The 55,185-nt window shown below is 70.8% G+C and carries 58 protein-coding genes, 1 tRNA gene and 1 pseudogene (1 of these 60 only partly in view); 35 read left to right on the top strand and 25 right to left on the bottom strand.

The window, feature by feature from the left end; genetic code table 11:
- Nucleotides 1-222: 222 nt before the first annotated feature.
- Nucleotides 223-1,275, top strand: coding sequence for a PHP domain-containing protein (locus HNR19_RS14925; protein WP_343047201.1), 1,053 nt, complete (start codon nt 223-225; stop codon nt 1,273-1,275).
- 36 nt (nt 1,276-1,311) lie between these two features.
- On the top strand, nt 1,312-1,872 hold the full coding sequence (locus HNR19_RS14920) for a M48 metallopeptidase family protein (RefSeq protein ID WP_179668656.1): 561 nt from the start codon (nt 1,312-1,314) through the stop codon (nt 1,870-1,872).
- A 33-nt stretch (nt 1,873-1,905) separates the two neighbouring features.
- Here the strand turns inward: HNR19_RS14920 and HNR19_RS14915 are convergent, their stop codons facing one another.
- Both HNR19_RS14915 and HNR19_RS14910 read right to left on the bottom strand, forming a co-directional pair.
- The gene (locus tag HNR19_RS14915) at nt 1,906-2,454 is read right to left on the bottom strand and encodes an NUDIX domain-containing protein (RefSeq protein WP_179668655.1); all 549 of its coding nucleotides are present in this window, start codon (nt 2,452-2,454) and stop codon (nt 1,906-1,908) included.
- Nucleotides 2,451-3,836, bottom strand: a complete 1,386-nt coding sequence (locus HNR19_RS14910; RefSeq protein ID WP_179668654.1) for a zinc-dependent metalloprotease — start codon at nt 3,834-3,836, stop codon at nt 2,451-2,453. Before HNR19_RS14910 ends, HNR19_RS14915 begins: the two co-directional genes overlap by 4 nt.
- 120 nt (nt 3,837-3,956) lie before the next feature.
- Here HNR19_RS14910 and HNR19_RS14905 point away from each other — a divergent pair, with 120 nt between their 5' ends.
- The 6 genes from HNR19_RS14905 to HNR19_RS14880 are packed head-to-tail and all read left to right on the top strand — an operon-like array spanning nt 3,957 to nt 10,026.
- Nucleotides 3,957-4,385 (top strand): molybdenum cofactor biosynthesis protein MoaE, encoded by a 429-nt coding sequence (locus HNR19_RS14905; RefSeq protein ID WP_343047200.1) that lies wholly within the window; start codon nt 3,957-3,959, stop codon nt 4,383-4,385.
- Between the two features lie 34 nt (nt 4,386-4,419).
- Nucleotides 4,420-4,725, top strand: coding sequence for a hypothetical protein (locus tag HNR19_RS14900; protein WP_179668652.1), 306 nt, complete (start codon nt 4,420-4,422; stop codon nt 4,723-4,725).
- 57 nt (nt 4,726-4,782) lie between these two features.
- On the top strand, nt 4,783-5,820 hold the full coding sequence (locus HNR19_RS14895) for a YlbL family protein (protein WP_179668651.1): 1,038 nt from the start codon (nt 4,783-4,785) through the stop codon (nt 5,818-5,820).
- Between the two features lie 10 nt (nt 5,821-5,830).
- A complete protein-coding gene (locus tag HNR19_RS14890) occupies nt 5,831-6,430 on the top strand; it encodes a PPA1309 family protein (protein ID WP_343047199.1) in 600 nt (199 codons plus the stop codon).
- Nucleotides 6,427-9,408 carry a UPF0182 family protein gene (locus HNR19_RS14885; protein WP_179668649.1) on the top strand — a complete coding sequence of 994 codons (2,982 nt, stop codon included), beginning with the start codon at nt 6,427-6,429 and terminating at the stop codon, nt 9,406-9,408. Before HNR19_RS14890 ends, HNR19_RS14885 begins: the two co-directional genes overlap by 4 nt.
- A 3-nt stretch (nt 9,409-9,411) precedes the next feature.
- The gene (locus HNR19_RS14880; RefSeq protein WP_179668648.1) at nt 9,412-10,026 is read left to right on the top strand and encodes a trimeric intracellular cation channel family protein; all 615 of its coding nucleotides are present in this window, start codon (nt 9,412-9,414) and stop codon (nt 10,024-10,026) included.
- A gap of 46 nt (nt 10,027-10,072) precedes the next feature.
- Here the strand turns inward: HNR19_RS14880 and HNR19_RS14875 are convergent, their stop codons facing one another.
- On the bottom strand, nt 10,073-10,960 hold the full coding sequence (locus HNR19_RS14875; protein WP_179668647.1) for an NAD(P)H-binding protein: 888 nt from the start codon (nt 10,958-10,960) through the stop codon (nt 10,073-10,075).
- 62 nt (nt 10,961-11,022) lie between these two features.
- On the opposite strand from HNR19_RS14875, the gene HNR19_RS14870 reads away from it, so the two are divergent.
- Nucleotides 11,023-11,733 carry a helix-turn-helix transcriptional regulator gene (locus HNR19_RS14870; protein ID WP_179668646.1) on the top strand — a complete coding sequence of 237 codons (711 nt, stop codon included), beginning with the start codon at nt 11,023-11,025 and terminating at the stop codon, nt 11,731-11,733.
- A gap of 92 nt (nt 11,734-11,825) precedes the next feature.
- Here the strand turns inward: HNR19_RS14870 and HNR19_RS23720 are convergent.
- Nucleotides 11,826-12,287 (bottom strand): annotated as a pseudogene (locus HNR19_RS23720) (phosphatase PAP2 family protein); the annotation flags it as partial.
- Between the two features lie 348 nt (nt 12,288-12,635).
- Here HNR19_RS23720 and HNR19_RS14860 point away from each other — a divergent pair.
- On the top strand, nt 12,636-13,190 hold the full coding sequence (locus HNR19_RS14860) for a GNAT family N-acetyltransferase (RefSeq protein WP_218910269.1): 555 nt from the start codon (nt 12,636-12,638) through the stop codon (nt 13,188-13,190).
- Between the two features lie 13 nt (nt 13,191-13,203).
- On the opposite strand, the gene HNR19_RS14855 is transcribed toward HNR19_RS14860, so the two are convergent.
- Complete coding sequence (locus HNR19_RS14855) at nt 13,204-14,085, bottom strand: SDR family oxidoreductase (RefSeq protein ID WP_218910268.1); 882 nt, start codon at nt 14,083-14,085, stop codon at nt 13,204-13,206.
- Between the two features lie 139 nt (nt 14,086-14,224).
- Here HNR19_RS14855 and HNR19_RS14850 point away from each other — a divergent pair.
- Nucleotides 14,225-14,298: transfer RNA gene (locus HNR19_RS14850), tRNA-Met, on the top strand.
- 223 nt (nt 14,299-14,521) lie between these two features.
- Here HNR19_RS14850 and HNR19_RS14845 read toward each other — a convergent pair.
- Both HNR19_RS14845 and HNR19_RS14840 read right to left on the bottom strand, forming a co-directional pair.
- Entirely contained in the window at nt 14,522-14,713 is a 192-nt protein-coding gene (locus HNR19_RS14845; RefSeq protein ID WP_179668644.1) for a hypothetical protein, read from the bottom strand.
- 782 nt (nt 14,714-15,495) lie between these two features.
- Entirely contained in the window at nt 15,496-15,756 is a 261-nt protein-coding gene (locus HNR19_RS14840) for a hypothetical protein (protein ID WP_179668643.1), read from the bottom strand.
- Nucleotides 15,757-15,996: 240 nt separating this feature from the next.
- On the opposite strand from HNR19_RS14840, the gene HNR19_RS14835 reads away from it, so the two are divergent.
- Nucleotides 15,997-16,236 (top strand): hypothetical protein, encoded by a 240-nt coding sequence (locus HNR19_RS14835; RefSeq protein ID WP_179668642.1) that lies wholly within the window; start codon nt 15,997-15,999, stop codon nt 16,234-16,236.
- Between the two features lie 31 nt (nt 16,237-16,267).
- On the opposite strand, the gene HNR19_RS14830 is transcribed toward HNR19_RS14835, so the two are convergent.
- Nucleotides 16,268-17,563: a tetratricopeptide repeat protein gene (locus HNR19_RS14830; protein ID WP_179668641.1), complete on the bottom strand. Its 1,296-nt coding sequence runs from the start codon at nt 17,561-17,563 to the stop codon at nt 16,268-16,270.
- Nucleotides 17,564-17,620: 57 nt separating this feature from the next.
- Entirely contained in the window at nt 17,621-19,138 is a 1,518-nt protein-coding gene (locus HNR19_RS14825; protein WP_179668640.1) for a DUF4331 domain-containing protein, read from the bottom strand.
- Between the two features lie 74 nt (nt 19,139-19,212).
- Here HNR19_RS14825 and HNR19_RS14820 point away from each other — a divergent pair, with 74 nt between their 5' ends.
- The 14 genes from HNR19_RS14820 to HNR19_RS14755 all read left to right on the top strand — a co-directional run bounded on the left by HNR19_RS14820 (nt 19,213) and on the right by HNR19_RS14755 (nt 32,144).
- Nucleotides 19,213-19,971: a hypothetical protein gene (locus HNR19_RS14820; protein ID WP_179668639.1), complete on the top strand. Its 759-nt coding sequence runs from the start codon at nt 19,213-19,215 to the stop codon at nt 19,969-19,971.
- A 254-nt stretch (nt 19,972-20,225) separates the two neighbouring features.
- Nucleotides 20,226-20,792, top strand: coding sequence for an alpha/beta hydrolase (locus HNR19_RS14815; protein WP_343047198.1), 567 nt, complete (start codon nt 20,226-20,228; stop codon nt 20,790-20,792).
- A gap of 81 nt (nt 20,793-20,873) precedes the next feature.
- Nucleotides 20,874-22,373 carry a molybdopterin-dependent oxidoreductase gene (locus HNR19_RS14810; protein ID WP_179668637.1) on the top strand — a complete coding sequence of 500 codons (1,500 nt, stop codon included), beginning with the start codon at nt 20,874-20,876 and terminating at the stop codon, nt 22,371-22,373.
- Nucleotides 22,374-22,464: 91 nt separating this feature from the next.
- Entirely contained in the window at nt 22,465-23,157 is a 693-nt protein-coding gene (locus HNR19_RS14805; protein WP_179668636.1) for a fasciclin domain-containing protein, read from the top strand.
- A gap of 30 nt (nt 23,158-23,187) precedes the next feature.
- Entirely contained in the window at nt 23,188-23,790 is a 603-nt protein-coding gene (gene sigK, locus HNR19_RS14800; RefSeq protein WP_179668635.1) for an ECF RNA polymerase sigma factor SigK, read from the top strand.
- Complete coding sequence (locus HNR19_RS14795) at nt 23,787-24,548, top strand: anti-sigma factor (protein ID WP_179668634.1); 762 nt, start codon at nt 23,787-23,789, stop codon at nt 24,546-24,548. Before sigK ends, HNR19_RS14795 begins: the two co-directional genes overlap by 4 nt.
- Nucleotides 24,548-26,608, top strand: coding sequence for an FAD-dependent oxidoreductase (locus HNR19_RS14790; protein WP_179668633.1), 2,061 nt, complete (start codon nt 24,548-24,550; stop codon nt 26,606-26,608). The genes HNR19_RS14795 and HNR19_RS14790 overlap by 1 nt, the downstream gene beginning before the upstream one ends.
- On the top strand, nt 26,605-27,891 hold the full coding sequence (locus HNR19_RS14785) for a class I SAM-dependent methyltransferase (protein WP_179668632.1): 1,287 nt from the start codon (nt 26,605-26,607) through the stop codon (nt 27,889-27,891). Before HNR19_RS14790 ends, HNR19_RS14785 begins: the two co-directional genes overlap by 4 nt.
- Nucleotides 27,888-29,186, top strand: a complete 1,299-nt coding sequence (locus HNR19_RS14780; protein ID WP_179668631.1) for an SAM-dependent methyltransferase — start codon at nt 27,888-27,890, stop codon at nt 29,184-29,186. Before HNR19_RS14785 ends, HNR19_RS14780 begins: the two co-directional genes overlap by 4 nt.
- On the top strand, nt 29,183-30,007 hold the full coding sequence (locus HNR19_RS14775) for a DUF1295 domain-containing protein (protein WP_343047196.1): 825 nt from the start codon (nt 29,183-29,185) through the stop codon (nt 30,005-30,007). Before HNR19_RS14780 ends, HNR19_RS14775 begins: the two co-directional genes overlap by 4 nt.
- A 44-nt stretch (nt 30,008-30,051) precedes the next feature.
- Complete coding sequence (locus HNR19_RS14770; protein WP_218910267.1) at nt 30,052-30,927, top strand: M48 family metallopeptidase; 876 nt, start codon at nt 30,052-30,054, stop codon at nt 30,925-30,927.
- Between the two features lie 255 nt (nt 30,928-31,182).
- A complete protein-coding gene (locus tag HNR19_RS14765) occupies nt 31,183-31,395 on the top strand; it encodes a hypothetical protein (RefSeq protein WP_179668337.1) in 213 nt (70 codons plus the stop codon).
- A 168-nt stretch (nt 31,396-31,563) separates the two neighbouring features.
- On the top strand, nt 31,564-31,884 hold the full coding sequence (locus HNR19_RS14760; protein WP_179668630.1) for a hypothetical protein: 321 nt from the start codon (nt 31,564-31,566) through the stop codon (nt 31,882-31,884).
- 62 nt (nt 31,885-31,946) lie between these two features.
- Nucleotides 31,947-32,144 (top strand): hypothetical protein, encoded by a 198-nt coding sequence (locus tag HNR19_RS14755; protein ID WP_179668629.1) that lies wholly within the window; start codon nt 31,947-31,949, stop codon nt 32,142-32,144.
- A 512-nt stretch (nt 32,145-32,656) separates the two neighbouring features.
- On the opposite strand, the gene HNR19_RS14745 is transcribed toward HNR19_RS14755, so the two are convergent.
- From HNR19_RS14745 to HNR19_RS14735, 3 genes are all read right to left on the bottom strand, one after another.
- Nucleotides 32,657-33,004 (bottom strand): hypothetical protein, encoded by a 348-nt coding sequence (locus tag HNR19_RS14745; protein ID WP_179668627.1) that lies wholly within the window; start codon nt 33,002-33,004, stop codon nt 32,657-32,659.
- Nucleotides 33,001-33,690, bottom strand: coding sequence for a hypothetical protein (locus tag HNR19_RS14740; RefSeq protein WP_179668626.1), 690 nt, complete (start codon nt 33,688-33,690; stop codon nt 33,001-33,003). Before HNR19_RS14740 ends, HNR19_RS14745 begins: the two co-directional genes overlap by 4 nt.
- A 1,123-nt stretch (nt 33,691-34,813) precedes the next feature.
- Entirely contained in the window at nt 34,814-35,116 is a 303-nt protein-coding gene (locus HNR19_RS14735) for an antibiotic biosynthesis monooxygenase (RefSeq protein WP_179668625.1), read from the bottom strand.
- Nucleotides 35,117-35,364: 248 nt separating this feature from the next.
- On the opposite strand from HNR19_RS14735, the gene HNR19_RS14730 reads away from it, so the two are divergent.
- Together HNR19_RS14730 and sigJ are read left to right on the top strand one after the other, a co-directional pair.
- The gene (locus tag HNR19_RS14730) at nt 35,365-36,828 is read left to right on the top strand and encodes a cytochrome b N-terminal domain-containing protein (protein ID WP_218910266.1); all 1,464 of its coding nucleotides are present in this window, start codon (nt 35,365-35,367) and stop codon (nt 36,826-36,828) included.
- 34 nt (nt 36,829-36,862) lie between these two features.
- On the top strand, nt 36,863-37,783 hold the full coding sequence (sigJ, locus tag HNR19_RS14725) for an RNA polymerase sigma factor SigJ (RefSeq protein ID WP_179668624.1): 921 nt from the start codon (nt 36,863-36,865) through the stop codon (nt 37,781-37,783).
- A gap of 50 nt (nt 37,784-37,833) precedes the next feature.
- Here the strand turns inward: sigJ and HNR19_RS14720 are convergent, their stop codons facing one another.
- A complete protein-coding gene (locus HNR19_RS14720; RefSeq protein ID WP_179668623.1) occupies nt 37,834-38,463 on the bottom strand; it encodes a LysE family transporter in 630 nt (209 codons plus the stop codon).
- A 122-nt stretch (nt 38,464-38,585) separates the two neighbouring features.
- On the opposite strand from HNR19_RS14720, the gene HNR19_RS14715 reads away from it, so the two are divergent.
- The 6 genes from HNR19_RS14715 (at nt 38,586) to HNR19_RS14690 (ending at nt 42,964) form a co-directional block, all read left to right on the top strand.
- Complete coding sequence (locus HNR19_RS14715) at nt 38,586-39,467, top strand: LysR family transcriptional regulator (RefSeq protein WP_343047195.1); 882 nt, start codon at nt 38,586-38,588, stop codon at nt 39,465-39,467.
- Nucleotides 39,468-39,668: 201 nt separating this feature from the next.
- A complete protein-coding gene (locus tag HNR19_RS14710) occupies nt 39,669-40,715 on the top strand; it encodes an aldo/keto reductase (protein ID WP_179668621.1) in 1,047 nt (348 codons plus the stop codon).
- A gap of 79 nt (nt 40,716-40,794) precedes the next feature.
- Nucleotides 40,795-40,947: a hypothetical protein gene (locus HNR19_RS14705; protein ID WP_179668620.1), complete on the top strand. Its 153-nt coding sequence runs from the start codon at nt 40,795-40,797 to the stop codon at nt 40,945-40,947.
- A 9-nt stretch (nt 40,948-40,956) separates the two neighbouring features.
- Complete coding sequence (locus HNR19_RS14700) at nt 40,957-41,637, top strand: TIGR03086 family metal-binding protein (RefSeq protein WP_179668619.1); 681 nt, start codon at nt 40,957-40,959, stop codon at nt 41,635-41,637.
- Between the two features lie 2 nt (nt 41,638-41,639).
- The gene (locus HNR19_RS14695; protein WP_179668618.1) at nt 41,640-42,008 is read left to right on the top strand and encodes a nuclear transport factor 2 family protein; all 369 of its coding nucleotides are present in this window, start codon (nt 41,640-41,642) and stop codon (nt 42,006-42,008) included.
- Nucleotides 42,008-42,964, top strand: a complete 957-nt coding sequence (locus tag HNR19_RS14690; RefSeq protein WP_179668617.1) for an RNA polymerase subunit sigma-70 — start codon at nt 42,008-42,010, stop codon at nt 42,962-42,964. Before HNR19_RS14695 ends, HNR19_RS14690 begins: the two co-directional genes overlap by 1 nt.
- Before the next feature lie 8 nt (nt 42,965-42,972).
- On the opposite strand, the gene HNR19_RS14685 is transcribed toward HNR19_RS14690, so the two are convergent.
- The 5 genes from HNR19_RS14685 to HNR19_RS14665 all read right to left on the bottom strand — a co-directional run bounded on the left by HNR19_RS14685 (nt 42,973) and on the right by HNR19_RS14665 (nt 46,420).
- The gene (locus HNR19_RS14685; RefSeq protein ID WP_218910265.1) at nt 42,973-43,431 is read right to left on the bottom strand and encodes a hotdog fold thioesterase; all 459 of its coding nucleotides are present in this window, start codon (nt 43,429-43,431) and stop codon (nt 42,973-42,975) included.
- A gap of 141 nt (nt 43,432-43,572) precedes the next feature.
- Nucleotides 43,573-44,097: a COG4315 family predicted lipoprotein gene (locus HNR19_RS14680; protein ID WP_343047194.1), complete on the bottom strand. Its 525-nt coding sequence runs from the start codon at nt 44,095-44,097 to the stop codon at nt 43,573-43,575.
- 72 nt (nt 44,098-44,169) lie between these two features.
- Nucleotides 44,170-44,859, bottom strand: a complete 690-nt coding sequence (locus tag HNR19_RS14675; RefSeq protein WP_179668615.1) for a response regulator transcription factor — start codon at nt 44,857-44,859, stop codon at nt 44,170-44,172.
- The gene (locus HNR19_RS14670) at nt 44,856-46,061 is read right to left on the bottom strand and encodes a sensor histidine kinase (RefSeq protein ID WP_179668614.1); all 1,206 of its coding nucleotides are present in this window, start codon (nt 46,059-46,061) and stop codon (nt 44,856-44,858) included. Before HNR19_RS14670 ends, HNR19_RS14675 begins: the two co-directional genes overlap by 4 nt.
- A gap of 23 nt (nt 46,062-46,084) precedes the next feature.
- The gene (locus HNR19_RS14665; RefSeq protein ID WP_179668613.1) at nt 46,085-46,420 is read right to left on the bottom strand and encodes a DUF6223 family protein; all 336 of its coding nucleotides are present in this window, start codon (nt 46,418-46,420) and stop codon (nt 46,085-46,087) included.
- A gap of 132 nt (nt 46,421-46,552) precedes the next feature.
- On the opposite strand from HNR19_RS14665, the gene HNR19_RS14660 reads away from it, so the two are divergent.
- The gene (locus HNR19_RS14660; RefSeq protein ID WP_179668612.1) at nt 46,553-47,218 is read left to right on the top strand and encodes an SDR family NAD(P)-dependent oxidoreductase; all 666 of its coding nucleotides are present in this window, start codon (nt 46,553-46,555) and stop codon (nt 47,216-47,218) included.
- Here the strand turns inward: HNR19_RS14660 and HNR19_RS14655 are convergent.
- From HNR19_RS14655 to HNR19_RS14625, 7 genes are all read right to left on the bottom strand, one after another.
- Nucleotides 47,206-48,213: an RNA polymerase subunit sigma-70 gene (locus HNR19_RS14655; RefSeq protein ID WP_179668611.1), complete on the bottom strand. Its 1,008-nt coding sequence runs from the start codon at nt 48,211-48,213 to the stop codon at nt 47,206-47,208. The genes HNR19_RS14660 and HNR19_RS14655 overlap by 13 nt on opposite strands.
- A gap of 64 nt (nt 48,214-48,277) precedes the next feature.
- Nucleotides 48,278-48,631, bottom strand: a complete 354-nt coding sequence (arsC, locus tag HNR19_RS14650; protein WP_179668610.1) for an arsenate reductase (glutaredoxin) — start codon at nt 48,629-48,631, stop codon at nt 48,278-48,280.
- 18 nt (nt 48,632-48,649) lie between these two features.
- Complete coding sequence (locus HNR19_RS14645; RefSeq protein WP_179668609.1) at nt 48,650-50,191, bottom strand: carboxyl transferase domain-containing protein; 1,542 nt, start codon at nt 50,189-50,191, stop codon at nt 48,650-48,652.
- A 48-nt stretch (nt 50,192-50,239) separates the two neighbouring features.
- Nucleotides 50,240-51,148, bottom strand: a complete 909-nt coding sequence (locus HNR19_RS14640) for an EamA family transporter (protein WP_179668608.1) — start codon at nt 51,146-51,148, stop codon at nt 50,240-50,242.
- Nucleotides 51,145-52,584, bottom strand: coding sequence for an aldehyde dehydrogenase family protein (locus HNR19_RS14635; RefSeq protein WP_218910264.1), 1,440 nt, complete (start codon nt 52,582-52,584; stop codon nt 51,145-51,147). Before HNR19_RS14635 ends, HNR19_RS14640 begins: the two co-directional genes overlap by 4 nt.
- Nucleotides 52,581-53,750: a Glu/Leu/Phe/Val dehydrogenase dimerization domain-containing protein gene (locus tag HNR19_RS14630; protein ID WP_179668607.1), complete on the bottom strand. Its 1,170-nt coding sequence runs from the start codon at nt 53,748-53,750 to the stop codon at nt 52,581-52,583. Before HNR19_RS14630 ends, HNR19_RS14635 begins: the two co-directional genes overlap by 4 nt.
- A protein-coding gene (locus HNR19_RS14625; protein ID WP_179668606.1) for a 5-guanidino-2-oxopentanoate decarboxylase crosses the window boundary here: on the bottom strand, nt 53,747-55,185 show its 3' portion. The gene runs 166 nt beyond the window's last position; 1,439 of the gene's 1,605 nt are visible here — the last part of the coding sequence; the start codon falls outside the window, past its right edge; the stop codon is at nt 53,747-53,749. The genes HNR19_RS14630 and HNR19_RS14625 overlap by 4 nt, the downstream gene beginning before the upstream one ends.

The raw sequence follows: 55,185 nt of genomic DNA, 5'->3' as shown, positions 1-55,185 counted from the left end.
CGGGGCGCCCTGTGGACAGTCCTGTGGAAGACGCTGTGGAGCAGGGCGATGACCGGTGGAGGAGCGCTGAGGAACGCGGGATGAGCTGTGGACGAGGGGGTCGGCGCCACGGTGCCGCGCGGCGCCGTACGGTGTCCTGACCAGCCCGGACCGTGTGCACAGGCTCGTCCACCGCCTGTGGACAAGAAATTCCTGAGACGTCAGACGAAGAAAGGGGGCCGCGTGGCCGACGTGGCCGACCAAGGCATCAGCCCGGTGGCGGCGCTGCGCCGGATCGCGTTCCTGCTCGAGCGCGGGCGGGCCGACACCTACCGCGTGAAGGCCTACCGCAACGCGGCCGCGGCGATCCTGCCGCTGCCGGCCGAGGAGGTGGCCGCCGCCGCGGCGGCCGGCACACTCACCGACATCCAGGGCGTCGGCGCCAGCACCGCCAAGGTCATCGCCCAGGCGCTCGCCGGGAGAGTGCCGGACCGGCTCGCCGAGGCCGAGGAGGAGTACGGCGCCGCCCTGACCCGCGACGGCGCCGGCGACGGTCTCCGGGCCGCCCTGCGCGGCGACCTGCACTCCCACTCCGACTGGTCCGATGGCGGCTCGCCGATCGAGGAGATGGCCATGAGCGCCATCGAGTGCGGCCACGACTACCTGGTCCTGACCGACCACTCGCCGCGGCTCAAGGTGGCCCGGGGGCTCAGCGCGGAGCGCCTCGCCCGCCAGCTCGACGTCGTCGACGCGGTCAACGCGCACCTGGGCGGCTCCGGCTTCCGGCTGCTGAAGGGGATCGAGGTCGACATCAACGAGGACGGCTCCCTCGACCAGACGCCCGAGATGTTCGAGCGGCTCGAGGTGCGGGTCGCCAGCGTCCACTCGAAGCTGAAGATGGAGCCCGACGCGATGACGCGCCGGATGATCGCCGCCATCCGCAACCCCTGGTCCAACGTGCTCGGGCACTGCACCGGGCGGCTCGTGACCGGCAACCGCGGCACCCGGCCGCAGTCGAGGTTCGACGCCCGCGCGGTGTTCGAGGCGTGCGCGGAGGAGGGGGTCGCGGTCGAGATCAACTCCCGCCCCGAGCGGCGCGACCCGCCGTCGGACCTGCTCGCGCTCGCGCGCGACGCCGGCTGCCTGTTCTCGATCGACAGCGACGCGCACGCCCCGGGACAGCTGGACTTCCTCGTGCTCGGCTGCGAGCGGGCCGAGGAGGCCGGCATCGACGCCGACCGGATCGTCAACACCTGGCCGGTGGAGCGGCTGCTGGAGTGGGCCAACGCGCGGTAGCGCCTATCGCGGCCCTCGACGCCCTAAGGTCGGGACATGCCAGCCAAGTCGTCGCAGCCCCGGGTCGAGATCCGGCGCTCGCGCCGACGGCGGCGTACGGTCTCCGCCTACCGCGAGGGCGACAAGATCATCGTGCTGATGCCGGAGACGCTGAGCCGCGCCGAGGAGCGCGAGTGGGTGCGCAAGATGGTGGAGCGCATCGAGCGCCGCGAGCGGCCGAAGCGGCTCACCGACGCCCAGCTGCTCAAGCGGGCGCGCGAGCTCAGCGACGCCTACCTCGGCGGCCTCGCCGCACCGGTGTCGGTGAGCTGGGTGGCCAACCAGCGCACCCGCTGGGGCTCGTGCACGCCCGGCGACCGCACGATCCGGCTCTCCGAGCGGCTGCAGAAGATGCCGGGCTGGGTCGTCGACTACGTGATCGTGCACGAGCTGGCGCACCTGCTCGAGCCGAGTCACAACAAGGCGTTCTGGGGCTGGGTGGCGCACTACCCGCACACCGAGAAGGCGAAGGGCTACCTCGAGGGCTGGTCGCACGCCGCGCGGTTGCCGTCGCCGCCCACGGAAGAGGTCGAGGACCTGCCCGACGACGCCGACTAGACCGCCGGTGGCCGACTGAGCTGCCGGCCCGGCCTAGCGGACGCCCAGCCGCCCGCGGGCGATCGCGATCAGGTCGTGCATGCTCGGCTCGAGCTCGGGGAGGCCGTCCACCGGCCACCACCGCACGTCGAGCGACTCGTCGCTGACGACCTGCTCGGCCGACGGCGGCGCGACGGCGACGTACCGGACGTCGAGGTGGGACACCTCGCCCCGCGGGTCGCAGAACGGCACCGGGTGCACGTCGAGCTGGGCCGGCACCGGGTCGAGCTCGAGGCCGATGATCCCGGACTCCTCGCGCGCCTCGCGGCGCGCGACGTTGGACAGGGAGACGTCGCCGCGCTCTGCGTGGCCGCCGAAGGCGAACCACCGCTGGGCCTTGCCGTGCAGGTTGAGCAAGACGCGGGAGCCGTCGCGGTCGATGACCAGCGCGCCCGCCGTGATGTGGCGCGGGTACGACGACCGCCACATGCCGTCGGGCGTGGTGTGCAGGTGGCGCACGAACCGTGTGCGCAGCCGCTCCTGCTCGGGGTCGGGCGCCGTCCAGCTCGCGAGCGTCGCGAGCGCGTCCTCGTGGAGGCTCACTCCTCGGTCGGCTTGTCCGCGGCGCCGCCGGACTCGTCGGAGCCGCCACCGTCGAGCAGCTTGCGCAGCTCCTCGTCGAACTCGTCCTCCGAGAGCTCCACCGCGGTGGCGTCGGCCCGGAACGACAGCGGGTCGTCGAGGTCGGCCGCCGTCGGCAGCAGGTCGGGGTGCATCCACACCCCGTCGCGCGCCTCCGAACCGGCGCGGGCGCGCAAGCCGCCCCAGAGGGTCGAGGCGTCGCGCAGCCGGCGCGGCCGCAGCTCGAGCCCGACGAGGGCGGCGAACGTCTGCTCCGCCGGACCGCCGGCGGCGCGGCGGCGCCGTACGGCCTCCCGCAGCGGGGTCGCGGCCGGCATCCGGCCCTCGGTGGCCTGGCTGACGACCTCGTCGACCCAGCCCTCGACGAGCGCGAGCGCGATCTCGAGGCGGGAGAGCGCGGCGGCCTGGGCGGGGGAGTTGGGCGGGTCGAACAGGCCGCCCTCGAGCAGTCCCTGCATCGCCGCCGGGTTGGTCGGGTCGATGTTGCGCAGCTGCTCCTGCACGCGCTCCTGGATCTGCTGGGCGTTGATCTCCAGGCCCTGGGCGTAGTCGGTGACCGCGCCGATCAGGTGCTCGCGCAACCACGGCACGTGGGCGAAGAGCCGCTGGTGGGCGGCCTCGCGCAGCGCGAGGTAGAGGATCACGTCGTCCTCGCTCACGTTGAGGCCGTAGGCGAACGCGCGGACGTTGCTCATCACCAGCGCCGCCTTGCCGGGCGCCCCGAGGGGGAGGCCGATGTCGGAGGCGGTGAGCACCTCGCCGGCCAGCGCGCCGAGCCCCTGGCCGACCTGGTGGGCGAGCATGCCGCCGACCGCCTGGCCGATGATGCCGATGAAGGGGCCGGCCTGGGCCCGCACCTCCTCGGGCAGCGCGCCGGACAGCCCCGCGACCGAGGTCGCCGCGACCGGCTCGACGAGCACCTTCCACACCGGGCGGGTCTCGACTAGCCACTCGGCGCGGCTCCAGGCCGCGGTCGTGCTGACGCCGGACGAGAACTCCGTCGCGGCGTCGAGCCAGTGGTCGGCGAGCTGGACGGCGTCGGCCACCCGCGACGCGTCGCGGTCGGTCGGGCTCGGGTCCGACTCCTGCGCGATCGTCTTGCGCGCCAGGTCGTCGGCGGCGTTCCAGTTCAGCGGGCCGTCGTAGGGCTGCATCATCGCCTGGAGCTGCCCGAACAGCTGGGACAGGTCGAAGCCGCCGGCCCCGCCGGCGCCGCCCTGGCCGAGGTTGCCGAGGCCGCCGATGCCGCCGAACCCGCCGGGCCCGAACAGCTGCTCGAACGGCGTGCCCTTGAACGGGTTGGGCTCCTCGGGGTCGCCAGGGTTTCCGGGCTGGTCACTCATGGCTCAAAAGTACGCCGTCCGCCCTAGCCGCTTCGCGGCTGGCTCGCGCGCTCGCGGCCAGCACCCCAGCTCGTCCCTCGCCCGGTGCTGTCGCTCGCTTACTCGCCTAAGGTGAGATGCGTGAGCCACCCCGCCGTCCGCCTCGCCGCGATCCACGACACCCCGCTGTCGGTCGACGAGGTCGTCGGCAGCCTCGACGACGACGGCGCCGGCGGCCTGGTCGTCTTCGTCGGCCGGGTCCGCGACCACGACGGCGGCAAGTCCGTCACCGGGCTGAGCTACTCCGCGCACCCCACCGCGCTGGCGCGGCTGGAGGAGGTCTGCGTCAAGGTGGCGGGGGACTACGACGTGCGCGGCGTCGCGGCGGTGCACCGCGTGGGCGACCTCGCGATCGGCGACCTGGCCGTCGTCGTCGCGACGACTGCGGGCCACCGCGGCTCCGCGTTCGACGCGAGCCGCGCCCTCATCGACACCCTCAAGGCCGAGGTGCCGATCTGGAAGCACCAGCTGTTCGCCGACGGCACCGAGGAGTGGGTCGGCGCGCCGTAGGGATCTCGGCCGTCAGCCGACCTACCCTCGACGGGTGGAGATCCTGCTCTGGCTCGTGCCCGCGGCCGTCGTCACGGTCGTGGCGATGCTGTGGGTCGCCTGGTCGGGCTCCGCGCGTCGCGCGGGCCGCGGGACGATCGACCGCGACGAGGCCGCGCGCCGCATCGGCGAGGCCCTCGGCAGGGAGGGACGCCGGCCCGGGTACGCCGCGCCGCGCCGCGCGCCGGAGCAGTCGACAGGGGTGGCGGTGCGCCGTACCCGTCCCGTCGTGGTCAAGCCGGACGAGACGGCTGCCGAGACGGCCGCCGACGAGCGCGGCTCCGACCGCCGCGCCTCCTGACCACCGGCGACCGGACCACCCGTCGGCTGCTTTGTCGCAGGTGAGAAGGTAGGCGCCATGAGTCAGCGCATGATCGCCGTCTGCATCGCGGGGCCGCTGCTCCTCGTGCTCGCGGTGCTCGCGCTGGCCGTGCCGCTGCCCTACGCCGCCTACAGCCCGGGCCCGACGTTCGACATCCTCGCGAAGGACGAGAACGAGTCCGAGCTCATCCAGGTCGACGGCCACCCGACCTACCACGACGACGGCGAGATCCGCTTCACCACCGTCCAGTCCACGCCGTTCGACGACCGCCTCAGCCTGGGGGAGGCGCTCCAGCGCTGGCTCGACCCCGACGAGGCCGTGATCCCCTACGACGTCGCGCACCCGGACGACACGACCGAGGAGGACGAGGAGATCCAGGGTCAGCTGTCGATGGTCAGCTCGCAGGACAACGCCGTCGCCGTCGCGCTCGAGGAGATCGGCGAGAAGGTGACGTCCGCCGTCCAGGTCGCCCGCGTCAACGCCGGCACCCCGGCCGACGGCAAGCTCAGGGTCCGCGACATCTTCGTCTCGATCGACGGCGAGAAGGTCAAGACCGCCGACGACGTCGTCCGGCTGATCCAGGCCCACGAGCCGGGAGAGCCCGCCGAGATCGTGGTGCTGCGCAACCACCGCCGGGTGACCGTCAAGGTCGCGCCCGAGATGGACGAGGGCTCGCCGAAGATCGGGATCTACCCCGGGATCGGCTACAAGTTCCCCTTCGACGTCAAGATCCAGGTCAACCCCGACATCGGCGGGCCGAGCGCCGGTCTGATGTTCTCGCTGGCCGTCTACGACACGCTGACCCCCGGCTCCCTGACCGGGGGCGAGGTCGTCGCCGGCACCGGCGAGCTGATGCCCGACGGGACGGTCGGCCCGATCGGCGGCATCGAGCAGAAGATCGCGGGCGCCGAGGCCGTCGGCACCGACCTGTTCTTCGTGCCGGCCGACAACTGCGCCGACGTCAGCGACCTCGACCCGGACCTCGAGCTGGTGAAGGCGACGACGATGCACGAGGCGCGACTCGCCCTCGAGGCCTGGGTCGCCGACCCCGATGCCGAGCTGCCCCGATGCTGAGGACCTGAGCGTGGACCTGGACCTGGACGTCGACCCGGCGCTCGCGCGCGCCGTGCTCGAGATCGAGACCCATCACGCCGCGGCGGGATGGGACCAGCCGGCCGGGCTCTACGCCCTGGTCGACACCGCCGAGCTGGTCGCCGCGGAGCCCGCGCTGGCCGCGGCCCTCGGCCTCGACGACACCCGCGAGCGCGGCTCGCTGACCCCGATCCAGCAGGAGGAGGTCGGCGCCGACCAGCCGCTCGAGGAGCTGCTGCAGACGATCGTCTGGCCCGCCGGCGTGCTCGGGTGCGCCGCGGTCGTGGAGCGGCTGGTGCTGCCGCCCGCCGCCGACGGCCAGGTGCCGGAGGAGCGGGACGCCGCGGTCGAGTTCGCCCGCGAGCACCCCGACAAGCAGGAGGTCAGGATCGTCGCCGGCGTCACCCGCCACGGTGCGTCGTACTGCGCCCTGCGCCTGCGCGCCCACGACGAGGACGCCGCGGTGATGGGCGGGCCCGACCTGGTGCCCAACCTGATCGCGCTGCTGCGCGGAACCCTCGAGGACGACCCGGACGTTGGGCCTGAGAGGGGCCCGGATGCGGGCACTGACGAGGAGAGGACCGACACGTGAGCGACCTGTTCGACGAGGAGCCGGACGAGCCCACGACCCGGCGACCCGGGCGACGCGCCCGGGCACTGGTGATCACCGGCGGAATCCTGCTGGTCGGGTTCTTCGCGCTGACGGCGTTCGCCGCGATCTACACCGACCGGCTCTGGTACCGCGAGGTCGGCTACAGCCAGGTCTTCTCCACGATGCTGTGGACCCGGGTGGGGCTATTCCTCGTCTTCGGCGTGTTCATGGGGGCCGCGGTCGCCGTCAACATGCACCTCGCCTACCGCTTCCGGCCGCTGTTCCGGATGCCCGGCGCCGACAGCAGCGTCGACCGCTACCGCGATGCCGTCACCCCGATTCGCACCTGGCTGCTGATCGGTGTCGCGATCGTGGTCGGCGGGTTCGCCGGCACCTCGGCCGTCGGGCAGTGGCGCACCTACCTGCTCTGGCGCAACGGCCAGGAGTGGGGCGAGGAGGACGCGCACTTCGGCCGCGACATCGGCTTCTACGTCTTCGACCTGCCGTGGTGGCACTACGTCGTCGACTTCGTGATGGCCGCCGCGGTCGTCGCGGTGATCGCGACCGCGGTCGTGCACTACCTGTACGGCGGGATCCGACTCCAGGTGCAGCACGACCGCCTGTCGGGCGCGGCGCAGGTGCAGTTCTCGGTCCTGCTCGGCATCTTCGTGCTCGCCAAGGCCGTCGACTACTACCTCGACCGGTTCGACCTGGTCACCGACGACCACGAGCGCTTCACCGGGATGAACTTCACCGGCGAGAACGCGCTGCTGCCCGCGCGCAACATCCTGATGGGGGTCGCCGTCATCTGCGCGATCCTCTTCTTCCTCAACATCTGGCGCCGCACCTGGCAGCTGCCGTCGGTGGGCCTCGCCCTCCTCGCGCTCTCGGCCATCCTCCTCGGGATGATCTGGCCGGCGATCGTGCAGAACTTCCAGGTCAAGCCGACCGAGGCCGACAAGGAAGCGGAGTACATCGAGGCCAACATCGAGGCCACCCGCAAGGCGTTCGGGCTGGAGAACGTCGAGCCAGAACCCTTCGACGCCTCTGGATCGGCGGAGACCGCCAACCTGCGCGAGCTGATGGGACAGCTCGACCAGGTGCCCGTCGTCGACCCGCAGCGGGTGCGCCAGACGTTCGAGGAGCGGCAGCAGCCCTTCGTCTACTACTCGGTGCCGCCGGTACTCGACGTCGACCGCTACGAGATCGACGGACGGCAGCAGCCGCTCGTGCTCGGCGTGCGCGAGCTCGACCAGGACGGCATCAACCCCGCCGACCGCAACTGGTCCAACCTCCACACGGTCTACACCCACGGTGAGGGACTCATCGCGGCCTACGGCAACCGGATCGACGACAGCCAGGCCGGCGATGCCAACGGCCGTATGGTCTGGGCGGAGGGCATTACTGCCTCCGACAACGTGTTCTCCGAAGCCGCCGACATCGAGAACCGCATCTACTACGGCGAGGACAGCCCGTCGTACTCCATCGTCGGCAAGGCGAGCGAGGACAGCAATGACGTCGAGCTCGGGCTGGGTCTCAACCTCGACCCTGACTCGCGCCAGGAGACGACGACCACTTATGACGGCGAGGGCGGCGTCGACGTCGGCGGGGCCTTCAACCAGTTCATGTACGCCCTCAAGTTCGGCGAGCCGAACTTCCTCCTGTCCGGACGCGTCAACGAGAACTCGAAGGTCCTCTACAACCGCCAGCCCGTCGAGCGGGTCGAGGCGGTGGCGCCCTGGTTGACGATCGACAACGACCCCTACCCGGCGGTGATCGACGGGCGCGTCCAGTGGATCCTCGACGGTTACACGACGACCGACCGCTATCCCAACGCGCAGCGCGAGTCCTTCGAGGAGATGACCGACGACTCGCTCGCGGAGGAGACCGGTTTCCAGACCATCCCCACCGACGAGATCAGCTACATGCGCTCGGCGGTGAAGGCGACGGTGGACGCCTACGACGGCACGGTCACCTTGTACGCCTGGGACGAGACCGACCCGATGCTCAACACCTGGATGAGCGCGTTCCCCGACACGGTGCAGCCGAGGTCGGCGATCCCGCAATCGCTGATGGACCACCTGCGTTACCCCGAGGACATGTTCAAGGTGCAGCGTTTCCAGCTGCAGAAGTACCACGTCACCAACGCTGGGGAGTTCTACCAGGGCAATGACCGCTGGGACGTCGCGACCGATCCCAACGTGGACAACACGTTCCAGCCGCCCTACCGGGTGTTCACCGGTGACGGTCAGTGGTCGATGACGTCGGTCTTCACCCCGCGTGGCAAGGACACGGTGGCGGCGTTCGCGGAGGTCAACTCCGACGCGACGTCCCAGAGCTTCGGGCAGATCTCGCTGCGCGAGACCGAGGCCAACGTGCTCGCGCCCGGCCAGGTTTTCAACGAGATGAGCCAGGACGACGCGGTCCGCGAGGAGCTCCAGCAGTACCTGGTCTCCGACGCCACGCCGCCGATCTACGGCAACCTGCTCACGCTGCCGGTCAACGACGGCCTGATCTACGTCGAGCCCGTCTACGTCGTGAAGACCGGCGGCTCGGGATACCCGATCCTGCAGTACGTGATCGTCTACTACGACGGCCAGGTGGGCATCGGCGAGAACTTGACGGAGGCGCTGGCCTCGGCGCTCAACGAGTCGGTGCCCGACGGCAACACCGGCCAGGGCAACACCGGCCAGGGAGGGCCCGACAACAACGGCCAGGGCGGTCCGGAACTGTCGATCGACCAGCAGATCGCCGACCTGCTGCGGCGCGCCCAGCAGGAGTTCGACGCCGCCGAGGAGGTTCAGGGCACCGACCTCGAGGCGTGGGCCCGGCACATCGAAGAGGCCGAGCGGTTGATCGCCGAGGCGGTCGCGCTGGCCGACGAACGCGACGAGGCGGCTGGGGACGACGAGCCCGCGGACCAGTCGGAGTCGACGGAGGAGTCGACCGAGCCGACCGACGGGGCGACCGAGGAGTAGGCATTGCTCCTCACCCTCGACCTGCTGGGGATCTGCGTCTTCGCGATCTCCGGCGGTCTGGTCGCCGTGCGCAACCAGCTCGACATCCTCGGTGTGGTGGTGCTCGCCATGGCGACCGGCCTCGGCGGCGGTGTCATCCGTGACGTCCTGATCGGGGCGGTGCCACCGCCGGGGGTCGAGGACTGGCGCTACCTCGCCGTCCCCGCTCTCGCGGGCCTCGCGACCTTCGCCTGGCACCCCGCCCTCGGCCGCCTGGAGCGGGTCGTGAACGTCTTCGACGCCGCCGGTCTCGGCATGTTCTGCGTGGCCGGCGCGCTCAAGGCCCACGAGTTCGGGCTCGGCCCCGTGCCGTCGGCGGCGCTCGGCATGCTCACCGGTGTCGGGGGCGGCGTCATCCGCGACCTGCTGGCCGGCCGGGTGCCCGTGGTGCTCCGCTCAGGCGAGCTCTACGCGATCCCGGCGCTCGCAGGTGCTGCCGTCGCCGCGACGGGCGTCGAGCTGGGCCTGAGCCCTGAGGTCATCGTGGGCCCTGCCGTCGTGCTGACCACCGGGTGGCGGCTGATGGCGATCCGGCGCGGCTGGCGGGCGCCCGCGCCCCGCGTGGTGTCGCAGGACTGAGCGGTCACCGACCGGGCCCGCGTGGCCGGTCGTGGGGATGCGTCGGCTACGCAGGTGCAAGGAGCGGCGCCAGAACCTCGTGCGCCCAGGCAGACAGGCTGGTCTCGGTCGTCGTGGTCACATCTCGTTCCTGCTCGGGCTCGAAGCCCTCGCGCAGCCCGATCGACATGCCGACCATCGCCTCGACCGCCGCTGGAGACATCCCAGCCCCGAGGAGCGCGGCTCGCATCTCCCCGTCCTCGATGCGGACTGCCTCGACGCGACGGCCGGTCACGTCGCTGACGACCCCCATCGCCTCCGCCCAGGAGAGGTCCTGGGGCCCGTGGACGGCCTGCACGTGTCGACCCCGCCAGTCCGGTCGGAGCAGGTAGGCGGTCGCGACGTCCGCGATGTCGCGCGGCGCCACCCACGGCATCGGGCGATCGACTGGCCACAAGGTCGGGACGGTCCCGGCGCGGATCGCGTCGAGCTGGTAGAGCAAGTTGGTGTAGAAGAAGCCGCAGCGCAGGTGCACCACGCCTTGCCGGTCACCGAGCGCAGAGTCGAGCATCTGCTCGACGGTCGCGAGGCCGTCGATCTCGCCGGCCCCGTGGCGCAGCTCGGCGCCCACGCTGCTCTGGAACACGGTCCGCGGGATGTGGTTCTCGATCACGGCGCTCGCCAAGTTGGACCCGATAGTTTCGTAGGCCGTCAGCGGGTCCTCTGCTCCCGTGGGAGGTACGACGGCGTACAGGGCGTCGAGCCCCCGGGTGGCTCGCAAGACTGCCTCCGGTTCGGTGAGGTCAGTCGCGATCGCCTCGGCGCGATCGCGGATGTCGGCGGGGATGCGCTTGGGATGCGGGGTCAGGAGCACCGGTCTCACGCCAGCCCTCACCAGGTGGCGCGCGACGACCTGACCGACGTGGCCCGAGGGAGTGGTGACAGCGATCTTCATGCCGTCCACGCTAGGAGAAGATGTGGACAGATCATGTCCACCTTTGCTGGCAGGCTTGTGACATGGGTGACGACGACCCGACGAAGCGGACGCTACGACTCCTGGCCCTGCTGCAAGCGAGGCGGACATGGCTCCCGGCCGAGCTCGCCGACAGGCTGGGCGTCAGCACCCGCACCCTGCGGCGGGACATCTCCCGTCTCGAGGACCTGGACTTCCGCGTGGAGCGGAAGCCCGGCCCGGGGGGCTACTACGCGCTGGCTGCGGGCAGTCGGTTGCCGCCGTTGGTCTTCGACGATGACGAGGTGCTCGCTCTGATCGTCGGCCTCCGCATGGCTGAGGGCCGCGTCGCCGAGGACGCTGCGCCCAGAGCCTTGGCGAAGCTGCTCCAGGTGCTTCCGCGGCGACTCTCTGAGCTGGCGCACGATCTCGCCGAGAACACCCAGACCGTCCGACGACCCAGGACAGTGGTGGACGGCCGAGCTCTGGACAAGTTCGCCCGGGCGGGCGCCGCGTCGCGGTCGGTGGAGTTCACCTACCGTGATCAGCGAGGTCGCACGCTCCCTCGCCGGGTGGACTCGGTGCAGTGTGTGCAGTCGAACGGACGCTGGTACGCCGTCGCCTACGACCTCGACCGCGAGGCCTGGCGCGTCTTCCTCCTGGACGGCGCCACCGACGTACACCTGGGCCCGATCGTCGCCCGCCGGCAGACACCGTTCGCCGACCTGTCCACCTGGCTCACGACGGATTTCGGACGGCTCGGCGATCGTTCCTGACCTTTGGTCGCACCGGAACGGCGGACCGGGCGTTGCCGAAACGGACCGTGATGAATGAGGCGATCGCAGATCGGACGCATGAGGACGACCGCGATCGTGACGCCCACCAGGCCGAGCGCCAGACCGGCAAGCACGTCGTGGACATAGTGGACTCCGGCCGCGACACGAGAGCCGGCGACGAGCACGGCGACGGGCCCGGCGAACCAGGCGCTGCGCGGGAAGGTGAAGAAGCAGGCGGAGGCGAACGCGGCGGCGACCGTTGCGTGATTGGACGGCCACGACCAGTCGCCTGGCGCGGGACAGGCCAACACGGCTTGCGCGACCATCGCTCGACAGGGCCGCTGCTCCTCGACCAGGAGCTTGGTGAGCTCGCTGGTGGCGTAGGCCCCGACGACGCCCAGACCCGCGCTCGTGAGTGTCAGGAATGCGCGTCGGTCGCACAGCCAAGTCCCAGCGGCCAGCAGGGCAGTGCCACCGACCAGTGCGAGCACGCCGACCTCGGCGACCGTGCGGACGACTGCCTCCGACACCGTTCCCGATGCGGTCGCGACCATCAATCGATACAGGTCATCGCGCGCCAGGAACGTGGCGGCAGACAGCGCCACGAGGAGACCAGCGATCCCCCACATGGCGCCAGAGCCAGCGGGCTGGTCGACTGGCCGTTCGGCGCTCGAGGGAGGGCCGCCATGATGCGAGGAGCGCCATCCTGAAGTCATGCCTGGAACGCTAGGAAACTCGCGAGCGTGGCGGATCTGTCTACGGTCGTGACTCGTCTACCTCGGAAGTCGGAGATTGGACGGTGCCAGATCGGCCTCTGGTCTGATGCCGGCGCGAGCGCATCGGGGGACGATGCTGGGTGTGGCAGGAAGTCCAGTGGAGTGGGAGGTCAACAGATGAAACCGATGGATTTCGCGAACAAGCCGGTGCTCGACGGGGACCTTGTGACGCTTCGGCCGATCCGGGGATCGGAGGGAGTCGTTCTCAATCACAGCCTCGCCGATGCTGAGGTGGCTGTGCTCACCGGGAGCGTCAACAGTCGCTCCGCTGAGCTCGTCCCCTTGGAAGCGGCCGAGCTGACGAGGATCTATCAGGCGTGGGCGGAGGCGACTGACCGGATGGTGTGGGCCGTCGTCGACCGCGCCACGGGCGACATCGTCGGTGAGGCTGTTCTCAACGACCTCGACCCGACGAACCGGTGGTGCAACTACCGCATCTGGCTCGCCGTGCGGGGGAGGGGCTACGGCAGCGAAGCCACGAGGTTGGCGCTGGACTACGCGTTCGACCAGGTGGGCCTGAATCGGGTCGAGCTCGAGGTGTTCGATCTCAACCCTCGCGCGCGGCATGTTTACGAGAAGGTTGGATTTCGGCACGAGGGAACCCGCCGGCAGGTACTGCTCATGGACGACGAGTGGATCGACTCTCACGTCATGTCAGTGATCGCGGCAGACCGGAGATGACGCTCGGATCGGCTCAGACGGTCTTGAGCGCGCCGCCGTCGATCACGTAGTCGGCGCCGGTGACGTTGGCTGCGACCTCTGAGGCGAGGAAGACCGCAAGTGCTGCGACCTCCTGGGGAAGGCTGAACCGGCCAGTGAGAATGCCCATGCGCTGCGGCACGACCTCGTCGATCACCTCCTGGGGTGTCGTGCCGGCAGCGTCGGCGACGATCGCGGCGAATCCGTTGGCGGAAGTCCAGAACGGTGTGCGGATCGGCCCGGGGGAGATCGCGTTGACACGCACCCGATGAGGAGCCAGCTCGATCGCCGTCGACTTGGTCAGGTTCGACAGAGCCGCCTTGGCGGCGCTGTAGTGGGCGATCGCCGGATCGGGGAGCTTCGCATTGATGGAGCTCACGTTCACGATGGACCCTCCGCCGCGCGCGACCATGGAGGGAATTACGGCCCGTGACGCTCGCACCGCGCTGAAGAACGTGGTGTCGAAGACTCGTTGCCATGCCGCGTCGTCGATGTCGGCCAACGTCGGTCCGGGCTCGCTCGCGCCGACGTTGTTGAGTAGCACGTCCACGCCTCCCCGCTCGGTCTCGGCGGTCGCGATCAGCCGTGCCGGCCCCTCCGCCTTCGACAGGTCGACGCGAACCGCGAGCACTCCCATCTCGTCACGCAGTTGTGCCAGTTCCTCGGTGACGGTGCGCGAGCCGATGACGACCTGTGCACCGCTCGAGGCCAGCTGCCTCGCAGCCTCGAGCCCGACACCCTTGCTTCCGCCGGTGACCACTGCCACCTTGCCCTCGAAGTTGATCTCCACATGCCCATGGTCGACAGACAGCAGGGTGGAAGGCTGGCGGGAATCGGACGTCACGGCAGATCGGGACAGGTCGGCGATCTTCGCCACGGGCCGACGGGAGCCCTTGGTGGGTCGATGACGAGCTCGGCGAGCTCTACTCGATCCCGGCGACTGCGCTGCGCGCGGTGCCGGGTCCGACCCCGATTTGGCCCGACGTGGGGCCGTTCGGTAACGTTGGGTTCACCGACGCGGGGTGGAGCAGCTCGGTAGCTCGCTGGGCTCATAACCCAGAGGTCGCAGGTTCAAATCCTGCCCCCGCTACAAAGGAAGTGGCCCGTGACCTGCGGAAACGCAGATCACGGGCCACTTTGTCATTTGAGCCATTCCGGCTTGTGTCGCGCTTTGTGACCCAGAAACCCCTCGCGGACGTCTGGTCAGACACACGCCACGGCCTCCTCGGGACCGACCTCGTTCTGCCCCGAAGCCGTCCGGTCACCGGCCCTCTCGCGAGTGACGGACCTGCGTCACAGGCGGCGGTCTGCTGTCATCTCCGGGTCGTATCACCCGTGCTCAGCGGGTGAACGGTCACCATGGAGATGGCCACCTTCCGGCAGAACGGGCACTCTTCCTCGGGACGGGCGTCGTCGACGGGCGAAGAACCCGATCCGGCCTGGCGGCCACGAATGCGCGGCAGCGATTCGCGGTAAACCAGGCCGCCGGCGTACACGGCCAGCACTCCCAAGTCCTCGGCAGTGCGCAGCAGGTCGCCCAGTTGCTTGCCTCACGGTGACTGACGTCGGCGAGCCACCCTCCGTGCCGCGCTTGTCGACGCACGACAGCCGTCGCGAGAGCTGCCAGTCCTGACCTGCTCTGCCACGTCCACACGAGGACGCTACTGGCCGGGCTGTGAACGCTCCCGCGAACGGCACACGCCACCCATCTGTTCCTCACGTGGCAACGAATCACTTGTACGACCCGCTCGTCGCGGGTCCGGGGCGTCAGCCACTGATCAGGAGCTCAGGAGTCATCATGGAACCGAACAGCGAACGCGCCACCACGAGACGCAATCACCTGCTCACCGCTGCGCAGCTGGCGTCGCACCGACCTGCGACTGGCACCCACCTGGTCCAGATGCACGGACAGGGGAACGGGGTCCGCGTGCATCAGACGTACATCGCCGCCATCTCTCTGGTTGCCTTGGTCCTCATGGGCGTCGCGATCGCAATTGCGAGCTCCACGATGTGAGCCGGGTGCCACCTCGCTGGCCGGGTGGCGTATCGACCAGGCGGTGCGTATCGACCTCCGTGGCCGGTGGCGACCAGTCGACCTCGCGCCTTGTGCGTACCTGCCGAGCGCCTGTCTAGAGGCGGCGTGGAGAACCTTCTCCCAACCACGGATCTTGCGTCGCCGGACGGAGTCGTGGCCGTTACCTCTTCATGGCGATCATTCGGATGGGTCCCTGCTCTGGCCCCCCGCCGACTGATCGTTGCCGGATCTCGTGTGGTTGGGCGTCGGGGATCAGCCAATGCGGTGCCGGCGGCCATTGCCGTCGACGATTGCGATCGGAACATCGGTAGTGAAGGCGATCGAGATCCCGTCAGCGACGCAGCAGACGTCCACAGCACCGATGGCGAACGCGTGGGATTCGACCGAGACCGCAGCGCCGCGCCTCACTGTGAACTCAGCGCCCCAGGGCTCGATGAAGAGCTTGCACTCCTCGCCGTCGAGGCATGAGACCTGAATCCGCGGCGGCGCCGGGCGTCTCCCGTCCGTGGGCACTTCGACCTCCCAAGGAGTTCTCGGGCTTGCGCGACATTCCCCGCAGGCATGTCAGCGGGTTGAGGTTTCTGACCATTCGTCGAGAGACTCGCGCAATCGGCCGACTGGCTGTCGATCAACGCGCCCTGCGCGAGCTTCCATCGGCTTCGGCGATTTGGTCCACGAATCCATGTAGGCGGCGTCAGCGACGGTGGGACCATCGGTGACGGGGTCAGGTGTGCTCGTGCGAGGCTTCTGGCCGTGGGAGACGACGACGCCGGGATCGACGCGACACTTGCGGCGATCGGCACGGCACTCGATCGGGAGCACAACTACGTGGAGTGGGTCCCGGCCGGTGCTGCGGATCGTGTGGTCCTGCTCCATCAACTGGCGGAGACCGCGGCGGCGGCTGGCGGGTTCGAGGTGAGGTTCGACGACATTGATCTGCCAGACGGTCGAACCGTGGTATGGGTTCTGGTCGACTCCGCGACCTGGCTTTGAGGGTGGACCATCAAGGGTGCTCATGGCGGAGTCAACGCATCCGCCGGATCGCGTGTCGGGCGGCGCGCCGTTGCAGTGGAGAGATGCCGGCGTCCAGTTGCAGGGCGTAGCGGAGGTGGCGCCGGGCAGCGGTCGTCTTGTTCAAGTGGGCCTCGATCAGTCCGCGGTGGATCCAGAACAGGGCGTCCGGTGTGCCCAGCCGGGTCGCCAGGCGGGCGTATCGCAGGGCTGTGGCTGAGCGGCCGGTGCGGTGCAGCGCCCATCCGAGCGCGTCGGCGGCGGGGACGCCCTGGCGAGCGCGCCACTCGGATCGCGCGGCGGCGAGGCCGACGGCGGGGTCGGCGTGATCGGCCATGAAGAGAGCTACGTCGAGCTCGCGGCCCAGTTCCTCGCTGGTCATCTCCGAGGCGTAGTCGACCAGGAAAGCCTCCTGTTCCTCGACGAGATCCTCGCGACCGAGCACCGTGTAGATCTCCAGCAGCTCGACGCGGTGCTCCGGGTGTGCGGCGCGGTCGACGACCTTCTCCCACAGCCTGGCCGCCGCAGCGAATCGCTGTTGTGCCATCGCCAGCCGGGCCCGGGAGATCAGGGCGGGGAGGTATGCGGGGTCGAGACGACGGACGTCGGCGAGCAGTGAGGCCGTCCGGTCGAGGTTCCCCCTGCGACGCTCGACGTCGGCAAGAAGGGTCAGCAGGTGGGCACGATCACCACTGATCGCCGTCCGGGCTCCTTGCCGCAGGAGCCGCGCTGCTCGGTCGAGATCACCCCTGAGTTCGAAGGCGTAGGCGTAGCGAGCCACCACGGGTACGCCGGGTTGGCGACGGTCAGCATCGCGGAGTGCGGCGAGCTGGGCGCCGTACCGGCCGAGCTCCCCGATCGCGTCGATTCTCAGGACGAGCGCCGCAGGATGGTAGGGGTCGATCGCCAGCGCCTCCTCAGCAGCGGCCAGCGCGTCGGTGAAGTCGTGGGCCACGGCGAGCAGGGCGCTGCGGGCGGTCAGTGCGGTGACGTTGTCGTCGGGCTTGATCTCGAAGGACCGTTCGACGGCCGCCTGGGCGCGGTCGTACAGGCTGGTGTCGCCGGCCACACGAACCTGCTCGACATAGGCGAGGGCGAGGGTTGCCCAGGCGACGTGGTCGTCAGGAACCCTCTCTACTCCGTTCTCGAGCTGGGCGATGACTGCCTTGAGGTCGCGCCCGTCACCGGGGTTGATGCGGACATCCGGGCCGGCGGCGGCCGGCTCGGGCGTGGAACGGGACGCGATCCCGATCCCTCCCGTGGCCGCGAGGATGAGCGAGATGCCGAGGACCAGCAGGTACTTGAGCATAGGTGATCCTGTCGTTGGAGGGGTCCGGCCGCGCTCGGCGGCCGGACCCCGATGGGTTCAGCGGGCCGGCAGGAGCCGGGTCCGGCGCTGGGTGCGGACCATGAGGACGGCGCCTGCGAGCAGGCCCGCGCCTCCGACGGCGGTGAGGAGCGGCGGGACCACGCCGTTGCTCGTCAGACCGCCCATGAACTCCTCGGAGGCTCCCTGCTCCTCCTGCGCTCCGGGCGCGGTGGCCGGGTGCGGTGTCGCGTCGCTGCCTCGTGCCGGCAGCGCGAGGTAGGGGAAGGTGGAGTCGAACTCGACGTCGTTGGCGCCTACCCCGTCGCCGAGGTCGTTCGGCTGGCCGACAAGCTCGCCCTCGACCACCTGGAGCGCGATGTCGATGACGTCGTCGGCGAGGCGTCGCCCGTTGGGGAAGCCCTGGTTGTCGCCGCCGATGACGCCGAGCGAACTCGGGTCCTCTGTCACGGGCGTCGTCATGTTGAGCCTGAGCTGCTCGCTCGGAGTGACGCCGTCGGGCTGGTTGAGGCCCTCCACCCCGGTGAGGAAGACCGAGACCAGGTCGTTGCGCGGTTTGGCGGGTGCGTCGAGGCCGTAGACGGCCTCGATCAGCTTCGGCAGCTCCGGCTCCGTGACGTAGTCGAGGAACTGGCCATCGTCTGCAGGCTGCGAGGCGTTGAAGCGGTTCTTGTCCTTGAGCGGGACGACCACCTCGTTGACCAGCGGCATGCCCAAGCGGGACACCTGACGGTACTTGCCATCGACACCCCGTCGGTCGGTGGTTGACCAGACGCCGACGATGGGGTTGCTCTTGACGTCACCCTTCGCTGCGAGCGCCGGTCGGGGCACCTGCAGGGCGACCGAGTTCACGTTGAAACCCGCGAGCGTGTCGTCTCCGGTCTCGGAGAAGTCGCCGCCGTAGAGCAGGTCGAAGACACGGAGGTCGAGGAAGAACGGGTCCTCGGCCTGGCCGGCGAACGAGCGGTACCGGCCCTCGGGGCCGACGTTCTTGACGCCGGCCGCGCGCAGGTCTGCGTAGTCGGGCATCGAGGCCGATCCGACGTCGGAGGGGACGACGCGCCGGCTCTTGACCAGCACCGTGGTGCGTCCGTTCGTGATCCGCTCGAGGCGGTAGGTCTGGTAGTAGTTCAGGTTCTCGTCCGAGAGTGCCGTCACCGGGCCGGTGGCGTACAGGAAGGTGTCGTCGCTGACGTAGTGGTCCTTGAAGGTCCAGCGGAAGGTGACGTCAGGCTTCGCGTCACCGTCGTTGTCGACGTTGATGTTGTAGCGGGCGTCGGTTGCGAAGGAGTAGAAGTTCGGGCCTCCGGCCGGCTCCTCGAACGGGATCCAGTTCGCGATGAGGGTGACCGAGTTCTGTCGGTCCGGGCTTCGGAACGCGTAGAGGTCGGTGGTGTCGTACTGCGGAAGCCCTGCGATCAGCGGCGCCTCGCGGTGGCTGGAGCTGCTGGCTGGTGTTGGCCCGATGCTCGCGACGCCCGTGATGAGCATCAGGCCCCCAGCGGCGGTCAGTGCCAGCGCGGTCCGTGACCGGCCGGCAGTGCGGCGTACCTTCATGTTCGTTCCCCTTCGCCTCGCACCGGTCTGTGTGACCGGCATCACAGGTGATTCGGAGCGGAGGGAGATAGGGATTGGTCCGGCAGGTCATTGACCCCGGCCACGGAGACTCCATCCGATCCGCGTCCGGCTCCGAACAAGGAGGGAGCCGCATCCCCGGCTTCTCCCTTCGGAAAGGATCCATCATGCGAGTTCCCAACCGCCTCCGACCGACGCCGGCGACGGCTCTGTCGATCCTGGCGCTCGTCGTCGCCACCGGCGGCACCTCCTACGCCGCCGCGACGATCGGCACCCGCGACATCGAGAACGAGGCCGTCACCTCGGTCAAGGTCAAGGACGGCACGCTGAGGTCGGTGGACGTGAAGGACGGGTCGCTGCGGGCAGCCGACCTGGGTGCCAGCGTGCTTCCAGGCGAGGTCCGCTGGGCGCTCGTCGCGGCCGACGGCACGATCGAGCAGCAGTCCGGCGGTTTCAGTGTCACTGCTGCCTATCCCACGCTCGCCGAGCCGAATCCGCTGCGCGCCAACGGCAACGTCTACATCGATGCGGGGGAGGACCTGACCGAAAACGGCGTCCTCGCCGTGGTCGCGCTGCAGAACACCGTCGATCAGAACGGGGACGCGATCATGAACGGTCGGGCCCCGGGCTCGGACAGCAACCCGGAGTTCTCCGGTGAGATCGCTGTCAGCCAATGCGGGCTGCCCGGGACGGCGTGCGCGCCTCCGGGTACCGGCAACACCAACCACCTCGTCGTCAGCCCGCGGTTGAGTGATGGAGGCCCGACCGATGACACGAACCGGAAACGGTTCTACATCTTCGTCACGGGCGGCTGAGGAGTCCGGGCCCGGTCGAAGGCGCGCGGCCGGGCCCGGACTCTCCTGTCATCGCCGCGGGTCCTGCGGCGGTGGGTACCGTCGACGGCCCATGAGGGACGCGGGCCGGGAAACGAGGTGACATGGAACTGCAACCGCGACTGCTCGCGATCGAGGTCCCGAGCGATCCGAAGGGGGCGGTCCTGCTTCTTCACGGAGGAGGCGCGCGTCGCGGCCGGATGGGTGTGAGCCCGACCCAGCTGTCCGTGCTCCGGATGATTCCCCTGGCGCGCCGGATCGCCCGTGCCGGGCGCGGCGAGCTCGCGGTCTACCGCCTGCTGAACACCTACCGTGGGTGGGACACCGCGCATACCCCGGTCGACGACGCCCTATGGGCGCTGGGCCAGCTGGAGGGCGAGCTCGGTCCGCTCCCGGTATGCCTGGTCGGGCACTCCCTCGGCGGCCGGGCAGCGGTGCTCGCCGGCACCCACCCGCAGGTGAGCGGAGTCGTGGCACTCAACGCATGGACCTACGGCAACGAGCACGTGCGGCTCCCGGGCCGACGGGTGCTGTTCGCCCACGGCGACGAGGACCGGATCGCCCCACTCGAGCGTGCTCTGAAGGTCGCCAGTTCGCTGGGCCGGTCGGCACGCGTCACGTTCACGGTCGTCAATGGCGGCAAGCACGCCATGATCCGCAGCAGCCGCAGCTTCGAACGACTCACCATCGATTTCGTCACAGGCGCGTTGCTCGGACCGGCCCCGGCCGGAACAGGCGCCGAAGAAGACAACGGCGTCGAAGCAGCACGACCGGCGCCGGGGTTCGCGATCGAGCACGCCTGAGATTCCTAGTCGCCTAGCGGGCCGGACACCGCCCACTCCTGCTGCACCCATCCGTCGCCGCGGTGTCTCCGAACACTAGACATGAGGACCCGGCTGACCTGGATCGCGTACGGCGTGCTCGCCACCCTGACCGGCATCGGGCTCGCCCACCTGGTGGCCGCGGTGACCGATCGCGCGAACTCACCGGTGCTCGCGGTGGGCTCAGCAGTCATCGACCTGACACCGACACCGGCCAAGGAGTGGGCCATCCGTACCTTCGGGTCGGCCGACAAGGCGATCCTGGTCGGCTCGGTGATGGCGGGCGTCCTCGTGCTCGCAGGGATCGCCGGACTGCTGGCCCGCCGGCGCACGCGGCACGGCGTGGCCATGCTCCTCGCGCTCGTCGCGATCGCCGGCGTCGCCGTCATCACCCGGCCCGAGTCCTCTGTCATCGACCTGGTGCCGTCCGTCGTCGCCGCACTCGTCGCCGCTCTCGCCTTGGCGTGGCTGGCGAGGGAGCAGTCATCCGTCACGACAACCGACAACGGCCGTCGCGGGGTCCTGGTGGCCATCGGGGTCACCACCGTTCTGGCAGCGGTGGGCGGCGTCGCGGGCGAGGTCGTGTCCCGGCTGCGTCTCCGACCCGAGGACGTCACCCTGCCGACGCCCGCCGATCCCGCCCCGCCGCTGCCGCGCGGCTTGGACCGTCAGGTCCCGGGCATCACGCCCTTCCGGACACCCAACGGCGACTTCTACCGCGTCGACACCCGGCTGGACACGCCCATCGTGAGCGCCGAGGACTGGACGCTCATCATCGACGGCGACGTCCAACGCGAGGTCGTGCTCACCTTCGACGACCTGCTTGCGATGCCGATGATCGAACGCGACATCACCCTGACCTGCGTCTCCAACAGCGTCGGCGGACCCTACGTGGGCGGCGCCCGCTGGCTCGGCGTACCACTGGCCGATCTTCTCGCCAGAGCGGGTGTCGGTGATCGCGCCGATCAGATCCTGTCGACCGACTTCGACGGCATGACCATCAGCACCCCGCTCGACCTGGCCACCGACGGCCGCGACGCGATGGTGTGCGTCGGCATGAACGGCGAGGCCCTTCCCCGCGAGCACGGGTTTCCTGTGCGAATGGTCATCCCCGGCCTCTACGGGTTCATCAGCGCGACCAAGTGGCTGACCCGGCTGACCCTGACGACGTACGCCGATCGGGAGGCGTACTGGACCAAGCGTGACTGGGCGACTGACGCACCGATCAAACCGTCGGCACGCATTGACACCCCGCGGGGTCTCGAGGAGCTGGACGCGGGCGACGTGGTCGTGGGCGGTGTCGCATGGGCGCAGGAGCGCGGCGGCGTCGCATCGGTGCAGGTGCGCATCGACGACGGCGACTGGCAGGACGCTCAGCTCGGCCCCGATGGCGGCGACGACTACTGGCGCCAGTGGTTCTACCGGTGGCGGGCCACCTCCGGCTCACACCGCCTCTCTGCCCGCGCCACCACCGGCGACGGCGAGGTGCAGACCACCGACCGCGCCGAGCCGTTCCCCGACGGCGCGAGCGGCCTTCACGAGCTCATCGTCAACGTCGGCTGATTTCTCCATGAATTCGGGCGATCCGGGCCAATCCGCCTGGCGAACGGCGCCGAACACCCCACGTAACCTCCCCCAACCGGAAGGCACCACCATGAAGCTCCACTCGATCCGCCGCGGCGCCACGATCGCGGTCGCCACTCTGGCCCTCTCCGTCTCGCTCGCGGCATGCGGCAGTGACGACGAAGGCAGCGACGGCGGCAACGCCAACGACAACACAAGCTCGTCCGACAGCCCGATGAAGGAGTCGGACTCCGGCGAGGAGACGACCGGGGCCGGCGCGCAGACCTTTGGCGACGGCTGCGCCGAGGTCCCGACGTCGGGCGCCGGGTCCTTCGACGGCATGGTGAACGACCCGGTCGCCACCGCCGCGAGCAACAACCCGCTGCTCAAGACGCTGGTCGCCGCGGTCACCTCGATCGACGGTCTCGCCGACACGCTCAACGGCCAGGAGGCGCTGACCGTGTTCGCGCCGTACGACCCGGCCTTCGCGGAGATCCCGGAGAAGGACCTCAACGCGCTCGTCGAGGGCGGCATGAAGGACGGCCAGGACAGCACGCTCTACAAGATCCTGGCCCACCACGTGCTCCCGACCAATGCCGACCCGGCCGCCGTCGGCGGCGACCAGGACACACTCGCCGGGGACACGCTGACCGTCGAGGGCGACGCCGAGTCCGGGATGACCGTCTCCGACGGCACCGTCACCGCGTCGGTGCTGTGCGGCAACATCCCGACCGCCAACGCGACCGTCTACGTCATCGACAAGGTCCTGACCGGGGTCAAGTGACCCCAGCACCTGCGAGCCGGGACGCACACCATGAACCCAGGCCCTGAGACGACGGCCGGCGCTTCCCCCGAGGGAGCGCCGGCCGGCGGCGCCGCGCTGGTCGAGCTGCTGCACCGCTCGGCGCGCGGCGATCGCGACGCGTACGCCGCGCTCTACGACCTGACCGCGGGCCGCGTGCACGGGGTCGCGGTGCGGGTGGTGCGCGACCCGGCGCAGGCGGAGGAGGTGACCCAGGAGGTCTATCTCGAAGCCTGGCGGACCGCCAGCCGGTACGACGCCGAGCGGGGCACGGTGACCACCTGGCTACTGACCATCACCCACCGCAAGGCGGTGGACCGGGTGCGGAGCGCCGAGGCGTCCCGGCGCCGGGAGGCCACGTTCCACCACCGCAACCACTCGGTCGAGCACGACACGACGGCCGAGGCCGTGCAGGCAACCTTCGAGGCCCGTCGCGTCCGCGCGGCGCTGACTCAGCTCACCGACGTCCAGCGCGAGGCCATCGAGCTCGCCTACTTCGGCGGCTACACCCACACCGAGGTGGCCGCATTCCTCGACCTACCGGTCGGGACAGCCAAGACCAGGATCCGCGACGGCCTCATCCGCCTCCGCGACACGATCGGAGCAGGACGATGACCGATCACGACGACGCCTATGGGTGGAACGACGTGCATGCCCTGTCGGGCGCCTACGCGATCGACGCGCTCGACGACGACGAGCGGACCCGGTTCGCGGAGCACCTGCTGCGCTGCCCGGACTGCCGCGACGAGGTCAGCAGCCTCCGGGAAGCGGCAGCAGCGCTCGCAGTCCAGTCCGCCATGCCCGCTCCCCACGTGCGCGACCGCGTCCTCTCCGGCATCGCGTCGATTCGTCCCCTGCCGCCCCTGACCGACACCGAAGGTGCCGAGGTCACCCTGTTGGCCCCACGTCGTCACCGCCGCGTGCCGTGGTCGACCCTGGTGCTCGCCGCCGCGGTCGCGCTGCTGGTGGCCGTCGGCGGAGTGCTGTGGCTGCGACCGAGCGACGAGCGGCCCGCCCCACTGACGGCGACGACCACGGAGCGGGTCCTGGCGGCCGAAGACGCCACGCGTGTCACCCAGCGGTTCGAGGACGGCTCCCGGGCCACCGTCGTGGTCTCCCGGTCCGAGGGTCGTGCGGTCATCCTGACCGAGGACATGCAGCTGGCGCCCGCCGGGAGCGACTACCAGCTGTGGCTGGTCGATGCCGATGACCGCATGGAGCCGGCAGGACTGATGCCCGACGACCCGGACGCGACGATGCTCCTCCACGGCGACGCCAGCCAGGCGACGGGGATCGGGGTGACCGTCGAGCCCGACGGCGGGTCGCCACAACCGACGACGACACCGATCGTCATGTTCGACCTGGAGGCGTGATGACGGCTCCTGCGACTCCACGGCGGATCGGCGTCGTCGGGTCGGGCATCGCCGGCCTGACCGCCGCCTACGTCGCCTCCCGCAGCGCGCACGTCACCTTGCTGGAGACGGACGAGCGGCTCGGCGGTCACGCCGACACCCACTTCGTGACCGACGGTGCCACCGGTCGCCGGCTGGCGATCGACACCGGATTCATCGTCCACAACCGACGCACCTACCCGGTGCTGCTGCGGCTCTTCGACGAGCTCGGCGTCCGCACGCAGGGGTCGGAGATGTCGATGTCGATCGCCGACGAGGCGAGCGGGCTGGAGTGGGCCGGTGCGCTCGGCGTGCGCGGGCTGTTCCCGACCGCCGCCAACCTCCGCGACCGCGACTTCCTCACGATGCTCGTCGAGATCCCGCGTTTCCACCGGCGTGCACGCCGCCTTCTGCGCCAGAGCGCGGATGCATCGGCGGGCATGACCCTGGCCGAGTTCCTCGACGCGGGTGGCTTCTCGCCGTACTTCCGCCGTCACTTCGCCGAACCCCTCGTCGCGGCCGTGTGGTCATGCGACCCCGACCGCGCTGCCCACTACCCGGCTGCCTACCTGTTCACGTTCCTCCACCACCACGGGATGCTTCGGGTGTTCGGGTCCCCGACCTGGCGAACGGTCTCGGGAGGCTCACGCTCCTACGTCGACCGCGTGGCTGCCGCGGTCCGGACGGCCGGCGGAGAGGTGCGCACCTCGACACCCGTGCTGGGGGTCACCGAGACGCCGACGGGCGTCCTGGTGCGAACGGCATCCGGGGAGGAGACCTTCGACGCCGTCGTCGTCGCGACCCACCCGCACCAGGCCCTGGCCCTGCTCACCCATCCGACTCCGGCGCAGAGCGAGATCCTGGGCGAGCTGCCGTACGTGGCCAACACCGCCCTGCTGCACACCGACGCCCGCCTGCTCCCGTCGGCCGCCAACGCTCGAGCGTCCTGGAACTTCCGGCGTCCTCACGTCGGCAGCGGATCGGTGCAGGTGACCTACGACCTGACCCGGCTCCAGCGACTGCCGACCGACATCCGCTACCTGGTGACCCTCGGCGGGGAGCACTTCGTCGACCCCGCGAAGGTGATCGCGCGGCGCGACTACGAGCATCCCCTCTACACGCCGACCTCGGTCGCGGCCCGCGCCCGGCTGCGCGAGGCGGACACGGCCCGCGTGGTGCTCGCGGGCGCCTACCACGGCTGGGGCTTCCACGAGGACGGCGCCCGGTCCGGGCTCGAGGCGGCCGAGCGACTGGGACTCCGCTGGCCGCCCGCGCCAGTGCCGGACCGGGCGCCCGTCGACCTCGCACCCCCGCGCGCGGCCCGGACAGCCGCCCCGGTGGCCTACGCGACCACGATCACCCACCGCCGCCGGCAGCCGATCGGCCACGCCTTCCGGCACCGCTCCCACCTCTGGGTGGTCGACCTCGACGGCCTCCCCGCCGACGGCCGGATCGGCAGGCTGCGCGGCCAGATCGCCGCGATCGACCACTTCACCGGGCGAGCGCCAACCGTGCGCGCCGACCTCGACGCCTTCCTCGCCCGCCACGACATCGACCTGCGCGGCGGCCGGGTGCTGATGGCCGCGCACGCTCGCGCCCTGGGCCACTGCTTCAACCCGATCTCCGTGTTCTGGTGCTGGGCGGGCAGGGACACCTCGGGACCGCCCGCCGCCACCGTGGTCGAGGTGCACAACACCTACGGCGACCGCCACGCCTACCTGGTGCCGGCCGATGAGCGAGGGACGGGCACGGTGGACAAGGCCATGTACGTCTCGCCGTTCCACGGCACCGACGGCAGCTACCGCGTGGTCGCACCACCCCCCACCGGACCGTCCGGGCGGCTCGCGGTCGCCGTACGCCTGCACAACGAGGACGGGAGCGTGTTCGACGCCTCCCTCGTCGGTGCGCCCTCCCGGATCCCCCTTCTCCCGCTAGCGGGTCTGCGCGGGGCTCTGCTGATTCGTCGGCACGGCGTGGCGCTGTGGCTGCGCGGCCTGCAGGTCCGACCTCGCCCCGTCCACCACCAGGAAGGTGCCCGATGACCGCCGTAGAACAGCCCGTCCGCAACGAGACCTGGTCGGACCTCGATACCACCCCGAGGGTCGGGACAGGGGCGCGGATCGCCCGACGCCTGTTCTGCTCGGCGATCGACCGGCTGGACGTCACCGTGCACCTCGCGGCCACCGCCGACGCCCCGGCCCGCACCCTCGGCCGCGGCGGGCCCACGGTGCACGTGCACCGCCCCGACGAGCTGTTCGCGCGGCTCGCGCAGGCCCAGCTGATCGGGTTCGGCGAGGCCTACCTCACCGGCGCCTGGGACGAGGGAGAGGACCCCGCGGCGCTGGGCGACTTCCTGACGGTCCTAGCGGCGGACCTGGAGCGGCTGGTGCCGCGCCCGCTGCAGTGGCTGCGCTCGGTCGTCGTACGGCGGATGCCGGCGACCCACCGTGGTGACCGCTCGACCACACAGGCCAACGTGTCGCACCACTACGACCTGTCCAACGACCTCTTCGCGCTGTTCCTCGACCCGACCATGACCTACAGCTCCGCGCTGTTCCACGACCCCGCCCGGGCCGACGCCGAGGACCTGGTGGCCGCCCAGCACCGCAAGATCGACCGGCTGCTCGACCAGGCCGACGTCGGCCCCGGCACCCGGCTGCTCGAAATCGGCACCGGATGGGGCGAGCTGGCCGTCCGGGCGGCGGCGCGCGGAGCGCGCGTGCACACCATCACCCTGTCGGTGGAGCAGCAGGCGCTCGCCCAGGAGCGGATCGCCGCCACCGGCCAGGCCGACCGGGTCGAGGTCGAGCTCTGCGACTACCGAGCGCTCCTCGACGACCCGCGCCGCGCGCAGGCCTACGACGCAGTCGTGTCCGTCGAGATGCTCGAGGCGGTGGGCCAGCTCTACTGGGCGACGTACTTCCGCACCCTCGACCACGTGCTCGCCCCGGGCGGCAAGGTCGCCCTGCAGGCGATCACGATGCCCCACCACCGGATGCTCGCGACCCGGAACACGCACACGTTCATCACCAAGCACGTCTTCCCCGGCGGCGCCCTGCCCTCGCTGCAGGCGATCGAGGAAATCGCCGCCCGCCACACGGCACTCCGGGTCACCGACCGCTTCGCGATGGGTCCGCACTACGCCACCACGCTACGGCTATGGGACGAGGCGTTCCGAGCGGCGGCGGACGGCGCGCGTGCGCTCGGCTTCGACGAGACGTTCCTCCGGCTCTGGCACTTCTACCTCGAGTACAGCCGGGCCGGGTTCGCGTCGGGCTACATCGACGACCACCAGGTCACCCTGGCGCGGAACGAGGCACGATGAGCACCGCGACCGAGTCCCGCCCGACGTCGGACGTCACCCCGGTGGCGGCGCGGCTCGCCCGCACGGTCGAGCCGTTCGTCGGCGGCGAGCTGCCCGTGCGGCTGCAGGCGTGGGACGGGTCGGAGGCCGGGCCGCCGGACGCCCCGCTGGTGGTCCTCCGCTCGCCGAGCGCCCTGCGCCGCCTGCTGCGCCATCCCGGTGAGCTCGGTGCGGCGCAGGCCTACGTGACCGGCGACCTGGACGTGCCCGGCGACCTCGACGAGGCACTCACCCACGCCTTCGCCGTCGCACGCGACCGCGGGCTCGGCGGCGGGCGCCCCCCGCTGCGGGCAATGGCAGCGGCGCTGCGCACGGCCGCCGGGCTCGGTGCTCTCGGCCGACCGCCCGCCCCGCCAGCCACCCAGGCCCGCGTGCGCGGGCGGCTGCACAGCCGCGAGCGGGACCGTCGCGCCATCAGTCACCACTACGACTTGTCCACCGACTTCTACGCGCTGGTCCTCGACCCGTCGATGGCCTACTCCTGCGGCTACCACACCGATCCCGGCATGTCCCTCGAGGAGGCGCAGCACGCGAAGCTCTCGCTCGTCTGCCGCAAGCTCGGCCTCGAACCGGGAATGCGGCTGCTCGACGTCGGCAGCGGCTGGGGCGCGCTCGCGCTGCACGCCGCCGAGCACTTCGGTGCGCGCGTGACCGGGGTGACCATCTCCACCGAGCAGCAGAGGTTCGCCGAGCGGGCGGCGAGGCGGCGCGGCGTCGACCACCTCGTCGAGATCCGGCTCCGCGACTACCGCGACGCCGTACCCCTGCGCGGCGAGGAGTACGACGCCGTCGCCTCCCTCGAGATGGGTGAGCACGTGGGGGAGCACAACTACCGCACCTATGCGCGGGTGCTCCACGACGCCGTACGACCGGGCGGTCGGGTGCTGGTGCAGCAGATGTCCCGGACCGGTCCGTGGCCCGGGGGCGGGCCGTTCATCGAGTCCTTCATCGCCCCCGACATGCACATGCGGCCCGTCGGTGAGACCGTCGCGCTGCTCGAGGGCAGCGGCCTCGAGCTCCGCGACGTGCACGCGCTGCGCGAGCATTACGTGCAGACGGTCGCAGGGTGGCTCGAGCGGTTCGAGAGCAACCGCGCGGAGATCGAGGCGCTAGTGGGGGAGGAGATGGTGCGCGTGTGGCGGCTCTACCTCGTCGGCGGGTCGATGGCGTTCCGCGACGGCCGCATGGGCGTCGACCAGATCCTGCTGGCGCGCCCCGGCGCGGCGCACACGCTGCCCGCGGCACGCGCGTGGTGAGCGCGCTCGCCGCCGCGGTGGCGGCGGTCGCGGTCGCCGCCGCGGTCACCATGACGGTGACCGCCCTGATCGCCCGCCGCCAACGGCGGGTCGTCGTCGTCGACGTGGCCTGGGGGGTCGCGTTGGCGCTCTCGGCCGCCGCGGCCGCCGTGGTGGGAGCGGCGGCCGCGCGCGGCGACCTTCTCCGCGCGATCGCCGTCGCGGCGCTCGTCGCGGTGTGGGGGCTCCGGCTCTCCTGGCACATCCACCGTCGCAGCGGCGTGGGGGAGGACCCGCGCTACGAGCAGCTTCTCGGCGGGCCGCTGGCCGAGGTCGGGATGGCGGTGGCGGTTCGCAAGGTGTTCCTCGTCCAGGGCGCGGCCGTCTGCCTGGTCGCCCTCCCCGTCGCCGTCGGCGCGGTCCTGCAGATCGAGTACTGGCCGGTCCTGGTCGTCGGTTGCCTGGTCTGGACGGTCGGCATGATCTTCGAGGCTGTCGGCGACGCGCAGCTCGCCGCCTACCGGAGCAAGCCCCGTGACGCCCGGCCGCCCGTCCTCGACTCCGGGTTGTGGCGCTACACCCGACACCCCAACTACTTCGGCGACGCCTGCGTGTGGTGGGGTATCTGGCTCGCCTCGGCGGCGGCCAGCGGCTGGCTGGCCGGACTCGCAACTGTGATCGCGCCGGTCACGATGACGTGGTTCCTCGTCCACGTCACGGGCGCGCGGTTGCTTGAGGAGAGGATGATGCAGCGTCCGGCCTACCGCGTCTACGCGGCCCGCACGTCGATGTTCATACCCATGAAGCCGCGCGGATCTGAAAGACTCCACGGCCCGCGATAGGGCCGGGCGCGCAGAAGCGGCGAAAGCGAATTCGGGAGAGGTAGATGACGACACTCGAGGCATCCAACGACACAGTCGCGCCGCCCTTGCCGCCGGTGAAGGACCTCCGGCACCGGGCCGAGGTGCCGATGCTGGTGACCGGGATCATCCTTCTCGCCGTGGCGCTAGTGGTCATGGTCGTCATGGTGATCGACGGCCTCGGTGCGCCCGGGTGGCTGCGCAGCGCGGTCGTGGTTGCTGTCGTGGGTCCGATCTTCGCGAGCCTGGTGTTCTCGCGGTACCTGTACTGGTCGACGATCTCCAACGCCGTTGAGGTCACCTCGCAACAGCTGCCGCAGCTGCACGCGCTGTTCGTGGAGCAGGCCGCCAAGCTGGGGATGACGCCCGACGGGTCGGGCATGCACAAGACACCGCGGCTCTACCTGGTCAACGGCAATGGCGTGATGAACGCCTACGCCACCAAGTGCCGGATCCGCCGCGGCTACGTCATGATCTACAGCGACCTCCTCGACCTCGCCTACGAGCACGGTCACTTCGACCTGATGCGCTTCGTGCTCAGTCACGAGCTCGGCCACCACCACTGCGGCCACACCCAGTTCCGCCGGCTCATGCTGTCGCCCGTGCTTCGCCCGCTCCAGCTGTGGCCGTCGTTCCAGCGGGCCCAGGAGTACACCGCCGATCGGGTCGGCGCCTTCCTCGCGCTCGAGGGTGCTCCGAAGATGGTCGGTCTGTACGCCGGGAAGCACATGCAGAAGGAGGTCGACCTCGATGCTTACTTCGCCTCCGTCGCCGACCACAAGGACGGCTTCTGGCTCAAGGTCGCCAACTTCCGTGCCGATCACCCCGTCGGCTTCCGCCGGATGACCACCCTGCGCCGGATGCAGACCGAGGGCTGGGACGTGCACGGCACGTTCCTGTGACCTGACGCCGCAGCCACGGTGGTCGCTAGCCAGCTACGTCAGCGACCGTAAACCACAGCCCCAGCGCTCCTGAGCCGCGCTTTCGTGACCCCAGAACCCTGCCCCGCGGCTCGGTTGTAAACCGCAGTTGCGGCGGCCAAAGTTCGCTAGCACCAACCTCAGTTGCCGACAGAAACAGACCGGGCGTGGGGGAAGAGCAGCGCCCGCTCATGCCGATGAGCGGGCACATCGGCCAGCCTCGTGGGATCGTTCAGCGTGACTCGAACACCTACCTCCGGCGGCACTCCCGGGGTCGCCTACGGCCTGCTTGGGGCGATCCTGCTCGGGATCGGCGGCGCGATGCTAGAAGACGCCATGGGCAGCGACTGGTTGACATTCTTCGGCGTCACGTCACTCGGCGCGGGTCTTGTGGGGATCATCGCTGGCGGTGTCGCCCTCGGAACGCAGGCGCTCACCCGCCGCGACTGACCTTGTACTGCCGTCCGCTCATGCCGCCACCAGGGCGGCTACGCTCGCCCGACTCTGCCGCGACCGGAGCGCGCTACCAACTCGGGTGCAGGCTGCGGCAACCAGCCAAGTCGTCGAGTTTCGCTGAGGCCACACGGAGGTCCCCTTAGATCGGACACAATCGTGCGCATGGCGACCTCTGCGCTGGCCGCGCGTCCAACCTCGAGCAGTTGGCGCCCGGGGTTCTGGATGGGCCTCCTCGCCGGCATCGTCCCTGCGCTGGCGGGGTTCGTGGTCGACGTGATGTTGCTGGCGAACATCGACACGGGCATCGGATTCCTTCTGACGGCGGTCGGTGCCGGCTGCTTCGCCGGAGTCATCCTTCTGGCATACCCCAGTCTGCGTCTGTTCGCGGTGGGTCTATTGGCGGGCGCATTCCTGTGCTTCGTCGGCGTGGCCGGGTACCTAGCGCTGGTCTTCAGTTCAATCACTGCCGCCGCGGCGACCTGATCCTGCCGCGTTCGGTGCAGTCGTGCCGATGGGCGAGGAAGCCGTGGACTCAGAGTCCTCCAATGACCAACGTCGAGCGCAGGCTGGCGGACAACTTCTGGGACCTCCGCGACGACGCCTATGACAATCCGGTCCGATGGCGAGGAGTCACCGCCGAGGTGCTCTTCGAGCGAATGGCCGAGTACGTCGAAGCGGCGGAAGAGCGTGGGGAGCCCATTGACTGGCAGCGAGATCTCACCGATCGCCTGGCGTGCGAGTGAGGGCGCAGGCTGATCTGCCCGACTCTGCCGCGTTGCGGGCGGAGCCCGACAATGCCGCAGGGCGACGCCATCTAGGGTGCTCTGGTGCTTCATGAGTTGTGGGATGACCCGGAGAGCGACGGCCGCTTTACCTTCTGTCTCGCGGGTCCGCACGGTGCCCAGGCAAGAGCGACTCTTTCGACGTCCGCTCGTCTGACGTGGACCGTCGAAGCCGCCAGCCACTTCGAGGCAATGACGCTTTACTACGAGCACATGGGCTGGGGCGAGTACCGGAGCGACCAGGACTGGGACCGCCGGACCTACGCCGAGCACGGCTGGGAGTAGGCCGTCCGCCGCCCGCTCATTCCGCATTTGAGTTACTCAGGCTCCCTAGGTCATTTGCCGGCTCGGCGGTGCGGCCGGGGGCCTGGTAAGCGAAGGGGTGGGGTCCGGGCACCCAAGGCCGAGCCGTGAACCCACGTCGCCCCACTGACCTCGGCCAGGCCGCGCCCGAGCGGCGCTGAGTGCTAACGCTAGGGCCCCGAGGGCGGGGGCCCCGAGGGCGGCGGCCCCAGGGGCGGCGGTCCCGTCACGCCCAGGGCAATCGCGCCCGCGACCGTCGCTACGAGTTCCACGTCGACCGCGTCAAGCAACTCGGAGTCCAGCAGTGCACCAAGGACGGTGATGCCGGCCTGGGCGCGCGCAGGCTCAGGGTCAGTCGCGAGCTCCACCGCCCACCTCAAGAGACGCATGGTCTCCTCCCGCTTGCGCCACCGGTCGAGCTCCTTGGCGCCCCGGCGCAGAAGAAGGTGACCGACAAGCCCACCAGCGAACGCGAGCAGAGGGGTGGCGATCAGCACGATGATCGTCAGCGTCTTCATCCAGCGCCCTCCGCGTCCTCGTCGCCGTGGATAGTCGTGACGCTCGCGAGCGGCCGGCTCCGCCAGTCCTGCGCGAACGGCGCCTTCAGCTCGTAGACGTTCTCGATGACGTACTTCGTGGGAGACAGCGGCTCCGGCCGCCTCCGCTTCGTCACCTCGAGCAAGCCCACCGACTCCAGCTCTCCGAGGCCCCGGGCCGCGGTGTCCCCGGAGATGCCGTACCACGCCGGCATCTGCTCCAGCGGAAGAACGAAGCCCGGCTTCAGGGAGCTGCCGACCAGCAGCATCGCCTTGGCCGCCAGGCTGAGGGTGCGGTACCAGCGCTCTTCGGCGGTCCAGAACTGCTCCGAGAGCTTGAAGTAGCGCCCACGGCCCTTTCCGGACGGGTAGGTGTACTCGCGTCCGGTGCCGGCCTCGTCGAGGAGGGTGATGTTCGCGCTCCGGCCCCGTCGCTCGCGTGTGATCAGGCCGTGGTCGTCGAGCCGGCGCCAGGTCTTCGAGACCGCGGCGGTCCCGGGGTCGTTGGCAGTGGGCAGGCCCAGGCCGCGAGCCCACACCCGCGCGTCGAGCGCGACGTCCCACGCGTCGGTGGCCTCATCGCTGCTCACGACCGCGCGAAGCAGGAGGTAAAGATCGAGGCCGCGCTCGTCATGGTTGCGCACCAAGTCGTGAAGGGGCCCCGGCACGGGACGAGCCTGGCGTCCGCGCTGCGCGAAGGCGTTCCTCAGCGGTACCCCGCCACCGCGGCGCCGCGCACGGGCCACGAGGGCGTCCGCGACGTCGTCCCGGTCGCGATGAGGGTTGCTGGGCATACCCTGATGGTGTCACAAGAAGCGCTCCGTGTCGGCCCGGAGCGACGGACTCGTGACGCCGTCGTGTCGAAGCGACTTACCGCGCGAGCGGGTGGTTCAAGATCACCTCGTATCTCCTCGGATCACCTCTCGCAGATCCTCGGATTACCGGGGCGGATTTTCAGGCGCTCGGTGTTCGCTCCCCCCGCATGCTTCCTCCAAATCGGCCCGTTCCGGGGCGATTTGCGCCGTCCCAGCGGAGCAACACTCCCCATTAGGGACGGACGCGTGGCAACATGGGCTTTATGGCCACGAAAGAACAGACACCGACCTCTGTTCAGGTGGCGGCCGCACGCGTCCGAGTGAAGGCCGATAAGCGCCTGAACCGAGAGACTCCCGCCCAGATCAAGAGGATCGCTGAGCACGAGCCGATCCCGGCTCACCCCGCCAAGTCCGCCTGATCCGTACTCTCGCGCTCCCGCCCTCACTGCGGCAGTCGCGGGCGGACACTCAGCTGCACGGATCCGCGGTCTGGCTGCCTTCCTCGGTTGATCGTGTCACCCCATGCCCTCGATCAACCGCACTGTCGTCGGCAGATCCGGGCGAATGGATCATCGATTCGTCGGCGATGCGGGGGAGGCAGCGGCCCTGCGGACGCGGGCGGTGACGGTGATCCGGCGTCCATCGCCAAGCGCCGCAAGGCCGCTCGAGACGACAGCGCCCGGACTTGAGTCTAGCCGCGTTTATGTCCCGAAATCCCCAGCGCAAGCGGCCCGAATAGAGCAGAAGGCGTCAACAACCTTCGCGCAGCGGAGTCTAGCCGTCCGTGTTCGCGCAGGTCAGAGCACACGTCGTCAAGAACCATCCGAGAATCGCGAAAATGGCAGGGCCACACGGCGGAGGCCCAGAGGTCGCAGGTTCAAATCCTGCCCCCGCTACAAAGTGAACAAGGCCTGACCTGCGGAAACGCAGGTCAGGCCTTGTTGCGTTGCGAGGCGTGCCGCGAGCGCGGCCGGGGTCAGCCGGTGAACTCGCCGACGACCGTGTAGAGCCCCGGTGTGGCCTGGGCGAGCGCGGCGGCGCGCTTCGCGTACTCGGCCGCCGCGGGGTCGGACTGGGTGGCCTTGACGTCGGCGGCACTCTCCCAGCGGGCGACGTTGATGACCCGGCTCTTGTCGAGGCTCGCCAGCAGAGTGACCGAGATGAAGCCAGGCCGCTTCGACATCACCTGCTCCGTGCCCTCGACCAGCAGGTCGATCACCTCTTGCTGCTTGGCCGGATCGACATCGACGACGTTCACGAACGTGACGGGTTCGGACACTTCCGTTCCTCCTTGTGTGATGACCGACCACTCGAGGCGGGCGGCCACGGCAGGCGGCACCTGACGGAGTGACGGCCGTCGGGTGCGAGCGGGCTGGGTGCTCGCTCTGCGAGAGGGACGACGTAGCACCGGGAAGTGTCAGACGGCCTTCTGGCTCGCCGAGCGACCTGACGCTTTGACGTGCTGTCTCGTCAACACCTCGAGCGCAGACAGCGGCTCAGCGCGAGTGAGGGAGCGAGGAGTGTGCCGTGAGCCAGGCGAAGGAGACGAGCAAGCGGGCAACTGGTCGGGTGACGCGGCGGATGGACGAGCGAACGAGCATCGCGCGAGCGACGGAGCCGGCGCGGCGGCGCGTGAAGCCCGATCACTGGTCGTCGCTGTTCGGGCAGATCGCGGTCGCGAGCTTCACGGCATGCTCGCTCTCCGGCATCTTCCTGCTGTTCTTCTACGAGCCCTCGACGGCACCGGTGATCTACGAGGGGTCGTACGCCGGGCTCCGGGGCGTCGAGATGTCGCGCGCGATGGAATCGACGATGAATCTCTCGTTCGAGGTTCGCGGCGGGCTCCTGATGCGCCAGCTGCATCACTGGAGCGCGTCCGTCATGATCGCGGCGGTCATGCTGAACCTGCTGCGGATCTTCTTCACCGGCGCGTTCCGCGGACCGCGCGGGCTCACCTGGCTGCTGTGGTTCGGCGTCCTCCTGACCGGGATGGGCGCCGGCCTGAGCGGTCACGTCCTCACCGACGACGCACGCTCAGGAGCGAGCCTGATGGTGATGGATGGCCTGCTCAAGGGCGTTCCGGTCGTCGGCACACGCCTCTCCTGGCTGGTGTTCCAGGGACGCTTCCCGACCGGCGCCATCGACTCGTTCTATCCGCTGCACGTAGCGATCCTGCCCGCGACCATTCTCTTGTTCCTGCTCGTGATCGGGCGGTTGAACCTCCGTCACTACCCAGCGCGGCTCCGAGGCAGAGGCCGAGCCGGACGCGTCGTCGCCCGACGGCGGACCGGCCTCGCGCTGCTCGAGAGTGGCGGCCTGTTCTGCGTCGTCCTCGGAGTGCTGACCTTGATGGCGGCCACCATCCAGGTGAACCCGATCTGGACGTACGGGCCGGCCAACCCGGCGGTCGCCTCCGGCGGGGGCGGGGCGCTCTGGTACCTGGCGTTCCTCGACGGCGCACAACGCCTGGTGCCGCCCGGCTGGGAGCTCGTCCTGTTCGGCCGCACCTGGACGCCGGCGATCTTCGTGCCGCTGGCGGTGGGAGGCCTGTTCTTCCTGACCGCCATGCTCTACCCGTTCGTCGAGCGGCGGATCGTCGGCGACGCAGAGCATCGTCTGCTCGCGCGGCCCCGCACCAGGCCCACTCGTACCGGGATCGGCGTGGCTGGCATCGTGTTCTACGCGGTGCCGTGGATCGCGGCCGGTAGCGACGTGATCGCGATGCGCTTCTCGCTGAGCAACGAGAAGCTGATCCTGACCTTGCAGCTCGGCCTGATCCTGGGGCCGATCCTCGGCTTCATGGTGACCCGGCGCATCTGTCTCGGTCTTCAGCACCAGGATCGTGAGATCGCCCTGCACGGCTACGAGACCGGCAGGATCGTCCGCTCCCCGGACGGCAGGTTCACGGAGGTTCACCAACGAAGACAGGGATCCCTCGCTCACCCAGCGAGAGATCATGCAGATGACGAACGAAGCGGCAAGACAGCGTGACGACAGGAGGGAAGGACTGATGTCGGACCCATCGATGCCTCGACAGTCCGAGCCTCCCGAGTTCGTCGACGCGATCAGGGAGCGGAGCGTGCTGCTGGGCCTCGCCTACCGTCTCCTCGGCTCCATCGCCGACGCCGAGGACGCCGTGCAGGAGACCTACATCCGCTGGTATCGCCTCACGGAGCAGGAGCGGCGAGAGGTGGCCCACCCTCGGGCGTGGTTGATCAAGACCGCCAGCAGGATCGGTCTCGACATGCTGAAGTCGGCGCGCGCTCGCAGGGAGCAGTACGTCGGTGAGTGGCTGCCCGAGCCCGTCCCCGCGGCGGGCAGATGGAGCAGTCAGCAGACGGAGTCAGTGGCCGACCCCGCCGACCGGGTGACCCTGGACGACTCCGTGTCGATGGCCGTCCTCGTGGTCCTCGAAGCGATGACCCCGGCCGAGCGCGTCGCGTTCATCCTCCACGACGTGTTCCACTACTCGTTTTCCGAGATCGCCACGATCGTCGGGCGCACCCCGGGAGCAGCCCGCCAGCTCGCGTCCTCCGCACGACGCCGCGTGCGCGAGCAACAGCGCCGTCCCGTACCGCCGTCCGAGCACGCTGCAGCAGTCCAGTCGTTCAAGGCGGCATGGCAGAACGGCGACCTCGCCGGCCTGATCGAGGTCCTCGACCCGGACTCCACCGCCATCACCGACGGCGGCGGCATCGTGTCGGCGGCGCTCGAACCCCTTCGCGGACCCGTGGCCATCGCGCACTTCCTCATGGGCGTCTACGAGCGGCAACCCGACCTGACCATCCGCGAAGAGCTCGTCAACGGCGAGCTCGGGCTCGTTGCGACGGACACCCAGGACCGCACTCTCGCAGTCCTCGCCCTCTCCACCACCGCTGCCGGCAAGGTCGATCAGGTCTGGGCCATCCGAAACCCCCAGAAGCTCGAGGTCTGGGCTCGCGGTTGAGGTGCCGCTCCGGGCACGGACCGCAGCGTCGGTCGAGCCGGCCCGCCGTGCTACGACGTCGTGACCAGGGTCGCCCCGAGACCGATCATCATGATCCCGCCGGCGGCACCCGCGGCGTCGAGACGGCGAGGCCTCCGTGCCAGCCACGCGCGAGCCTTGCCGGCGAGCGTCGCCCACGCGCTGTCCGACACGAGCTCCATCAGGGCGAACACCAGACCCAGGAGGGCGATCTGGGGCGCGGTCGGGGCTGAGCTCGAGGTGAACTGCGGCAGGAAGGCCACGAAGAAGAGCACGGTCTTGGGGTTGGTGACGCCCACGACGAAGCCGGTCATCAACGCCGTGCGAGCGCGCTCCGGCGGCCGCTGGCCGGACTCCAGCGCGACCCGGGCGTCGCCCCGGTGACGGATCGCCTGGACACCGAGCCACACGACGTACGCCGCGCCGGCGATCTTGACGATCGAGTACGCCGTGGCGCTCGTCGTCACCAGCGCGCCGAGGCCGACCGCCACCAGGACCGCCTGCGCCAACAGCCCGGAGGCGTTGCCGACCACCGAGAGAAGGGCCTCGCGCAGCGGCACCGTCAGGGCCCGACCGAGCATGAACAACAGGCTCGGCCCTGGGACCTGGATGAAGAGGAAGGAGGCGACGAGGAATGCCGCCCACTGACTGGATGAAGGCACCGTCTTCAGCTCCTTGGGTCGGGTCGACGCTCCGGTTGAACGTCCTGCATCCAGACTGCGACCGATTTGGTATGACGTCCAATGCCAAAATCACTGACCTTCGATAGGTATTGTTGATGAATGTGAACCTCGTCCACCTCAAGGTGCTGGTGGCCGTCGCCCGACACGGGTCGGTGACCGCGGCCGCGCGGGAGCTGCACTACTCCCAGCCGTCGGCGAGCCACCACCTGTCCCGGCTCGAGGCGGACCTCGGGGTCAATCTCGTCCAGCGGGTCGGCCGAGGGATCCGCCTGACCCCGGAGGGGCGGTTGCTGGCCGACCGGGCGGCCGAGATCCTGGGACGCGTCGACGCGGCGACCAACGAGCTCGCGGCCCAGGTGGGCCTCCAAGCCGGGCAGGTCCGGCTGGCCGCCAATGCGTCGGTCCTGAGCACCCTCGTGCCGCAGGCGCTGGGCGCGCTGTCGCTGGCGCATCCCGGCATCCAGGTGAGCCTGGTGGACAGGCACCCGGTCGAGTCCCTCGAGATGCTGCGACACGGGGAGGTCGATGTCGCGGTCGTGTTCCGCCACACCGACTCTCCCGAGGAGGACCAAGCGGTCCGCCTCCTCCATCTCTGCGACGACCCCACCTACCTCGTCAGCCAGCAGCCCGACGACGACCTCGACAACCACCGGCACTCCGACTGGATCGGTGGATGCGACCGGTGCCAGGAGGAGCTGTTCGCCGTGTGCCGACGACAGGGCTTCATCCCGCAGATCGCCTCCCTCAGCGACGACATGGTGGTGGTGCAATCGATGGTGGCGGCCGGTCTCGGCGTCACGACTCTGCCCGGGCTGGCGCTCCGGGCGCATCGTCGGGCCGACGTCCACACCACCGAGCTCGTCGACCACCATCGCCGGATCTACGCCGCCACCTACGGTGAGCCGCCCGACCCGCCCGCCGTCGCCGCCGTCACGGCGGCGCTCCGGCAGGCGGCCAGCACCTTGGCCGAACCGGCGATCTGACGAAGGACGGCGGATCGGCGTACTTGCGTCGGTCCGCGGGAAGACCGAGGCCGACTCGCCTGTTGCCTCGATCACACAGCCGATCGGCGAGGGCGACGGGTGATCGCACCTCGCTCACTTCTGCCGCCCTCAGGGAGAACAAATGAACCGACGTGTGAAGCCGCTGCCGATGACCACCGAGATGCTCGAGGGGCTCCCGCGATGAGGTACCGGAAGCTCGGGCGCACCGGGATGGACGTCAGTGCCTACTGCCTGGGCGCGATGATGTTCGGGCAGGCGGGCAATCCCGACCACGACGAGTGCGTCCGGATGATCCACACCGCCCTCGACAGCGGGATCAACTTCGTCGACACAGCGGACATGTACAGCACGGGTGAGTCCGAGGAGATCGTGGGCAAGGCGCTCCGCGGCCGTCGGGACGAGGTCGTCCTCGCGACCAAGGGCCACTTCCCCCTCGAAGAGGGCCCGAATCGCAGCGGCAACTCGCGACGATGGATCACGCGTGCGGTCGAGGACAGCCTGCGGCGGCTCGACACGGACTGGATCGACCTCTACCAGATCCACCGGCCCGACGAGTCGACGGACATCGAGGAGACCCTGTCGGTGCTGACCGACCTCGTCCGGGCCGGCAAGATCCGCGCCTTCGGCACCTCCACGTTCAGCCCCGACCAGGTGGTGGAAGCCCAGTGGGTGTCCGAGCGGCGGGCCCTCGGCCGATTCCGCACCGAGCAGCCGCCGTACTCGATCCTCGCCCGAGGCATCGAGCGGCACCTGCTGCCCGTCACGCAGAGGTACGGCATGGGCGTGCTCGTGTGGAGCCCGCTGGCGTTCGGGTTCCTGAGCGGGAAGCACCGCCTCGACCGGCCGGTCGACATGAGCGCGGGGCGACCGGCGCTGAAGCCCACGCACTTCGACACCACCGATCCGGCAGTACGCCGGAGGCTCGAGGTGGTCGAGCGGCTCGTCGAGGTCGCCGACGGTCTGGGTTGCACCCTGCCGCAGCTCGCGTTGGCGTTCACGGTCGCTCACCCCGGAGTCACGTCGGCGATCCTCGGCCCGCGGACACCCGCGCAGCTGGCGGACGCACTGGCAGGCGCGACGCTCGTCCTCGACGACGAGACCCTCGACAGGATCGACGAGATCGTGCCGCCCGGGGTCGATCTCTACGACCCGCTGGCGACGACACCGCCTCCCGCTCTGGAGCCCGGACGCAGGCGACGACCGCGGGACGAGCGCGCAGTCGCCTAGGCGGCGGGCACGCGACGAAAATCCTCCGCCGCAGCGGGTCTACATCCGTGACAGCACTGCCGCTTGCGGAGGAGACCCGATGGCCGAGGACAGCACACCGACAGGAACGCTCCGCATCTCCCTGCTGATGTTCGGTGGCTTTCTGCTTTTGGGCGGGCGGGCGAGGGGTCTCCGTCCTCGTCATGAAGCCGAGATCGTCTCGGTCCGCGCTCACGACACCCGGATCGGGTGAGTCGGACCGGTGACCCGCGCCCAGCAGACCACGCGACCGCTGCTGCTGGTGGCCGGCGCGGGCGCCTACCTCGAGCGGGCGGTCGACGAGCTCCGCGACGACGAGCTCGCCCGGCCGACGCCGTGCGCGCGCTGGACGGTAGCCGACCTCCTCGTCCACGTAGGGGATTCGCTCGACGTCCTGCGGGCCACCCACGACACCTCCCGCGCGGAGGTGCCACCGCTAGGGACGGACGCGACGTCGCTGGAGCACGGCATCCGGGTCCGTGTCACCGCGACTGTGCAGGCGGCGTACGCCGCGAGTCCCCGCACCACCGTCGACATCGGAGACCGGCAGCTGCCCGAGGAGCTCCTGCAGGCAGTCACGGCGCTCGAGATGGGCATCCACGGCTGGGACATCGTCTCGGCGCGAGGGATCGCCCGCGCGATGCCCGCCAGCCTCGCCTCAGGGCTGCTCCAGGTCGCGCTCACGACCGTCCCCGCCGACGACCGTGGCGGCCAGTTCGGACCGCCCTCGCGGGCACCCGAGGGAGCGCCGCCGGTCCAGCGACTGCTCGCGTGGCTGGGACGAGCGGACCCGTCGCCGGGTCCTGCGCCTGAGCCAGCGCGACGAAAAGCGCCCGCCACCGAGGTCTATCCCTCAGAAGCCCTGCGCACGTGTCCACCCGCTGCACAACACCCCGAGGAGTGACCATGTCCTTGTCCACGACGCCCCGTGAGGTCGCCACCGCCTTCGTGAAGGCGTTCGCATCGCGCCAGATGGAGGATGCCGCGGAGTGGGTGGCCGACGAGGTGGCCTTCACCAGCCCCAGGGTGCAGATCCGTGGCCGCGATGCCTACCTCGCAGCGGTCGGCGAGTTCTCCGGGGTCGTCACCGGGCTGGACCTGCTCGAGACCTTCGGCGACGAGTCGCGCGCGATGCTGCTCTACGACATGCACACCGCACCGTTCGGCGTGATCCGCGCGGCCGACCTCTACGTCGTGCAGGACGGGTTGATCGTCAGGAACGACCTGCTGTTCGACACCGCTGCGATGCGGCCCACGAGCTCCGTCGAGGGCTGATGCAGATGCCCGCCGTCGAGCTCGACGACCTGACCCGGTACCGGGGAGAGATCCTCGCCCACTGCTACCGGATGTCCGGCTCGATCCACGACGCCGAGGACCTGACGCAGGAGACGTTGCTCCGTGCGTGGCGGGCCCTGGACTCCTTCGAGGGGAGGTCGTCGATCAAGACGTGGCTGTACCGGATCGCCACTCGCGTGTGCCTCACCGCACTGGAGAAGCGTGCCCGGCGCCCTCTTCCCTCCGGCCTGAACCCACCGTCGACCACTCCGGAAGCGGAGCTCGAACCGGGAGAGGACCTGCCCTGGCTCACCCCCTTCGTCACGTCGACCGCGGCGTCCGAGCCGGAGGCGATCGCCGACCAGAACGCCGACATCAGGCTTGCCTTCGTCGTCGCGTTGCAGCATCTCGCGCCACGACAGCGCGCCGCGCTGCTGCTCTGCGACGTCCTGGGCCTCAAGCCCGCCGAGGTCGGTCAGGTCCTCGACATGTCCACCGCAGCGGTCTACAGCGCTCTCGCCCGAGCCCGGCGCACCCTCGACGGCGCAGGGGTCCGCGATCGGGAGGAGCACCCGACGTACGCCGACGAGCCACGGATCCGCGCGGTCGTCGACGAGTACGTGGCGGCCTTCGCCGACGCCGACCTGCATCGCCTCGCGGAGCTGCTGCGACAGGACGTCCGGCTCGAGATGCCGCCGCGGCTCGAGTGGTTCTCGGGCCGCGACGCGGTCCTGGCGTTCCTCGACCGGCGGATCCTCACCTCAGCGAACCGCTGGCACCTCGAGCCTGCCGTCGCCAACGGCCAGCCGGCGGCCCTCTGCTACGTCCGCACGTCCGACGGCAGCTATCGGCCGCACGCCGTACACGTCCTCGACGTGCGCGACGGCCGCATCACGCGGATCGTCGCCTTCAACGACGAACGACTGGTCGCCGCACGACGCAGCGAGGCTTCCTGATCGGCCGCTCACGTGTCCGCGAGCGCCCCGGACCGCGGTGCGGAGGCGACCGCGGAGCCCTGGGCCGTGGCGCAGGTGCGCACGCTGCCGTCGGCTCCGATCTCGTCGATGACCACCGAGGCCACCGCGCGACGCCGATCGTGTGCGATCACCTTGGCGGTGGCGCGCAGGGTTCCCTCGCGGGCCGCTGCGAGATAGGTGACGCTGAGGCCGCTGGTGACGATGCTGGGGCCGAGCACTGTGCCCGCGGCGAAGGTCAGCACGTTGTCGGCGCAGTAGGCGAGCACGCCGCCGTGCACCAAGCCGAACTGCTGGCGGTGATGGTCGGTGATGTCGATCTCGAGCACCGCCTCGCCCTCGCCGAAGCTGGTCAGCCTGGCACCGAGGAGCCGGCTGAAGGGCTGTGCCGCCAGCACCCCCTGTGCCTCTGGCAGACCGATCGTCGTGGGGTCGAACAGATCGGGCACCGGTTGGATCCTTTCGTCGGGACGGCTGAGCAGGGGAAAGCGTTCCGTACCGTACCGTACGGTGGATCGCCCCGAGCGCTCAGTCGGGAAGACGCAGCGCCACTCGCGCTGCCCGCAGGAACAGGCGCCGAACGCGGATCTTCAGGCCGCGCGCTCTCCGTCCGGGGTGATGACCCACCACAACCCGCCGTGGGTCGCGACGTTGTGGCACTCGACCTCGCCCGGGCCCTCGTGGGCGTAGTAGTACAGCGGGTGCCCGTTGTAGGTGACCTGCGTCGAGCCGTCGCGTCGCTCGGTGGTGCCGAGCAGGCCGGCGTCCACCTGACCCTCGGCGACCGGCTCGCCCTCCGTCAGGACAGGAGGCCACGCCACTGCGCAGTCGCCGTAGCACTCGGGGGTGGACGAGGGCTCCTGTTCCCAGATGTAGACGACCTGCCGGCCCGGTCCCCACAGGACCTCGCCGTAGTCGCTCGCTGCCGTGGTGATCGCGGTGCCGTCCGGCTCGGAGGCCTCGGACGTGGTGGCCTCGCTGGTGGGAGCCGTCCCCGACCCGTCCTTGGTCGCCGTCGGTGAGGCTGGGGAGTCCGCCGGGGAGTCCGCCGCCTCGCCGCCGTCGTCGGACCCGCAGCTCACGCCGACGAGGGCGAGGACGAGGACGCCTGCCACCTGTGCGGTACGTCGACCGGACGCTCTTCGCATAGCAGCCACCCTGCCGTGGCGAACCTGCCGACACAACCGTCAGTCGTCGCCGGTCGTGACGAGGCCGGTCTCGTAGGCGATCACCACCAGCTGGGCCCGGTCCCGGGCCCCCAGCTTGCCCATGGCGTTGCTGACGTGGGTCCGGGCCGTGGCGGGGCTGAGGTAGAGGTCAGCCCCGATCTCGTCGTTGCTCAGACCGCGGCCGACGAGGGCGAGGACCTCCCGCTCGCGCTGGGTGAGCACGGCGAGCCGCTCCTCGGCCGCGGCGGTCGCTTTCCGCGCCGCGGTCACCTGGCTGATCAGGCGTCGGGTGATCCGGGGCGCCAGCAGTGCCTCGCCGGCGGCGATCACCCGGATCGCGTGGAGCAGCTCGGCGGGGCCGGCGTCCTTGAGCAGGAACCCGCTCGCGCCGGCCTCGAGCGCATCGTAGACGTAGTCGTCGGTCTCGTAGGTCGTGAGGATCAGGATCCGGGTGCCCTCGAGCCCGCGCGTCCCCGCGATCTCGGCCGTCGCGCGGATCCCGTCGCCTCCCGGCATCCGGATGTCCATGACGACCACGTCCGGCCGCGTCGCGCGGGCGCGGTCGACCGCCTCCGTGCCGTTGCTCGCCTCGGCGACCACCTCGATGCCGTCCTCGAGCTCGAGCAGCAGCCGGAACCCCGAGCGGACCAGCTCCTCGTCGTCGACCAGCAGCACCTTGATGGGCCCGTCGCGGTGGCTCGTCGTCATGCCGTCGCCTCTGCGCGTAGCGCCAGGGGGATGCGGGCGCGCACCTCGAAGCCGCGACCCGCCCTGGGCCCCGCTTCGAGCCGGCCGCCGAGCAGCTCGCAGCGCTCGCGCATGCCGCGGATCCCGTGGCCCGGTGCCGGGGGACCGGGGTCCGGGGCGCCGGGTGCCGGCGCGTCGCCACTCGGGCCTTCGTCGACCACCGACACGCACAGCTCGCCGGCCTCGGTCGTCACGCCGACGCTCACCCGGGTCGGACCGACGTGACGGATCACGTTGGTCAGGCCCTCCTGGACGATCCGGTACGCCGCCGCACCCACCGCGCTCGGCACCGTGACGGACGCCGGGCCGGTGTCCTGCCGGTCGACCGTCAGCCCCGCCTCGCGGGCGCGCTCGACGAGCTCGTCGACCTCCGCCAGTCCCGGCGTCGGCGCCCGCGGGTCGTCGCCGCTGCGCAGCATCCCGAGGATGGAGCGCATCTCCTCCAGGGCCCGCGAGCTGGTCTGCTCGATGGCGACGAGGTTCTCCCGGGCGAGATCGGGCCGCTTGTCGAGGACGTGAGCCGTGACGCCGGCCTGCACGTTGACGATCGCGATCGCGTGGGCGACGGTGTCGTGGACCTCGCGGGCGATCCGCACCCGCTCGTCGGCGACCCTCGCCCGGGTCTCCTCCTCGCGTCTGCGCTCCGCGAGCTCGGCCCGCGCCACCGCCTCGTCGAGGATGACCTGCCGCGCCCGGCTCGACTCGCCCAGCGCGGCGGACATGACGGCGGCGCCGATCCGGAACCACACCCATCCGATCGCCTGCGCAGGCTCGATGTCGGTGGCCGCGACCAGCCAGACGGCAGCGAGCGCGGCGATGGTGATCGCCGCGATCCGCACCGAGCGGCGACCGTCGCCGTACGCGGTCACCGTGTAGAGGGCGATGAAGAGCGCGAGCCAGCCGGGGCCGTCGGAGAAGTCGAGGAGGTAGTAAGCGCCGCTGGTGAGCGCCGCGAGCGCGAGGACGATGCCCGGCCAGCGGCGCCGTACGGCCAACGCGAGCCCGGGGAGGACGAGCAGGGCGATGCCGAGACCGGCCAGGTCGGTGATCGGGCGCTCGTTGACCTCCGGACCGCGGACGTGCACGCCCAGCACCTGGACCGCCGTGACGACCAGCGCGAGCAGGACGTCCGTGCGCACCGCTCCTGCGCCTCGCGCGAACATGGGGCGATCCTAGGTTCGCCGAGTCACGCGGGCGCCCTCGTCCTCCTCTCGTTCCTGATCGACGCGAGGTGACCGAGCCCGCCGAGCACCATGCCCGCGGCGCCGAGCACCATCGCCAGGACGGCTCCCACGACTCCGCTGCCGCTCCCCGGTCCACCGTCCGCGGTGACGAGGATCAAGGTGCCGAGGCCCAGGCTGACGATGCTGGCGACGCCCGTGGCCGGGGAGAGCCGGGCAGCGCGGAGCGCTCGCGCGCCGAGGACGACCCCCAGCACTCCGAACGGGATGGCGACGAGGGTGAGCGCGCGGCCGGTCGTCAGGTCGTACGCCGCCGCGGTCACGAGGTGTGTGGTGTCCATGACGACGATCGTGCGCCGGTCCGGGGCTACGGGGATCGGGTGAGAAGCGCGTCGTCCTACGTCGACGGGCGTAGTCGGAGACGGCCGGCATGCCCCGAAGGACGCGACCGTGGTCCGGCATAGGCTCGGCACGTGACCCAGTCAGACCAGCCAGTCCTTGTCGTGCTCGGCGGTGGCCCCGGCCTGGGCCTCAGCGTCGCCCGTCGGTTCGCGCGGGAGGGCTACCTCGCCGTGCTCACGACCGATTCCGACGAGGGCGCGGACGACCTCGCGGAGACGCTCCGTGGCGAGGGCTTCGCCGCTGAGGGCTCCGGCATCGATCTCACCGATCCCGACGACGTCACGCGGGTCGTGAAGGCCGTGGGCGAGAGGCACGGCCGCATCGACGTGCTCCACTTCAACCCCAGCGCGTGGCGCGAGAAGAACCCGCTGGAGCTCACGGTCCCCGAGCTGCTCGAGGACCTCACGCTCGGCGCCGGCGCGCTCCTGCCCGCGCTCCAAGCGGCGCGCCCCTACTTCGCGGACGGCGGGCGGATCCTCGTGACCGGCAGCGTCGCCGCCGACAAGCCGTGGCACCGCGCGGCGTCCCTGGGCGTGCAGAAGGCGGCCGTGCGCAACCTCGTCACCAGCGTCGACGCGGCGCTCAAGCCCGACGGAATCCGCGCCGTGGCCGTGCAGATCAACGGATCCCTCGCCAAGGACGGCCCGTTCGCTCCGCCGCTGATCGCCGACGCGATGTGGGCCGCGGTCACCCGTAGCGCCGAGGAGTGGACGCCGCACGTCGCCTACGACGGCTGATCGTCCCGTTCCCGAGGAAGGCTGCCAGGCAGGCCGAGCCGAGGGAACTGGTCATCGTGGAACGTGAGGATCTCGGCGATCCGCCCGTCGACGACCCGGAGGACGTCCACCGTCAGCGGCAGGTAGGCGCCCTCGTGCTCCCGCCACTCGTAGTAGCCGAGGGCGGGCTGCCGGTTCGCCGACGTCAGTACGGCGCGCAGCCCCGACATGTCCGCGTAGCCACTCTCCACCCAGTAGTGCACGACGGCGTCGCGGCCGGCGTACACCCCCGGCGTGGGCGGCATCGCGGTCCGTACGTCGTCGCGCAGCATCGTCGCCAGCCGGTCGATGTCCGCCTCCACGCTGGCCGCGGCGTACCGGCGCACCAGCTCGCGGGTCTCGGCGTCCTCGTCGCCGCCGGTCCACTCCTGTCGCTCCGCGGGGAGGTGCTCCCGCAGTCCGGCGCGGGCCCGCTGGAGCGCGCTGTTGACCGAGTTCACGGAGTCGCCGAGCGCCTCCGCGACCTCCTTGGCCGGCCAGCCGACCACGTCCCTCAGGATCAGCACGGCGCGCGGCCGCGGCGCGAGGTGCTGCACCGCGGCGACGTAGGCCAGCTCGATCGTCTCCCGCGCGACGGCGACCGCCTCCGGCTCATCGGCGTCGTCCGCGCGCAGCTCGTCGAGCAGGCGGTCCGGGTAGGGCTGCAGCCAGAGCACCTCGCCGCCGGAGGCAGGCGCGGGCCGTCGCTTGGCGATCAGGTCGAGGCAGGCGTTGGTCGCGATCTTGTAGAGCCACGCCCGGAACGTCGACCGTCCAGCGAACGTCTCGCGCCGCCGCCACGCGCGGAGGAACGTCTCCTGGACGGTGTCCTCGGCGTCCTCGAACGACCCGAGCATCCGGTAGCAGTGCACGTGCAGCTCCCGCCGGTGCTTCTCGGCCAGCCCCGTGAAGGCCGCCTCGTCGAGCTCGCCCAGGTCGCTCACGCCCAGCCCCTCCGGTCGCGTGTCCACACTCATCGCCTCGTCCTTCCGCCTGTCGATGTCCTGTCGGGGGTATGACGGCGCAGGGCGCGACGACTCATCACTCGAAGAGGTCGAGCACCTTCTCGACGGGGCGGGCGAGGACAGCGCGGTCGCCCTTGATCACGACCGGCCGCTGGAGCAGCTCCGGGTGGGCGAGCATCGCCTCGACGATCGCCTCGTCGGTCACGGACGGGTCGTCGAGCCCGAGCTCCTTGTAGGCGGGCTCGCGGGTGCGGAGCAGCTCGCGCGGCGTGAGGCCGGTCTTGGCGAGGATCTCGTCGAGCTGCTCGGCGGTCAGGCCGAGCACGTGGTAGTCGATCCGCTCGGCGTCGATGCCCTTCTCGCGCAGCAGGACGAAGAGGTTGCGGCAGGTGGTGCAGGTCGGCTTCTCGAAGACGGTCACGTCGGTCACGCGACCACCCTGCCACCTTCAGAGGGGCTGCACCGGGTGGTGTCGCGGGGTGACCCCCTGCATCAGCTTGCGCCGGGGAAGCGTGGCGAGGGTCGCCGCGAGCAGGTCGCGCGTCTCGCTCGGCCGGATCACGGCGTCGAAGCCGAAGCCCTCGGCACCACGGACCGCACCGAGCCGGTCGCCGAACAGCGAGATCAGCTCCTGCCGGCGCGCAGCGGGGTCGGCGGCGGACTCCAGGTCCTTGCGGAACACCAGGTCGATCGCCGAGTCCGGGCTCATCACGCCGGTCTCGGCGTGCGGCCACGCAAGCACCAGCTCCGGGCGGTACGAGCGCCCGCCCCCGAGGATGACGTAGCCGCCGCCGTACCCCTTCCGCACCAGGACGCTGAAGACCGGCACGGTGGCGCTGCCGAGCGCTATCGAGAGGCGGCCGGTGCTGCGGGTCAGCCCGCTGCGCTCGGCGGCGGCGCCGACGGCGAGCCCGGGCTGGTCGATGAGGAGCAGCACGGGGATCCCGAACGCGTCGCACAGGGAGACCAGATGAGCGGCCTTGTCGGCGGCGTCGGTGTCGAGCGCGCCGGCGAGCACGGTCGGCTGGCTCGCCACGATGCCGATCGGGTGGCCGTCGATCGTGGCGAGCGAAGTGATCATGTTGCGGGCGAAGCCCGACTTGAGCTCGATCTCGCTGTCCTCGTCGACGAGGCCGGCGAGGACGTCGTTCATGTCGTAGCCCGCACGCGGGTCGGCAGGTACGACGCCGTCGAGCCTGCGTGCCGCCTCGAGCTGGGGCTTCAGCCCGCGCTCGACCGGCAGCGGCGCCTCGGCGTTGGGAGGCAGCGTCGCCAGGAAGACGCGCAGCGCGAGCATCGCGTCCTCCTCGTCGTCGACGACGAGGTCGACCGTCCCGAACTCGGCCTGCGCGTCGGCGCCGAACATCGCCTGCTCGTCGACGTCCTCCCCGGTCGCCGCCTTCACCAGGGCGGGCGGCGCCATCCCGATCGTCGCGATGCCGCGTACGGCGACCGCGTAGTCGGCGATCGCGCCGGAGAGCGCCGGCTGGCCGTAGCCCGGGCCGAGGAACGCGCACACGAGCGGCACCCAGCCCGACAGCCGGGTCGCGAGCTCCTGGATGTCGATGCCGCCGGCGAAGTCGCGCGCGTCGAGGCCCTCGGTGATCCGGTGGCCGCCGCCGTCGAAGAGGCTCACCATCGGGATGCCCCGGGTGGCGGCGATCTCGATGCAGCGGCGCGCCTTCTCGTTGCCGAGCATGCCGTTGCTGCCGCCGGCGGCGGTGTAGTCGCTCGCGACGATGACCGAGGGCCGCCCGTCGATCAGCGCGGTCCCCGTGATGATCCCGTCCGCCGGGATGTCCTTCCCCTCGGGACCGACCTCGGGACGAGCGAGCGCCCCGATCTCCACGAAGGTCCCCTCGTCGGTGAGCAGGGCGATCCGCTCGCGGGCGGTGAGCTTGCCGCGTGCGTGCTGCTTCGCCACCTGGTCCGGCCGGGCGTCGTCGAGCAGCTCGCGCTGCCGCTGCTCGTGGGGGAGCTCACCGTTCACGGCCGCGACTCTAGTGGCGGTCCCGCGTGGCTCGGACGGGTCTCGCCGTCACGGATGGACGGGCGGTGGTGGCTCCGGGACGGCCGGAGCGCTCGGTCGCGCGACCACGAGCAGCATGGCCGACAGGATGAGCAGGCCGCCAAGGACGGTGCGCGGCCCGAGCTGCTCGGACCACAGCAGCAGAGCGAACACAGCGGCCCACACCGGCTCGAGCACCATCAGCACGGACGCCTGGGTGGCAGGAAGGTGGCCCTGGGCCCAGGTCTGCACCAGCAGGGCGACCCCGGCCGCGATCACGGTGAGGTAGAGGAAGGCAGGCAGGTCGGCCGCGCGCGGCACCTGGAGCCCGTCGTCGACGGCCACGAGGGAGAGCACGGCGCCCATCGTCAGCAGCTGCACGAACGTGAGCGCGAAGGCAGCGCCGGGCCGGGACCAACGGGCCATCGCCAGGATGTGGGCGGCGTAGATCGCCGCCGACGCCGCAGTGAGCAGCTCGCCGTTGCCGATCGCGCCGCCGCGCAGCGACATCACGGCGACGCCGACGGTCGCCAGCACCGTGCCCAGCAGCGCCGTTCGGTCCGGGGGAGTGCGCAGCAGGACCGCCGCCATCAAGGGCGTGAAGACCACGTAGAGGGAGACCACGAAGGCCGAGATGGTCGGTGCCGTGTGCTGGAGCCCGACGAACTGGAGCAGCTGCGCGACGGCGTAGAGCAGACCCAGCCCGATGCCCGTCCGCACCGTGGCCCTGTCGAGCTGACGGAGCAGCCGCGGCCGGACCGCGGCGACGACGGCGGCAGCGACGAGGAACCGGAGTCCGAGGTAGTCCGCGACCGGAAGCCGCTCGATCAGGTCCTTGGAGATCGCGAACGTCGAGCCCCAGATCGCCGTCACCGCGATCAGGGCGAGGGCCGCCAGGCGCGCGGTACGACGGTCCGCGGCGACCGCCGTCGCGGTCACCGGTGCGCCGGTCGCTGGATCGAGGTGGTCTCGAGGAACTCCTCGATCCCGAAGCGGCCGAGCTCGCGTCCGTTGCCGGATCGACGGAACCCGCCGAACGGCGCCGCTGGGTTGAACTCCGCCCCGTTGATGTCTACCTGCCCCGTGCGCAGGCGGCGGGCCACGGCGTAGGCCCGGCCGCCGTCGCCGGACCACACGGCTCCGTGCAGGCCGTAGGGACTGTCGTTGGCCAGGTCGATCGCCTCGTCGACGTCGGCGTAGCCCTGAACTGTGACGACCGGCCCGAAGACTTCGTCGCGGACCACCTCGGCGTCCGCGGCGACGCCCGTCAGGATCGTCGGCGCGTGGAAGTGGCCGCGCTCGAACGGTGCGCCGGTGCCGCCGGTGACAACCCGCGCGCCCGCGGCGACCGCGCGGTCGACGTACCCCGAGACGGTGCGGCGCTGGCCCGCGGACACGACCGGCCCGATCCAGGTCGACTCGGACCGGGGGTCTCCGACGACGAGATCGGCCGCGGCCGACCCGGCCGCGGCGAGGGCGTCGGGCAGGAGGCGCTCGGGCACGAGCAGCCGCGACCAGGCGCTGCAGGTCTGGCCGGAGTTGAGCATCCCGCCTTGAACGCTCGCCGTGACGGCTGTCGCGAGATCCGCGTCGTCGAGGACGATGCTGGCGGACTTGCCGCCGAGCTCGAGGCATACCCGCTTGACGTCGCGCGCCGCGAGCTCGGAGATCCGCACGCCGACGGCGGTCGAGCCGGTGAACGACACCACGTCGACGTCGGGGTGGCTGACCATGGCCTCGCCGACGACCTGGCCGCGCCCCGGCACCAGGTTGAGCACCCCGGGCGGCAGGCCCGCCTCGGTGGCCGCATCGAGGAGGAGGTACGCCGAGAGCGGCGTCAGCTCGGCCGGCTTGAGGACCACCGTGCTGCCCGCGACGAGAGCGCCGCCGACCTTGGCCAGCACCTGGTACAGCGGGTAGTTCCACGGCGTGATGCACGCGGCGACGCCGATCGCTGACCGCAGCACGGTCGAGTGACCGATCCGCTCCTCCCACCGCACCTCGGCGGCGGCGTCGAGATAGGCGCGCAGGACCGCCAGGGCGGTGTCGACGTGGGCCTCGCGGGCGATGGCCACCGGCGCGCCGAGCTCGGCGACCGTGGTGTCGACGAGCGTGTCGTAGCTCTTCTCGAGCAGTGCCAGCCAGTCGCCCAGGAGCGCAACCCGATCCTCGTGCGCCTGCGCCGACCACGCCGGGTGGGCACGGCGTGCGGCCGCCACGGCGTCGTCGACATCACGCGCGCCGGCCTCCGCGGCGGTCCCGACGATGGACTCGGTCGCGGGGTTCTCGACCTCGGCCCTGCCGCCGTCGTACGGCGACCGCCACTCACCGTCGATGAAGACCTCCGCCCGTGACCAGATGTCGTGCGCGCTCACCGGACGCCGGCCCGCGCCAGCACCGCCTGTGCGTTGCTGTCGGCCAGCTCGAGCGCGCTGGCGCGCAGGGTGCGGCCGGTGGCGTCGGCGTCGTCCGCGACCGTCGTGACCAGCCTCCTCATGACCACGTCGATCTTCGCGAACGACGACCCGGCGGTCGGCTCGATGTCGCCGAAGACGATCCACCACCACCAGGCGTTGGTCATCACGTTGGCGAGGAAGTCCGGCACGACCGGGATGCCGCGGGCCGCCAGCGCAGCCTCGGCCTCCGGCAGTGTCGGCATGTTGGCGCCCTCGACCACGATCCGTGCCCGTACGCGAGCAGCGTCGGACTCGGCGATCACGTAGGACATCGCGGCGGGGACGAGGAGGTCGCAAGGCACGTCGAGCCATTCGGCGTCGTCGACCCGGGCGCCGGCCGGCAGCGCCGCCCGGTCGATCACGCCGAGGTCGTCGCGCGCCGCGAGGAGCGCCTCGACGTCGAGCCCGGCGTCGTCACGGACCAGACCGGCACGGTCGGCGACAGCGACGACGCGGACGCCGGCGCGAGCGAGGTAGCGCGCTGCTGCGCCTCCGATGGAGCCGAAGCCCTGGACCACGGCCGTCGTCGCGGACGGTTCGAGGGCGTGACGCTCCGCCGCGACGAGCCCTGCCTGCGCCACGCCGTAGCCGCCGACGAGGTCACCGAGAGAGATGCCGTCCACCAGGCACGCGAAGGCGGAAGCGAGCCGTTGCCGCGCGGCGGGGGCGTCGTCGAGGGTCGCGAACACCGCCTCGACCGTGGAGGCGAGGCCGAGGTCGGCCGCCACCTTGTCGATCGTCTCCTGCCGCAGACCGAAGTCCTCGCCGGTGTTCCACTGCTCGCGGACCACCGGCAGCACGGCGGTGAGGAACCGGCGCAGGACGTCGACGGCCTGCGGGTCGGCCGGGTCGATGTCGATCCCGCCCTTGCCGCCACCGAGCGGGAGGTAACGGTCGGCCGGGTCGTAGACGAGTGCCTCCTTGCGCGTCATCCCCTGTGCGAGGCCGCGGACCTCGGCGAGGGTGCAGCCCTCGCGGAGGCGCAGGCCGCCGCTCGCGAGGCCACGGACGAGGGTGTCGATGACGACGTAGCCGTGGCGGCCGGTGACCGGGTCGGTCCAGGTGATCTCGAGCAGTGAGCTCATGCGGTGCCTCCTCGCGGGACGCGGACGTGGATGACGGTGGGGCGGTCGGCGACGAGGGCGTCGCGGACCGCGGTGGTGAGGGACGCCGGCTCGGCGCCGGCGGCGAGGTCGACCGTGACGCCTGCGCAACCGACGGCACGACCGAGTGCCGCGAAGTCGGGCGCGGTGAACGTGACGGCGTGCACGGGATCCGACCGCTCCGCCATCTCGTTGCGGATCTCGCCGTAGCCCTCGTTGTCGACGACGACCACGGGCAGCGCGATCCGCTGCTCGGCCGCGGTCGCCAGCTCGGCGACGGTGAACATGACGCCGCCGTCGCCGAGCAATGCGACGACGGGGCGCTGGGGATCACCGATCTTCGCGCCGATGCCGGCGGGCAGGCCGTAGCCGAGCGTGCCGTACCCCGTCGGGAACAGGAACGAACCCGGCGTGTGCGTGCTCAGGTTGGCGAGCGCGCCGTAGTAGCAGACCATCGCGTTGTCGGCGGCCACGACGGCGTCGCGTGGCAGTGCCGCGCCCAGCGCCTCGACGACCGCGAGCCACTCCGCGCCCTCGGTCTCGGCGTCCTTGCGCTTGCGGTCGCGCCATGCCTCGATGTCGGGGCGCGGCTCGCGTGGCGCGAGGCGATCCCTCAGCTCGGTGAGCACCGCTGAGGCGTCGCCGAGGACCGTGACCTCGCCGGCCGCGTTGGTGACGGCGCCGACCGGGTCGAGGTCGATGCGGACGAGCTTCCCGGCCAGCGGGAGCGGGCCGTACCAGAGGTCGGACGGTGCCAACTCGGTGCCCACGGCGACGACGACGTCGGACTCGTCGACGAGCGCGCGCACGGCAGGCAGGTGGACGCCGGCGCCCAGGGCGAGGGGATGGTCCTCGGGCAGGACGCCCTTGCCGTTGGTGGTGGTGACGACCGCCGCGCCGGTCCGCTCGGCGAACACGCGGACGGCCTCAGCGGCGCCGCGCGCACCCCCTCCGACCACCAGGACCGGGCGGTCCGCGCCCTCGAGCAGTCGTGCGGCGGCCGCGACGTCGGTCGAGGAGGGACGCTGGCGCGCGGGCCGGACCGGTGCGACGACCTCGACGTCTCCGGACTCCTCGAGGACGTCGAGCGGCACCTCGAGGTGGACGGGCCGCGGACGCCCGGAGGTCATCAGGGCGAACGCCTGCGCCACCGCGGTCGGGATCTCCGCCACGCTGGTCGCACGCAGGCTCGCGGCCGCGACCGCGGCCATCGCGGCCCCCTGGTCGCGTGTCTCATGGAGCAGCCCGTTGCCGGCGGCGGGGTGCCGCAGCGGCAGTCCGGGGGAGACCACGAGCAGCGGTACCGAGTCGGAGTAGGCCTGCCCGACGGCCGCTGCGGCGTTGAGGAGCGCCGGGCCGGTGGTGACCACGGCGACGCCGACCCGTCCCGTCGTACGGGCGTAGCCGTCGGCGGCGT

Source organism: Nocardioides thalensis (genome assembly GCF_013410655.1).
In the GTDB taxonomy this organism is placed as follows: Bacteria; Actinomycetota; Actinomycetes; order Propionibacteriales; family Nocardioidaceae; genus Nocardioides; species Nocardioides thalensis.
The sequence above is the reverse complement of the archived record's forward strand: the minus strand, read 5'-3'. Positions and strand labels throughout refer to the sequence as shown.

What these genes read in the sequence shown, in the direction of transcription:
- sigJ (WP_179668624.1), top strand. Translation starts at nt 36,863, where the DNA reads ATGCCTCGACAGTCCGAGCCTCCCGAGTTCGTCGACGCGATCAGGGAG.
- sigK (WP_179668635.1), top strand. Translation starts at nt 23,188, where the DNA reads ATGAACCCAGGCCCTGAGACGACGGCCGGCGCTTCCCCCGAGGGAGCG.
- HNR19_RS14705 (WP_179668620.1), top strand. Translation starts at nt 40,795, where the DNA reads ATGGCCGAGGACAGCACACCGACAGGAACGCTCCGCATCTCCCTGCTG.
- HNR19_RS14785 (WP_179668632.1), top strand. Translation starts at nt 26,605, where the DNA reads ATGACCGCCGTAGAACAGCCCGTCCGCAACGAGACCTGGTCGGACCTC.
- HNR19_RS14815 (WP_343047198.1), top strand. Translation starts at nt 20,226, where the DNA reads ATGATTCCCCTGGCGCGCCGGATCGCCCGTGCCGGGCGCGGCGAGCTC.
- HNR19_RS14745 (WP_179668627.1), bottom strand. Translation starts at nt 33,004, where the DNA reads ATGAAGACGCTGACGATCATCGTGCTGATCGCCACCCCTCTGCTCGCG.
- HNR19_RS14665 (WP_179668613.1), bottom strand. Translation starts at nt 46,420, where the DNA reads ATGGACACCACACACCTCGTGACCGCGGCGGCGTACGACCTGACGACC.
- HNR19_RS14860 (WP_218910269.1), top strand. Translation starts at nt 12,636, where the DNA reads ATGGATTTCGCGAACAAGCCGGTGCTCGACGGGGACCTTGTGACGCTT.
- HNR19_RS14810 (WP_179668637.1), top strand. Translation starts at nt 20,874, where the DNA reads ATGAGGACCCGGCTGACCTGGATCGCGTACGGCGTGCTCGCCACCCTG.
- HNR19_RS14690 (WP_179668617.1), top strand. Translation starts at nt 42,008, where the DNA reads ATGCAGATGCCCGCCGTCGAGCTCGACGACCTGACCCGGTACCGGGGA.
- HNR19_RS14675 (WP_179668615.1), bottom strand. Translation starts at nt 44,859, where the DNA reads ATGACGACGAGCCACCGCGACGGGCCCATCAAGGTGCTGCTGGTCGAC.
- HNR19_RS14670 (WP_179668614.1), bottom strand. Translation starts at nt 46,061, where the DNA reads ATGTTCGCGCGAGGCGCAGGAGCGGTGCGCACGGACGTCCTGCTCGCG.
- HNR19_RS14895 (WP_179668651.1), top strand. Translation starts at nt 4,783, where the DNA reads ATGAGTCAGCGCATGATCGCCGTCTGCATCGCGGGGCCGCTGCTCCTC.
- HNR19_RS14655 (WP_179668611.1), bottom strand. Translation starts at nt 48,213, where the DNA reads ATGAGTGTGGACACGCGACCGGAGGGGCTGGGCGTGAGCGACCTGGGC.
- HNR19_RS14870 (WP_179668646.1), top strand. Translation starts at nt 11,023, where the DNA reads ATGGGTGACGACGACCCGACGAAGCGGACGCTACGACTCCTGGCCCTG.
- HNR19_RS14770 (WP_218910267.1), top strand. Translation starts at nt 30,052, where the DNA reads ATGACGACACTCGAGGCATCCAACGACACAGTCGCGCCGCCCTTGCCG.
- HNR19_RS14630 (WP_179668607.1), bottom strand. Translation starts at nt 53,750, where the DNA reads ATGAGCTCACTGCTCGAGATCACCTGGACCGACCCGGTCACCGGCCGC.
- HNR19_RS14755 (WP_179668629.1), top strand. Translation starts at nt 31,947, where the DNA reads ATGACCAACGTCGAGCGCAGGCTGGCGGACAACTTCTGGGACCTCCGC.
- HNR19_RS14830 (WP_179668641.1), bottom strand. Translation starts at nt 17,563, where the DNA reads ATGCTCAAGTACCTGCTGGTCCTCGGCATCTCGCTCATCCTCGCGGCC.
- HNR19_RS14780 (WP_179668631.1), top strand. Translation starts at nt 27,888, where the DNA reads ATGAGCACCGCGACCGAGTCCCGCCCGACGTCGGACGTCACCCCGGTG.
- HNR19_RS14760 (WP_179668630.1), top strand. Translation starts at nt 31,564, where the DNA reads ATGGCGACCTCTGCGCTGGCCGCGCGTCCAACCTCGAGCAGTTGGCGC.
- HNR19_RS14920 (WP_179668656.1), top strand. Translation starts at nt 1,312, where the DNA reads ATGCCAGCCAAGTCGTCGCAGCCCCGGGTCGAGATCCGGCGCTCGCGC.
- HNR19_RS14695 (WP_179668618.1), top strand. Translation starts at nt 41,640, where the DNA reads ATGTCCTTGTCCACGACGCCCCGTGAGGTCGCCACCGCCTTCGTGAAG.
- HNR19_RS14805 (WP_179668636.1), top strand. Translation starts at nt 22,465, where the DNA reads ATGAAGCTCCACTCGATCCGCCGCGGCGCCACGATCGCGGTCGCCACT.
- HNR19_RS14710 (WP_179668621.1), top strand. Translation starts at nt 39,669, where the DNA reads ATGAGGTACCGGAAGCTCGGGCGCACCGGGATGGACGTCAGTGCCTAC.
- HNR19_RS14790 (WP_179668633.1), top strand. Translation starts at nt 24,548, where the DNA reads ATGACGGCTCCTGCGACTCCACGGCGGATCGGCGTCGTCGGGTCGGGC.
- HNR19_RS14875 (WP_179668647.1), bottom strand. Translation starts at nt 10,960, where the DNA reads ATGAAGATCGCTGTCACCACTCCCTCGGGCCACGTCGGTCAGGTCGTC.
- HNR19_RS14795 (WP_179668634.1), top strand. Translation starts at nt 23,787, where the DNA reads ATGACCGATCACGACGACGCCTATGGGTGGAACGACGTGCATGCCCTG.
- HNR19_RS14825 (WP_179668640.1), bottom strand. Translation starts at nt 19,138, where the DNA reads ATGAAGGTACGCCGCACTGCCGGCCGGTCACGGACCGCGCTGGCACTG.
- HNR19_RS14910 (WP_179668654.1), bottom strand. Translation starts at nt 3,836, where the DNA reads ATGAGTGACCAGCCCGGAAACCCTGGCGACCCCGAGGAGCCCAACCCG.